This is a genomic window from Stenotrophomonas sp. GW821-FHT02D01 (assembly GCF_059421765.1).
The window spans coordinates 1-56545 of the sequence record NZ_JBWKVP010000012.1 but is presented as its reverse complement, the minus strand read 5'-3'; the positions used below and the strand labels follow the sequence as shown (position 1 = coordinate 56545).

The 56545-nt window shown below is 67.0% G+C and carries 51 protein-coding genes (1 of these 51 cut by a window edge); 24 read left to right on the top strand and 27 right to left on the bottom strand.

Annotation, left to right across the window (positions count from 1 at the left end; genetic code table 11):
* The 3 genes from AC07UW_RS18235 to AC07UW_RS18225 all read left to right on the top strand — a co-directional run.
* Nucleotides 1-1967, top strand: partial view of an Orn/Lys/Arg family decarboxylase gene (locus tag AC07UW_RS18235; RefSeq protein WP_025879234.1) — the 3' portion only. Its footprint begins 322 nt before the window's first position; the window shows 1967 of its 2289 coding nt (coding positions 323-2289); its start codon lies off the left edge, out of view; it ends in the stop codon at nt 1965-1967.
* Between the two features lie 28 nt (nt 1968-1995).
* A complete protein-coding gene (locus AC07UW_RS18230; RefSeq protein ID WP_312785641.1) occupies nt 1996-2898 on the top strand; it encodes a cation diffusion facilitator family transporter in 903 nt (300 codons plus the stop codon).
* Nucleotides 2899-3012: 114 nt separating this feature from the next.
* Complete coding sequence (locus AC07UW_RS18225) at nt 3013-3447, top strand: RidA family protein (RefSeq protein WP_495212597.1); 435 nt, start codon at nt 3013-3015, stop codon at nt 3445-3447.
* On the opposite strand, the gene AC07UW_RS18220 is transcribed toward AC07UW_RS18225, so the two are convergent.
* From AC07UW_RS18220 to AC07UW_RS18175, 10 genes are all read right to left on the bottom strand, one after another.
* Nucleotides 3444-4157 carry an energy transducer TonB family protein gene (locus tag AC07UW_RS18220; RefSeq protein WP_447945271.1) on the bottom strand — a complete coding sequence of 238 codons (714 nt, stop codon included), beginning with the start codon at nt 4155-4157 and terminating at the stop codon, nt 3444-3446. The two genes, AC07UW_RS18225 and AC07UW_RS18220, sit on opposite strands and share 4 nt — an antisense overlap.
* Complete coding sequence (locus AC07UW_RS18215; protein ID WP_495212596.1) at nt 4150-4950, bottom strand: ChaN family lipoprotein; 801 nt, start codon at nt 4948-4950, stop codon at nt 4150-4152. The genes AC07UW_RS18220 and AC07UW_RS18215 overlap by 8 nt, the downstream gene beginning before the upstream one ends.
* Nucleotides 4937-7411, bottom strand: coding sequence for a TonB-dependent receptor (locus tag AC07UW_RS18210; RefSeq protein ID WP_495212617.1), 2475 nt, complete (start codon nt 7409-7411; stop codon nt 4937-4939). The genes AC07UW_RS18215 and AC07UW_RS18210 overlap by 14 nt, the downstream gene beginning before the upstream one ends.
* Before the next feature lie 79 nt (nt 7412-7490).
* The gene (locus tag AC07UW_RS18205) at nt 7491-8414 is read right to left on the bottom strand and encodes a FecR family protein (RefSeq protein WP_478030884.1); all 924 of its coding nucleotides are present in this window, start codon (nt 8412-8414) and stop codon (nt 7491-7493) included.
* Entirely contained in the window at nt 8411-8920 is a 510-nt protein-coding gene (locus tag AC07UW_RS18200) for an RNA polymerase sigma factor (RefSeq protein WP_313250715.1), read from the bottom strand. The genes AC07UW_RS18205 and AC07UW_RS18200 overlap by 4 nt, the downstream gene beginning before the upstream one ends.
* A gap of 159 nt (nt 8921-9079) precedes the next feature.
* On the bottom strand, nt 9080-9619 hold the full coding sequence (locus tag AC07UW_RS18195) for a hypothetical protein (RefSeq protein WP_495212595.1): 540 nt from the start codon (nt 9617-9619) through the stop codon (nt 9080-9082).
* Nucleotides 9616-10170, bottom strand: coding sequence for a hypothetical protein (locus tag AC07UW_RS18190; protein ID WP_495212594.1), 555 nt, complete (start codon nt 10168-10170; stop codon nt 9616-9618). The genes AC07UW_RS18195 and AC07UW_RS18190 overlap by 4 nt, the downstream gene beginning before the upstream one ends.
* A gap of 85 nt (nt 10171-10255) precedes the next feature.
* The gene (locus AC07UW_RS18185; RefSeq protein WP_495212593.1) at nt 10256-10480 is read right to left on the bottom strand and encodes a hypothetical protein; all 225 of its coding nucleotides are present in this window, start codon (nt 10478-10480) and stop codon (nt 10256-10258) included.
* Nucleotides 10465-11178, bottom strand: a complete 714-nt coding sequence (locus AC07UW_RS18180) for a glutamine amidotransferase (protein ID WP_495212592.1) — start codon at nt 11176-11178, stop codon at nt 10465-10467. Before AC07UW_RS18180 ends, AC07UW_RS18185 begins: the two co-directional genes overlap by 16 nt.
* Nucleotides 11175-11948: a YggS family pyridoxal phosphate-dependent enzyme gene (locus AC07UW_RS18175; RefSeq protein ID WP_495212591.1), complete on the bottom strand. Its 774-nt coding sequence runs from the start codon at nt 11946-11948 to the stop codon at nt 11175-11177. Before AC07UW_RS18175 ends, AC07UW_RS18180 begins: the two co-directional genes overlap by 4 nt.
* 75 nt (nt 11949-12023) lie before the next feature.
* Here AC07UW_RS18175 and ptsJ point away from each other — a divergent pair, with 75 nt between their 5' ends.
* Nucleotides 12024-13307 carry a MocR-like B6 salvage transcription factor PtsJ gene (gene ptsJ, locus AC07UW_RS18170; protein ID WP_495212590.1) on the top strand — a complete coding sequence of 428 codons (1284 nt, stop codon included), beginning with the start codon at nt 12024-12026 and terminating at the stop codon, nt 13305-13307.
* A 10-nt stretch (nt 13308-13317) separates the two neighbouring features.
* On the opposite strand, the gene AC07UW_RS18165 is transcribed toward ptsJ, so the two are convergent.
* From AC07UW_RS18165 to AC07UW_RS18135, 7 genes are all read right to left on the bottom strand, one after another.
* Entirely contained in the window at nt 13318-13824 is a 507-nt protein-coding gene (locus AC07UW_RS18165; protein ID WP_025879224.1) for a hypothetical protein, read from the bottom strand.
* An 82-nt stretch (nt 13825-13906) separates the two neighbouring features.
* The gene (locus AC07UW_RS18160) at nt 13907-17017 is read right to left on the bottom strand and encodes an error-prone DNA polymerase (RefSeq protein ID WP_495212589.1); all 3111 of its coding nucleotides are present in this window, start codon (nt 17015-17017) and stop codon (nt 13907-13909) included.
* 5 nt (nt 17018-17022) lie between these two features.
* The gene (locus tag AC07UW_RS18155) at nt 17023-18432 is read right to left on the bottom strand and encodes a Y-family DNA polymerase (RefSeq protein ID WP_033831382.1); all 1410 of its coding nucleotides are present in this window, start codon (nt 18430-18432) and stop codon (nt 17023-17025) included.
* 9 nt (nt 18433-18441) lie between these two features.
* Nucleotides 18442-19056 carry a translesion DNA synthesis-associated protein ImuA gene (gene imuA, locus AC07UW_RS18150; RefSeq protein WP_495212588.1) on the bottom strand — a complete coding sequence of 205 codons (615 nt, stop codon included), beginning with the start codon at nt 19054-19056 and terminating at the stop codon, nt 18442-18444.
* A 285-nt stretch (nt 19057-19341) separates the two neighbouring features.
* A complete protein-coding gene (locus tag AC07UW_RS18145; protein WP_428704995.1) occupies nt 19342-20349 on the bottom strand; it encodes a cyclase family protein in 1008 nt (335 codons plus the stop codon).
* 34 nt (nt 20350-20383) lie between these two features.
* Entirely contained in the window at nt 20384-21034 is a 651-nt protein-coding gene (locus AC07UW_RS18140; RefSeq protein ID WP_223495409.1) for a DsbA family oxidoreductase, read from the bottom strand.
* Nucleotides 21035-21126: 92 nt separating this feature from the next.
* Nucleotides 21127-22077: a LysR family transcriptional regulator gene (locus tag AC07UW_RS18135; RefSeq protein ID WP_495212587.1), complete on the bottom strand. Its 951-nt coding sequence runs from the start codon at nt 22075-22077 to the stop codon at nt 21127-21129.
* A gap of 107 nt (nt 22078-22184) precedes the next feature.
* Between AC07UW_RS18135 and AC07UW_RS18130 the strand changes: the two genes are divergently transcribed.
* A complete protein-coding gene (locus tag AC07UW_RS18130; RefSeq protein WP_336029136.1) occupies nt 22185-23063 on the top strand; it encodes a sterol desaturase family protein in 879 nt (292 codons plus the stop codon).
* An 8-nt stretch (nt 23064-23071) separates the two neighbouring features.
* On the opposite strand, the gene AC07UW_RS18125 is transcribed toward AC07UW_RS18130, so the two are convergent.
* Nucleotides 23072-23752, bottom strand: a complete 681-nt coding sequence (locus tag AC07UW_RS18125) for a helix-turn-helix domain-containing protein (protein ID WP_495212586.1) — start codon at nt 23750-23752, stop codon at nt 23072-23074.
* 298 nt (nt 23753-24050) lie between these two features.
* Nucleotides 24051-24485, bottom strand: a complete 435-nt coding sequence (locus tag AC07UW_RS18120; protein WP_025878496.1) for a VOC family protein — start codon at nt 24483-24485, stop codon at nt 24051-24053.
* A 336-nt stretch (nt 24486-24821) separates the two neighbouring features.
* Between AC07UW_RS18120 and AC07UW_RS18115 the strand changes: the two genes are divergently transcribed.
* The gene (locus tag AC07UW_RS18115) at nt 24822-27617 is read left to right on the top strand and encodes a beta-glucosidase family protein (protein ID WP_312787313.1); all 2796 of its coding nucleotides are present in this window, start codon (nt 24822-24824) and stop codon (nt 27615-27617) included.
* Between the two features lie 102 nt (nt 27618-27719).
* Here the strand turns inward: AC07UW_RS18115 and AC07UW_RS18110 are convergent, their stop codons facing one another.
* Nucleotides 27720-28625, bottom strand: coding sequence for a LysR family transcriptional regulator (locus AC07UW_RS18110; RefSeq protein ID WP_495212585.1), 906 nt, complete (start codon nt 28623-28625; stop codon nt 27720-27722).
* 104 nt (nt 28626-28729) lie between these two features.
* On the opposite strand from AC07UW_RS18110, the gene AC07UW_RS18105 reads away from it, so the two are divergent.
* From AC07UW_RS18105 to AC07UW_RS18095, 3 genes are all read left to right on the top strand, one after another.
* Complete coding sequence (locus tag AC07UW_RS18105) at nt 28730-30088, top strand: MFS transporter (protein WP_495212584.1); 1359 nt, start codon at nt 28730-28732, stop codon at nt 30086-30088.
* Entirely contained in the window at nt 30088-30474 is a 387-nt protein-coding gene (locus AC07UW_RS18100) for a DUF4440 domain-containing protein (RefSeq protein ID WP_394197208.1), read from the top strand. Before AC07UW_RS18105 ends, AC07UW_RS18100 begins: the two co-directional genes overlap by 1 nt.
* 201 nt (nt 30475-30675) lie before the next feature.
* Complete coding sequence (locus AC07UW_RS18095; RefSeq protein WP_495212583.1) at nt 30676-32586, top strand: CocE/NonD family hydrolase; 1911 nt, start codon at nt 30676-30678, stop codon at nt 32584-32586.
* A gap of 150 nt (nt 32587-32736) precedes the next feature.
* Here the strand turns inward: AC07UW_RS18095 and AC07UW_RS18090 are convergent, their stop codons facing one another.
* Together AC07UW_RS18090 and AC07UW_RS18085 are read right to left on the bottom strand one after the other, a co-directional pair.
* Nucleotides 32737-33690, bottom strand: a complete 954-nt coding sequence (locus tag AC07UW_RS18090) for a helix-turn-helix transcriptional regulator (protein WP_088100184.1) — start codon at nt 33688-33690, stop codon at nt 32737-32739.
* Nucleotides 33691-33781: 91 nt separating this feature from the next.
* Nucleotides 33782-34114, bottom strand: a complete 333-nt coding sequence (locus AC07UW_RS18085) for a hypothetical protein (RefSeq protein ID WP_025878503.1) — start codon at nt 34112-34114, stop codon at nt 33782-33784.
* 128 nt (nt 34115-34242) lie between these two features.
* Here AC07UW_RS18085 and AC07UW_RS18080 point away from each other — a divergent pair, with 128 nt between their 5' ends.
* The 8 genes from AC07UW_RS18080 (at nt 34243) to AC07UW_RS18045 (ending at nt 42779) form a co-directional block, all read left to right on the top strand.
* Nucleotides 34243-35001 carry an SDR family NAD(P)-dependent oxidoreductase gene (locus AC07UW_RS18080; RefSeq protein WP_495212582.1) on the top strand — a complete coding sequence of 253 codons (759 nt, stop codon included), beginning with the start codon at nt 34243-34245 and terminating at the stop codon, nt 34999-35001.
* A gap of 132 nt (nt 35002-35133) precedes the next feature.
* Nucleotides 35134-35583, top strand: coding sequence for an MgtC/SapB family protein (locus tag AC07UW_RS18075; RefSeq protein ID WP_032975262.1), 450 nt, complete (start codon nt 35134-35136; stop codon nt 35581-35583).
* A gap of 177 nt (nt 35584-35760) precedes the next feature.
* Complete coding sequence (gene lldP, locus AC07UW_RS18070; protein ID WP_080148555.1) at nt 35761-37419, top strand: L-lactate permease; 1659 nt, start codon at nt 35761-35763, stop codon at nt 37417-37419.
* Between the two features lie 53 nt (nt 37420-37472).
* A complete protein-coding gene (lldR, locus tag AC07UW_RS18065) occupies nt 37473-38237 on the top strand; it encodes a transcriptional regulator LldR (protein WP_223495386.1) in 765 nt (254 codons plus the stop codon).
* A gap of 4 nt (nt 38238-38241) precedes the next feature.
* The gene (lldD, locus tag AC07UW_RS18060) at nt 38242-39381 is read left to right on the top strand and encodes an FMN-dependent L-lactate dehydrogenase LldD (protein WP_495212581.1); all 1140 of its coding nucleotides are present in this window, start codon (nt 38242-38244) and stop codon (nt 39379-39381) included.
* Complete coding sequence (gene dld, locus AC07UW_RS18055) at nt 39378-41084, top strand: D-lactate dehydrogenase (RefSeq protein WP_495212580.1); 1707 nt, start codon at nt 39378-39380, stop codon at nt 41082-41084. The genes lldD and dld overlap by 4 nt, the downstream gene beginning before the upstream one ends.
* Nucleotides 41085-41176: 92 nt before the next feature.
* Nucleotides 41177-41782, top strand: coding sequence for an SMI1/KNR4 family protein (locus AC07UW_RS18050; RefSeq protein ID WP_223495379.1), 606 nt, complete (start codon nt 41177-41179; stop codon nt 41780-41782).
* 130 nt (nt 41783-41912) lie between these two features.
* Complete coding sequence (locus AC07UW_RS18045) at nt 41913-42779, top strand: hypothetical protein (RefSeq protein WP_495212579.1); 867 nt, start codon at nt 41913-41915, stop codon at nt 42777-42779.
* Nucleotides 42780-42828: 49 nt separating this feature from the next.
* Here AC07UW_RS18045 and AC07UW_RS18040 read toward each other — a convergent pair whose 3' ends face one another.
* Nucleotides 42829-43122, bottom strand: coding sequence for a hypothetical protein (locus AC07UW_RS18040; protein WP_025878511.1), 294 nt, complete (start codon nt 43120-43122; stop codon nt 42829-42831).
* Between the two features lie 168 nt (nt 43123-43290).
* Here AC07UW_RS18040 and AC07UW_RS18035 point away from each other — a divergent pair, with 168 nt between their 5' ends.
* Nucleotides 43291-43953, top strand: coding sequence for a decarboxylase (locus AC07UW_RS18035; protein ID WP_495212578.1), 663 nt, complete (start codon nt 43291-43293; stop codon nt 43951-43953).
* A gap of 68 nt (nt 43954-44021) precedes the next feature.
* On the top strand, nt 44022-44795 hold the full coding sequence (locus AC07UW_RS18030; protein WP_495212577.1) for a CDP-diacylglycerol diphosphatase: 774 nt from the start codon (nt 44022-44024) through the stop codon (nt 44793-44795).
* Here the strand turns inward: AC07UW_RS18030 and AC07UW_RS18025 are convergent.
* Complete coding sequence (locus AC07UW_RS18025; RefSeq protein ID WP_495212576.1) at nt 44792-45301, bottom strand: GNAT family N-acetyltransferase; 510 nt, start codon at nt 45299-45301, stop codon at nt 44792-44794. The genes AC07UW_RS18030 and AC07UW_RS18025 overlap by 4 nt on opposite strands.
* Nucleotides 45302-45616: 315 nt before the next feature.
* Between AC07UW_RS18025 and AC07UW_RS18020 the strand changes: the two genes are divergently transcribed.
* Nucleotides 45617-48343 (top strand): TonB-dependent receptor domain-containing protein, encoded by a 2727-nt coding sequence (locus AC07UW_RS18020; protein ID WP_495212575.1) that lies wholly within the window; start codon nt 45617-45619, stop codon nt 48341-48343.
* A 59-nt stretch (nt 48344-48402) separates the two neighbouring features.
* On the opposite strand, the gene AC07UW_RS18015 is transcribed toward AC07UW_RS18020, so the two are convergent.
* A complete protein-coding gene (locus AC07UW_RS18015) occupies nt 48403-49044 on the bottom strand; it encodes a hypothetical protein (RefSeq protein ID WP_059064427.1) in 642 nt (213 codons plus the stop codon).
* 184 nt (nt 49045-49228) lie between these two features.
* On the opposite strand from AC07UW_RS18015, the gene AC07UW_RS18010 reads away from it, so the two are divergent.
* Entirely contained in the window at nt 49229-50389 is a 1161-nt protein-coding gene (locus AC07UW_RS18010) for an amidohydrolase family protein (RefSeq protein ID WP_495212574.1), read from the top strand.
* 548 nt (nt 50390-50937) lie between these two features.
* On the opposite strand, the gene AC07UW_RS18005 is transcribed toward AC07UW_RS18010, so the two are convergent.
* The gene (locus AC07UW_RS18005; RefSeq protein WP_313251299.1) at nt 50938-51819 is read right to left on the bottom strand and encodes a LysR substrate-binding domain-containing protein; all 882 of its coding nucleotides are present in this window, start codon (nt 51817-51819) and stop codon (nt 50938-50940) included.
* Nucleotides 51820-51913: 94 nt separating this feature from the next.
* Here AC07UW_RS18005 and AC07UW_RS18000 point away from each other — a divergent pair, with 94 nt between their 5' ends.
* Entirely contained in the window at nt 51914-52615 is a 702-nt protein-coding gene (locus AC07UW_RS18000) for an ankyrin repeat domain-containing protein (RefSeq protein WP_495212573.1), read from the top strand.
* A gap of 49 nt (nt 52616-52664) precedes the next feature.
* Complete coding sequence (locus AC07UW_RS17995; RefSeq protein ID WP_495212572.1) at nt 52665-54131, top strand: amidohydrolase family protein; 1467 nt, start codon at nt 52665-52667, stop codon at nt 54129-54131.
* Between the two features lie 15 nt (nt 54132-54146).
* Here the strand turns inward: AC07UW_RS17995 and AC07UW_RS17990 are convergent, their stop codons facing one another.
* Complete coding sequence (locus AC07UW_RS17990; protein ID WP_495212571.1) at nt 54147-55076, bottom strand: LysR family transcriptional regulator; 930 nt, start codon at nt 55074-55076, stop codon at nt 54147-54149.
* Nucleotides 55077-55170: 94 nt separating this feature from the next.
* Between AC07UW_RS17990 and AC07UW_RS17985 the strand changes: the two genes are divergently transcribed.
* Nucleotides 55171-56367 (top strand): MFS transporter, encoded by a 1197-nt coding sequence (locus AC07UW_RS17985; RefSeq protein WP_025878523.1) that lies wholly within the window; start codon nt 55171-55173, stop codon nt 56365-56367.
* The last annotated feature ends 178 nt before the right edge of the window (nt 56368-56545 follow it).

Genomic DNA, 56545 nt, shown 5'->3' with positions numbered 1-56545 from the left:
TACCGAGCAAGCTGCTCAAGTACATCCACGGCTTCATCTTCCTGTTCGAAGACACCAAGAGCTTCATCTCGCGGCAGGTGATGCGTGCGGCCGAAGACTACATGCAGAACCTGCTGCCGCCGTTCTTCAAGGCGCTGATCCACCACGCGGCCGAGTCGAACTATTCCTGGCATACACCGGGCCATGCCGGTGGCGTGGCCTTCACCAAGTCACCGGTCGGGCGCGCCTTCCACCAGTTCTATGGTGAGAACACGCTGCGCAGCGATCTATCGATTTCGGTGCCGGAGCTGGGCTCGCTGCTGGACCACACCGGCCCGATCAAGGAGGCCGAGGACGAGGCCGCGCGCAACTTCGGCGCCGACCACACCTTCTTCGTCACCAACGGTACGTCGACGGCCAACAAGATCGTGTGGCACGGCACCGTGGCCCGCGGCGACGTGGTGTTCGTCGACCGCAACTGCCACAAGTCGCTGCTGCATTCGCTGATCATGACCGGCGCGGTGCCGGTGTACTTCACGCCCAGCCGCAATGCGCACGGCATCATCGGCCCGATCAGCCTGGACCAGTTCACCCCGGAAGCCCTGCAGCAGAGCATCGCGGCCAATCCGCTGGCCAGCCAGGCCTACCAGGCCGGTTCCAAGCCGCGTATCGCGGTGGTGACCAACTCGACCTACGACGGCCTGTGCTACAACGCCGAGAAAATCGCCGAGGAGATCGGCAGCGCGGTCGACTTCCTGCATTTCGATGAGGCCTGGTACGCCTATGCCGCGTTCCATCCGTTCTACGAGAACCACTACGGCATGGCCAAGGGCAAGCCGCGCGAGCAGGACGCGATCATCTTCACCACCCATTCCACGCACAAGCTGTTGGCCGCGTTCTCGCAGGCCTCGATGATCCACGTGCGCAACTCGGCCAGCCGCGACCTGGATGCCGAACGCTTCAACGAATCGTTCATGATGCATACCTCGACCAGCCCACATTACGGCGTGATCGCGGCGTGTGATGTTGCCTCGAAGATGATGGAAGGGGATGCGGGGCGTTCGCTGGTGCAGGAAATGCATGACGAGGCGATCGCCTTCCGCCGGGCGATGCTGCATGTACGCGACGATCTGGGCCGCGATGACTGGTGGTTCAGCGTGTGGCAACCGACAAAGGTCGAGCGCAGCCTGGACAAGGGCGATACACCGGCGCCGCTGGTCGCCAAGCGCGAGGAGTGGTACCTGCAGCCCGATGCGCATTGGCACGGGTTCGAGAACCTGGTCGATGACTATGTGCTGATCGATCCGATCAAGGTGACCCTGTTGACGCCGGGGCTGTCGATGGACGGCAGCATGGGCAAGCTGGGCATCCCGGCTGCGGTGCTGAGCAAGTTCCTGTGGGGCCGCGGCATCACCGTGGAGAAGACCAATCTGTATTCGGTGCTGTTCCTGTTCTCGATGGGCATCACCAAGGGCAAGTGGAGCACGCTGGTTACCGAGCTGATGGCGTTCAAGGAGCTGTACGACCGCAACGCGCCGCTGACCCAGGCGCTGCCGTCGCTGGCCGCCGATTATCCCCATGCCTATGCCGGCTGGGGCCTGCGTGACCTGTGCGACGCATTGCATGCGTTCAACCAGGAGTTCGCGGTGGCCAAGGTGATGCGTGAGATGTACGTGGACCTGCCGACGCCGGTGATGACCCCGGCCGATGCCTACAACCATCTCGTGAAGGGCGAGATCGAGCGGGTCGACATCGAGCAGATCAGCGGCCGCATCGCTGCAACGATGCTGGTGCCGTATCCGCCGGGCATCCCCACGATCATGCCGGGCGAGCGCTTCGGCGACCGCGACGAACCGATCATCCAGTCGCTGCGCATCGCCCGCGAGCAGAACGCGCGTTTCCCGGGCTTCGAGTCGGATGTGCATGGCCTTATCATCGAGCGCGATGGCGACGTGCCGTCCTACAAGGTGGAGGTGCTGAAGGCCTGAGCCGGTACGGTCGGCCCTTCGGCGGACGATGGATACCGCGCGCGAGCAACGCATCCTGAAGTTCTCGATCGGGGTCACCGTGGCGGTCAGCGCGGTCGGCTTCATCGGTGGCCTGCTGGTGGGATCGCAGGCCATCCTGTTCGACGGCATCTACAGCCTGGTCGACGTAGCCCTGACCCTGGTGTCGTTGTCGGTGCTGCGGTTGGTGGCGCGGGAGCACAGCCCGCGCTTCCAGTACGGCTATTGGCACCTGGAGCCGATGGTCGAGGCGCTGGGCGGGGTGATCCTGTCTCTGGCCTGCGTGTATGCGCTGGCCAACGCGGTGATCGGCTTGACCACCGGCGGGCATGAAGTGAAGTTCGGGCCGGCGCTGTGGTGGGCGGCGCTGCTGAGTGCCAGCAACCTGGGCATGGCCGCGTTCGTGGCCCAGCGGGCCCGCAGGCTGCAGTCGGCATTGCTGTGGCTGGATGTACGTGGCTGGATGCTGGGCGGATTGATGAGCCTGGCGGTGGTGCTGGCCTTCGTGTTGGCGCTGGTGCTGCATGGCGGTAAGTGGCACCACTGGGTGCCCTATCTGGATTCGATCGTACTGGCGTTGATCAGCCTGGCGGTGTTGCCGGTGCCGGCGCGCAGTGCGTGGAAGGCCATGCGTGAAGTGCTGCAGGTGGCGCCCGATGACCTGGACGAGCGCGTGCAGCAGGTGATGCAGGCATTCGTGACCGAGCATGGCTATGCCGGCTTCACCAGCCATGTAGCGAAGATGGGGCGGATGCGCTTCATCGAGATCCACATCCTGACGTCGCCGTCGACGCCGCTGGGCACGGTGGGTGAGGTGGACGCGATGCGCGATGAGATCGCAGTGCGGTTGGACGCGCGAAGCAGCACGTTCTGGCTGACGATCGATTTCACCGCGGACCCGGCGTGGACCTGATGTTGTTCCTGCCGATCGTTGCGTGTGGTGGACCGCTTTGTTGCATGCAGGCGGTTTGACCTCAACAGCAGTTGAGGTCGCAGACTGCGTCGCATTCCCCACGAGGCATGCGGTATGAACCTGCTGACCACTCCGGACTTCAGCCATGGCCTGCTGGATCTGTTCGATCCGCCTGGCCTGCACGATCCCAGTGCCAACGGATATTCGCATGTGGCGGTGGTGCGACTGCCGGCGCGTGTGATCCATATCGCCGGACAGGGAGGCGAGGACGACCAGGGAAGCCTGTCGCCGAGCTTCGAGGAGCAGGTGTCGCAGGCACTGGACAATCTGCAGACCGCGCTGCGGTCGGCGCATGCGGATCTGGCCGATGTTGCACGACTGCGGATCCTGGTGGTCGGCCACGACGAGGATCGCCTGGGCATCATCGCCCGCCAGGTGCGGCGACGTTGGGCTAATCGCGCAGCGCCGACCTGCACGTTGATTCCGGTGCCGCGGCTGGCGTTGGACGGAATGCTGTTCGAGATCGAGGCAGAGGCCTACAGCGCTTAGCGCAGGTAGTACTCCACCGGCACCACCAGTTCCTGCGGAGCTGGCAGTTCTTCTGGAATCCGGGGCAGAGGCTGCGCGCGGCGGAATGTCTGCAGCGCGCTTTCATCCAGCATCGGCTGTCCACTGGACTGTTCCAGGCGCAATGCCCGCAGTTGGCCGTCGCGGTCGATGCTGGCCCTGACCCATGCGGTGCCCTGCTGGCGCCGCGACCTCGCTACGGCGGGGTAGTAGCGGTAACGCTCCAGTCGCGCCATCAGGCGGGCTTCCCACTGGTCGCTGGCGGCGCCGGCCTGGAAGTCTGCCGGTGGTGCGTCGGGGGTGGGCGGTGCGGCCGTGATCGATGCCGGTGCGGAACGGGCATCGGTCGCGGCCGCAGGCGGGGCCACAGGCAAGGGCTGGTGGCCGTCGCCATTCTTCTGGCTGGCGGCGAGGTTGCCTTCGGGTGCCGCCGTGGCGCGCGGTGGCGGGGGGGCTTTCCGCGTTTCGGCCGCCCGTGATTGCTGCGCTTGGCTGGGGCGCTCGGACTGCAGTTCTTCCACCGGCTGCGGTGGCGTGGCCGGTGCCAGCAGGCGCAGGCTGATGCGCACGTCCTGTTCCGGCGGCGGCAGCAGCGGCGGGGTGGACACCCAATGGACGAACAGCAGCAACGGCAGCAGGTGCAGCCCGATGCTGATCGTCACCGCTTGCCAGTGCTGCCGACGCTCACTCATCGCTGACTACCCACAACAGGTCGGCGTCATCGCCCGCCACATCTTCGTCGGTTGATGCCAGCGTGATCACCAGCGCTGGCGCAGATGCTGGCAGATAGCCGGGCACGCCGGTGCCACGCAGCACATGCCAGCGGCCGGCGACGAGCAGGGCGGGTGCCGGCGACTGCATCAGCACCCGTGCCATCCGTGTGTCGCGTGCGTGCTGAACGGCGAGCATGCCATTGAGCATGGGCGCAGCGTCGGCGTGCTGCGCCAGCACCACTGCTGACAACCGCTGCCGCGCGCCGGTGCTCGGGAACATCACCTCGGGCGATGACGCCAGCAGCGTGTTGACGTCAGCGCGTGACAGGTTGCCGCCCTGCAGGCGAATGCCGCTGTCGGTGGCGATCTGCACCAGTCCGCCATAGCGTGGCCAAGGCCAGCGGGGATCCCAGTCCAGCAGTTCGGCCAGGCGTTGCGGTTCGACCTGATGGCCCCTGTCCAGCCAGCGCTGCACGCGCTGCAGCCGTGGCTGGCGGTCGCTGGCGATCATCTCCAGCACCAGCGCACCCTGTGGACGCTGCTGCTGCAATGCCTGCAACAGCCAGCGTTGGGCTGCATGGTCGGCATCGATATCGTGACGTTCGCCGAGCAGCACGCGCTCAGCGGCGGCAACCCGCTGCACGAAGGCCGCCTGATCCAGTTCCTTACCACTGGCAAGATCGATCACCTTGCCGGGCATCGGCTGCGCGTTGGTCACTGATGCAAGCGCGATCAGCCCCAGCGCCAGCCAGCGCTGGCTAGAACGCCACATTGACGCCCACCGAGACGGTACGGCCGCGGCCGTTGCCGCGGTCCAGGATCGGGCTGAAGATGCTGTCGATGGAGGCGTTGTTGTCATAGGCCTTGTTCTGCAGGTTTTCGATGTTCAGCCACAGCGTGGTGTTGGCCTGTGGCTTGAAGCTGGCGTAGAAGTCCAGTAGCACGCCGGTGCCGCCGGTCTTGCGGGTCTGGAAGAAGTCATAGCCTTCTTCGGTGGGGCCGGAGTACTCGGCGCGCACACCCGCCTGCAGGCGCTGCTGCCACCAGCGGCCGCCGACATCCAGCGTCCAGTAGCGGTCGGGCAGGGCGGTGATGTCTTCCAGGTTGACGAATTCGATGGCCGGCGCGCTGGTACGCGAGCGCGTCCAGCTGAGGGTGGCGTGGTAGTGCTCGCTGGCGTAGTGCGCTTCCAGCTCGAGGCCACGCATGCGCACCACGCCGGTATGGTTCATCCATCGCGTGGTGGTGCTGAAGTCGTCCACGTCCAGGTTGTCGGTCCACGCGTTGAGCTGCGGGTCGCTGTCGATCGGCACCACCAACGGTTCGACTTCCGGCGGATGCACGATCAGCAGATACTGCGGCTTGATGTAGTCGCGGATTCGGTTGTCGAAGCGGGTCAGGCGCAGCTGCGCCAGGTCGCCGTCGACCAGCAGCGAGCTGGTGCTGAGGTTGGCGCCAAACTGCAGGTTGCGCGAACGCTCGCGGCGCAGGAAGGGGTTGGCGCCGACGCCGTCGGCATCGCTCATCCCTTCCAGCGGGATCTTCTCGAAGAACATTTCCTGCACGCGCGGCGGCCGCGAGGTACGCGAGACCTCGGCAAACAGCTGCAGCCAGTCAGTGGCCTGCACCGACAGCGAGAGGCTGGGGCTGAGCGCATGCTGGGTGCGATCGACGTCGATGCCACCGCCCCCGATCTCCAGGCATTGCCCAGGCACATCCGAACAGGTGGGGACGTGGCCACGGATGCCATAGCGGTCCTGGCGCAGGCCCGCCGACAGCGCGTAGATGTCGTACTGCAGCTCCAGCGAGGTGAACACGCTGTCGAGTTGGCTGCGCCCTTGTGGGTTGGCGCCACGCAGGGTGGGGGTATCGGCAATGAAGACGTCCGATTGATGCTTGATGCCGGTGTTCCAGCGCGCCTGTACGGCGCCGATGTCGAAGCGGCTGGTGTTGTCCACGTTCCAGCTGCTCAGGCTGCTGTGGGTACGCCGGCCGATGTAGCTGGAATCTTCCACGGGCGGATAGAACAGCCGGGTCTTGTTGGCGGCGAAGCCGGCGCGCAGGTCGATCCACGGCGAGTAGGGCGTGTAGTGGTAGCTGGCGCGCTGGTTGCGAGCGGAAATCTGCCAGGGATAGTTGTGGTAGAAGTCGTTTTCATAGCGCATGTGGCTCAGGTCCAGGCGGTGCTGGTCGCTGGGCTGCAGGCGCGCCTTCAGCAGCCAGCTGCTGGGCTGCTGGCTGCCGGGGTCGGCACTGTTCTTCTGGCCATGGGACGTTGCGTATTCACTGCTGCGGCTGCTGCTGGCTGCTGCCAACAGGCCGAACTGGCGATCGCCGCCGTCTTCGCTGTGGCGCCAGGCGCCGGCGAAGGTGCGTCCGCTGCCATAGCCATTGTTGCCATGCCGGTAGCCTGCGCGCAGGCCCCAGTCGTGGTCGTCGGAGATCAGGTCTTCGATGTCCAGGGTGCGGAAGTTGGCACTGCCGGCCAGCGTACCGGCACCATCGCCACCACTGACTGCGCCGCGCTGTACGTCGACGCCTGCCAGCAGAAACGGGTCGACGTAGGCGAACGGGCCGCCCGAGCCATGGCCGGCGTTGTTGCGGAAGGTCTGGGTGACGCCGTCGATCATGGTGTTGACCCGGCCTGCGCCGGCCATGCCGCGGATGTTGACCTGCAGGCCTGGCTGGCTGCGCGAGTGGAAGCTGTGGGTGCCGGGCATCGAGCGCAGCAGACTGTTGCCGTCCTGGCGCTCGGCCATGGCGACCCGTTCGCTGCCGATCTTCGGCGCGAAGCCATCCTGCGTGGCCGGAACGTACTGGCTCGCCCCGGCACCCGGTGCAATGGCATGGGCGGTGCGCCCCTGCACGCGCAACGGGCCGGTCTGGCGGCTGCCATCGTCGGTGCTGGCCGGTGCCGGTTCGAGAGTGGCACGGCGTGCATCGATGAAGCGCGCACGCAGGCCGCTACCGGTCAGCAGCCGTGCCAATGCCTGAGTTTCGTCGAAGTCACCCTGCAGCGCGGGTGCGCTCTGGTTGCCCGGCAGGGCACGGCCGATCACCAGATCGACACCGCTGAGGCGGCTGTAGGCGTCCAGCGCGGTGACCAGCGGCTGGGCGGGAATGTCGTAGCGGCGGGTTGCGCTGGTCTGTGCCCGGGTGTTGGCAGCAAGCACGGGGGCGATACCGGCGCAGGCAAGGGACAGCGCAAGAACAAGGGGGCGGTGGGACAGCATCGTGGGCTCCAGGGAGTGACGCAGTGCGTCGTCACCCTGGGAAGACGCAGCGGCAGCCCGGATGTCAGGGTCGATGCGTTCAGCGCGCATCGGACGATGCCTTCGCCGGCAGCCACACCTGCAGGTTGGGCCCGATACGGACAACGCGCACGTGCAGCTCGGCGGCCAGCTGGTCGCGGCTGCGCGCGGCCGTATCCGCGTCGGCCAGTACCGTGACCGGTTGCTGCCGCAGTGCGTCGCCGGCGATCCAGGTATGGCCACCATGCCAGCGATCCAGATCCTGGACGACGTCAGCCAATGGCGCGGAGACCCAGGCCAGCCGGCGTTCGCGCCATGCCAGCTGCGCCGGGTCTGCTGCAAGTGCGGGCGAGGGCGCAGTGCCGTCGAAGCGTAGCTGCTGGCCGGCGGCCGCTTCGCTGCTGCCCAAGCCACTGTCCACGCGCACCTGGTGCTCGGTGACGGTCACTACGCTGGCATCGCCACTGACCGCAATGTCGAAGGCAGTACCCAGCGCCGTGACCGTACCGTGCGGCGTATGCACCTGGAACGGACGGTCGCGATCAGGAACGACCTGGAACCAGGCCTGGCCGTGCCGCAGCTGCAACGCACGCCGGTTGGCATCGATGCGCACGCCCAGTTCGCTGTTCGGCGAGAGTTGCAGGCGTGAACCGTCCTGCAGGCGCACCTCCTCGATCTTGCCCGATGCCGTGCGCAGTATCTGTTCCGGCAGGGGGGCGTTGTGCCGGCTGTAGAGGCCGAGCGCACACAGCAGCAGCACGGCGATGCCGGCTTCGCGCAGTCGCCGGCGCTGGCGACGCTGCTGCTGCCGCTGCAGGCTCGGCAGTGCTGCACCGGCCTGCCACAGCTGCAACAGGTGCTGGTACTGCGCCGCGTGGCGCGGATCGGCCTCATACCACTGGGTGAAGGCGGCTTCGTCGCGCTGTTCGTCGTGCGCATGCAGCCACCAACGCGCTGCTTCGCGGGCGATCGGATCCTGGCTCATGCGGTCGGCACCTGCTGCAGGGCCACCAGTGCGCGCAGCAGATGGCCATGCGCGGTCTGCCGGCTGATGCCGAGCTGGCGGCCGATGTCGGCCAGGCTGCACTGCTCGACGCGTGCCAGCAGGAACACCTCGCGCGAGCGCGGCGGCAGGGCCGCGATGATCGCATCGAGGTGACGCAGTTGTTCGGCATCGAGCAGGCGTTGCTCGGGCAACGGGGAGGGATCGGCGATGGCCTGCAGCTGCGCGTCGTCCAAGGCCTCTTCGCGACGGCGCTGGATCAGGCGATAGTGGTCGGCGATCAGGTTGTGGGCAACGCGATACAGATAGGCGCGGCCATTGCTGAGCAGGCCGCTGGCGGCGACTTTGACGACACGCAGCCAGGTTTCCTGGACGACATCATCGGCGTCACTGCGTTGTGGGAGTTTGCGACGGACGTGGGCGTGCAGCGGCCGATAGTGGGCGGCGCACAGCTGCGCGACATCCGTCGATTCGACAGGTGTGGGCACGGGGCGGGCGAAGGCTGGGGAAGGGAACAGCCCGCGGCGGCAAGGGCAGCGGCATTACCTTACAGTAAAGAAGAATCATTTGCATCCAGGTGCGGGGACGCAGGCTGTGCCTGTCTTGCTGGAGTACCGAGCGGACGTGCGCTGGCGGTACAGAGAGCGCTACGGCGAGCGCGCGGCGTGCGCCATCTGCAGCAGCAGTCGGTGGGCCGGGAACATGCGCAGGCTGGGGTAGCGGGCGCGGTAGTAGGCATTCCAGTAGCTGGCGGCGCGTTGTCGGCAGAGGTCGAAGAATGCGCGGTTCTCGCCGATGAGCGCGGCATAGCGCTGCAGGCCCGTCTGTTGCGCCTGGATCGTCACGGCCGATGCGATCTCGTCCACGTACTCACCCAGCAAGGCCAGCTGGAAGGCATGCACCCAGGGCATCGGCGAGGGACCCAGCGTCTCGACCGCACGTTGCCGTACATGTCCGTCACAGTGACGCGAAAGCAGGCAGAGGCAGAGGGCGCGCGCATCGCCCTGCAGATGGGATGCGAGCCGGAACATGTCCGTGGCGTCGGCGTAGATGCGATAGGGGAACCGCAGCAGCTCTCCCCCGAGGATGAGGCTGCGTTCACCATTGCCCGACAGGTTATCGATCCGGCCCAGCCGTTGCTGGAGGTCGGTGCAGGTTGCCTGCAACGCGCGGGGAACGTCGATCAACGCGACGGTTCCGCTAGCGTGGTGCCGCGATAGTCGCAGTGGATCTGCAGGCTTTCCGTGGCGTTGGGGCGCAGATCGAAGCCGCACCGCTGCAGTGCATCCTTGGCCGCTGCAACGGCGTCTGCATGACGGCTGACGCGGTGCTGCTGCCAGCGCAGTGGAGTGAACACGCCCAGCGGAAGCAGGCGTACGCGCCGGCCGTGCAGGACCAGCGAGACATCCACATGGCGACCGTCCAGATCATGGCCGTTGGCGCCGAAAATGGCGTCGATCTCATCGTGGCGATGCCGATAGCAGCAGCGGAACACGGCGATGCCGAGCCGCCGTACCAGACGCCGGAAGCCTCCCAGCTTTCCCTGGCTGCATTCGAAGCCGCGGGTGACCAGCAGGCGCAGCGTGGATGGCAGCAGTGCCTGCGCATCAAGCAGGCACTGCAGGACCTCGGCCTCGAGGATGATCTGTGACGCGGGCCAGCGCGGGGCAATGCGCAGGCCGTCGATGGTGCCGCGTGACAGGGACAGTCTGGAGGTTGGCGGGAGGTGGTCTGGCATGGGCGCGTTCCTGCGGCGTCAAGCGGGAACGACTCTACAGGACGTTGCGCAGCATGCGTTGGGTCAATGCCGCATCACCTGGGGATCAGAGATCGCGGTATTGGATCTGTGCGGCCAGCACGCGCAGGCCATTGGCAGTGCTGGAGAGGATGCGCTCCTCGCCGATGCCCTTCTGCCGTTGCAGGCTGAAGCCTTCGGCGGCGGGCAGGCGTGCGGCGATGGCATCGATGCGTTGCAGCGCATTGGGACCGTCACAGTCGAAATGGCCCCAATGGATGCCGTTGTGCTTGATGGTCAGGCGGTAGTGCATGGGCGGGTCTCCGGCAGGTCGTGCAGCCACTGTTGGAACATCGCGGTCGCCGCGGCGGCGAGCGGCCCGCCGTAGCGTCGGGCCTGCGCGCGCAGGTCGATGGGATCGATGCCGGCCGCGGCCAGTTCCAGCGCGTGGCCGATCAGCCAGCGCTCGAACTGGCGCGCATCCAGTTCGGGATGGCATTGCAGGGCGAGCGCATGGTGGCCGATGGCGAAGGCCTGGTGGCGACAGGCGGGCGTACTGGCGAGGCGGCGTGCGCCCTCCGGCAGTTCGAAGGCTTCACCATGCCAGTGCAGCACCGGGATGCCCTGCAATGCCTGCAAAGGTGAGCGCTGGCCTTCATCGGTGAGCAGCAGCGGTGCGAAACCAATTTCCTTGCCGCCGGTGGGGGCAACGACTGCATGCAGTGCGCGCGCCATCAACTGGGCGCCCAGGCAGATGCCCAGCGTCGGCCGCTGTTGCTGCAGGCGACGCTGCAGCAACGCGATGCTGTCGGCGAGGAACGGGTAGGCCGCTCCATCGTTGACGCTGAACGGGCCACCCAGCACCACCAGCAGATCGGCATCTTCGGCAGCATCGAGTGCATCCACGCCTGCCTGCACGACCTTGACCTGCCATCCCTGCGCGAGCAGCAGCGGCTGCAGGGTGCCGAGATCTTCAAAGGCCACGTGCTGCAGGGCAACGGCGCGCTTCATGCCGGTGCTCCCGGGGTGGGCCAGTAGAAGCTGTCGGGCGTGGCGCGTGCACCGAAGATCGCCTGGCCAACGCGGACGACGGTGGCACCTTCCTCGATGGCGACTTCAAAATCACCGGACATGCCCATCGACAGCTGCGACAGGTCCAGGCCTGCCGGCGCCGTCTGCTGAAGCTGGTCGCGCAGCTCGCGCAGGCGCACGAAGCAGGCGCGTACGCGTTCCACCTCGGGAGTGAAGATGGCGAGGGTCATCAGGCCACGCACGCGCAGGCGGTCGAAGGCGGGCAGCTGCTGCACGAAGTCGGCCACCGCCGCCGGCTCCAGGCCGTATTTGCTGGGCTCGGCCGATGTGTTGACCTGTACGAACACATCCAGCGTACGGTCCTCCAGCAGCAGCCGCTGCTGCAGCGCCTCGGCCACGCGCAGGCTGTCCAGCGCCTGGAACTCGCCGGCGAAGCGTGCGACGTACCGGGCCTTGTTGGTCTGCAGGTGGCCAATGACCGACCAGTGCACGCCAAGGTCAGCCATGGCCTCGGCCTTGCGCTGCGCCTCCTGCACCTTGTTTTCCCCCAGCTGGTGGCAACCGGCGGCTACGGCCATGCGGATGCGTGCTTCATCGACGGTCTTGCTGACCGGTAGCAGGCGCACGCTGGCCGGATCACGACCGGCGCGGGCACAGGCGCTGGCGATGCGCTGGTGCACGGTGGCGAGATTGGCGGCGATCTGTTCGACGGACTGGGCGACGGGCCAGTCGGCGGCGGCGAGGGACATGGGGCACCTCCGGTGCGGGGTGGCCAGGGTGGGATACACTGGCACAGGACAAGAGATAGTTTGGCATAGGACAAAATGAAAATCACCGGGAACAGCGCCGAAGCGATCTTCGACAGCATCCGCGAGGGCATCGGTAGCGGCCATCTGGCGGCCGGCAGCGTGCTGCCGCCGGTGCGGGATCTGGCCGATCGACTGGGGGTCAACCGCAATACCGTAGCCGCTGCCTACAAGCGGCTGGACGCGGCGGGCCTGGCCAGTACGGCGGGGCGTCGCGGCACCGTGGTGCGCGGCCTGCCGGCGACGATGGCACGCGAGGGCAGCGCACCGGGGTTGGCCCTGCATGATCTGGCCGGCGGCAATCCGGATCCGCGCTGCCTGCCCAGCCTGCGGGTGGCTGCGACGTCCTCGCGCCTGTATGGGGTGGAGACGGTTGATCCACGCATGCAACGCCTGGCACGGGCCTCGCTGGATGCCGATTGCCCGCCGGGCTATGCGCTGGAACTGACCCATGGCGCGGTCGATGGCATCGAGCGCCTGCTGTCGGCGTGGCTGCTGCCGGGGGACCGCATCGCGGTGGAGGATCCCTGTTTCCTGGGCAGCCTCAATGTGCTCGGTGCGGCCGGACACGCGCCGTTACCGGTGGCTGTGGATGCATACGGCATGCAGGTGGAATCACTGCGGCAGGCCTTGGATGCAGGTGCACGTGCGGTGCTGCTGACCCCACGCGCGCACAATCCCACCGGTGCCAGCCTGGATGCGAAGCGTGCGCGTGCGCTGCGCCAGTTGCTGGCCGGCTATCCGCAGGTGGCTGTGCTGATCGACGATCACTACGCGCTGCTCTCGCAGCAGAGCTATCACTCGGTGCTGCCGATGGACGGTCGGCGTTGGGCGCTGCTGCGTTCGTTGTCCAAGGCATTGGGCCCGGACCTGCGCGTGGCCTGGTTGGCCTGCGATGGGCAGACCGCGGTGCGCCTGCGCCTGCGCCTGGCGGCGGGCACCGGCTGGGTCAGCCATCTGCTGCAGGATGCAGCCAGTTCGGTATTGGAGTCGGCGCAGCAACGGGCGAAGGTGGCTGCCGCCGGTGAGCGCTACCAGCAGCGGCTGCAGGGTCTGCAGGCCCTGCTTCAGGCGCGCGGGCTGCCGACACCGATGCCGATGGAAGGCTTGAATCTGTGGCTGCCACTGCCGGCCGACAGCACGCCGCAGGTGCTGGCGCTGGCGGCGCGTGGCTGGCATGTGCGTGGGGGTGAAGTCTTTGCGGTATCTGCACCGGCGCATGGGTTGCGCATCACCTGTGCGGCACTCGGCCCGCCGCAGCAACGTCGGTTGGCCGATGACCTGGCGGCGGTGATGCGCTGAGCGTGCGTGCTCAGGGCGCAGCGCTGGCGCCGGGGCGCACGTAGTAGGACTGGCCGCTGTCGTCGAGGAACACCAGCTCCGGCTTGCCCTGCCAGGAACTCAGCATGGCGCCGGTGTTGTTCTGGTGCTTGACCATCAGGCTGGCGCCGCGGTCCGGGTTGGCCACCACCTTGAAGACTTCGGTGGTGCCGGTGGCATCGTCAAGGGTCAGCAGGGCTTCGCCACCCCGGTCGCTGGTGCCGTAGCCGCCGCGCTCGGAGCCATCGGGGCCGAGCAGGATCAGGCCGGACAGGGCGGTGGCACGCGGCCCCTGCGGGCGGCCCCGGCTGAGGGGGTCGGGAACCGGGGCGCCGAGGATCACCCGCGGCTGGCCGCTGGCATCGTGGATGATCAGGCCGCGAGCTTCGATCACGCGGTGCGGTGACTGGCTGCGATGCAGGTTCCAGGCGGTCCAGCCGGAAACGAGCAACGCGAGCATGGCGACCACCAGGGTGGTCAGGGTCAGGGCACGAGCCATTGTGTATTCCTTCCTTGGACGTGGCCGACGATAGCGGAATCCGGTCGGCCGTGGCCAGTTCGGTGTGTGACGGTGTGTATCGTCAATGGAAGTCGCGGCTGTGGCTGCGCAGTCCCTGCAGCAGTTCGTCCAGGCAGTGCATGCGCTGCACGATCACATGCTGCACGCCATCCACGCGTTCCAGCCGGCCGTCGATCTGCATCAGCTGCGTATCTACCAGGACGTGGTGCTGGCGGTCGGCCAGATGTCGCCAGACTACGGCGTTGACCATGCCGGTTTCATCTTCCAGGGTAAGGAAGGTGACACCGCTGGCGGTCTGCGGGCGCTGGCGCATGCGTACCAGGCCGGCGATGCGTACGCGCCGGCCATGACCATGGTTGGCCAGCTGCGTGGCATCCAGGCAGCCACGGGTTCGCAGCTGCGCACGCAGGAACGACATCGGATGGCGGCCGAGGGTGGTGCCGGTGCTGCGGTAATCGGCCTGCATGTCTTCCCAGGCGCTGGGCAGGGGCAGGGCCACGCGCGCTTCGGCGGTGGCGCGGGCCTGGTCGAACAACGGCAGGCGGTTCTCCACGCCGGAGATATCCCAGCGTGCGCGGTGGCGATGGCCGCTGAGGCCGCGCAGGGCGCCGGCATCGGCAAGCAGGCCCTGCTGGCGGCGATCCAGTGCGGTGCGCTGGCAGAGATCGCCGACATCGTCGAAGGGGCGTCGTGCGCGTTCACGCATGATGATCTGCGCGGCCGGTTCGCTGCAGCCATCGACCAGGCGCAGGCCGAGGCGGATTGCCGCCGCGCCTTTGCTGAAGTCCAGCGTGCAGTCCCAGTCGCTGTGGCGCACGTCCACCGGCAGTACCGTGATGCCATGCCGGCGAGCATCCTGCAGCAGCTGGTCGGGGCTGTAGAAGCCCAGCGGCTGGCTGTTGATCAGGCTGGCGGCGAACGCGGCCGGGTGATGGCACTTCAGCCAGCAGCTGGCATAGGTGAGCAGGGCGAAGCTGGCCGCGTGGCTTTCCGGGAAACCGTAATCGCCGAAGCCCTTGATCTGTTCGAACAGGTGCTCGCCGTATTCCAGGCTGAAGCCGTTTTTCAGCATGCCGGTCAGCAGCTTTTCGCGATGGGGCTCCAGGCCGCCACGACGCTTCCAGGCAGCCATCGAACGGCGCAGTGCATCGGCTTCGCCTGCGGTGTAGTTGGCCGCGTCCACCGCCAACTGCATGACCTGTTCCTGGAACAGTGGCACGCCCAGTGTGCGCGCGAACACGCGTTCCAGTCGCGCTGGATACAGCGGGTTGTCCGGATCGTTCAACGCATCCGGGCCTTGTTCGCGCAGGATCCGCCGACGTTCCAGGTAGGGATGGACCATGTCGCCCTGGATCGGGCCAGGGCGCACGATCGCCACCTCGATCACCAGGTCATAGAAATTACGCGGCTGCATGCGTGGCAGCATCGCCATCTGCGCGCGCGACTCGATCTGGAACACGCCGATGGTGTCGGCGGCGCAGATCATGTCGTAGGTCGGCTTGTCATCGTCCTCGATTGCATCCATGCGTCCTTCGTGCAGGCCGTGCTGCTGCAGCATCGCCAGGCATTTGCGGATGGCGGTGAGCATGCCCAGTGCCAGGCAGTCGACCTTCATCAGGCCGGTGGCGTCCAGGTCGTCCTTGTCCCACTGGATGACGGTGCGGTCGGCCATCGCTGCGTTCTCCACCGGCACCAGCGTCGACAGCGGATGCTCGGAAATCACGAAGCCGCCCGGATGCTGCGACAGATGGCGCGGAAAATCGATCAGCTCGGCGGTCAATGCCAGCAGCCGGCGCATCAACGGTGTTTCCGGATCGAAACCGCGCTCGCGCAGGGTTTCCGGCAACGGAATGTTGCCGCCCCAATGATCCATCGCCGCGCCCAGTTCGTTGACCTGGTCCATCGGCAGGCCCAGCGCGCGGGCGACATCGCGGATCGCGCTGCGGCCACGGTAGCTGATCGCCACCGCCGTCAACGCGGCACGCTCGCGGCCATAGCGGTTGAACACGTACTGCAGTACTTCCTCGCGGCGCTCGTGCTCGAAGTCGATGTCGATGTCCGGTGGTTCATCACGCTCGGCGGAGATGAAGCGCTCGAACAGCAGGTTGCTGCGCGCCGGGTCGATCTCGGTCACGCCCAGCACGAAACACACCGCCGAATTGGCAGCCGAGCCACGGCCTTGGCAGAGGATGTCCTGGCTGCGGGCGAAGCGCACGATGTCCTGCACGGTGAGGAAATAGGAGGCGTACTGCTTCTGCTTGATCAGTGCCAGTTCGTGCTCGATCTGCTTGCGCTGGGCTGGCTCGATGCCCTTTTTCCAACGCCAGGGAATGCCGCGCTCGACCAGCACGCGCAGCCAGCTGTCCGGGTCGTGGCCTTCGGGCACCAGTTCGCGCGGGTAGGTGTATTTCAGCTGGTCCAGGGAGAAGTGGCAGCGTTCGGCGATGCGCAGGGTTTCTGCCAGCAGGGCGGGCGGATACAGCTGGGCCAGTGCAGTGCGCGGGCGCAGATGGCGCTCGCCGTTGGCAAACAGGCGCCAGCCAGCCTCGGCCACGCTGCAGCGGTGGCGGATCGCGGTCAGCGTGTCCTGCAAGGCACGACGCCGGCGCACGTGCATGTGCACGTCGCCACTGGCGACCAGCGGCAGCTGGTGGCGCTCGCCGAAGGCCTGCAGCTGCTGCAGCCGGCGCGTGTCGTCGTGTTCGTGGTGCAGCTCCACGGCCAGCCACAGGCGCAGCGGAAAACAACGGCGCAGCAGTTCCAGTTCGGTGGCCGCCGGTTGCCGGTCCAGCCACAGGCACAGCAGGCCCTCGGGCAGTCCCTGCAGATCCTCGCGCAGGCAGCGGTATCCGCCCTTGGCTGCCCGCCGGCGACAGGTGGTGATCAGCTGGCACAGCCCGGCATAAGCGGCCTGGTTGGTGCACAGCAGGGCCAGCTTGGGCCCGTCTTCAACCTGGAATTCGGCACCGACGATCAGCGCCACGCCGTGCGTCTTCGCCGCCTGCCATGCGCGCACGATGCCAGCCAACGAGCATTCGTCGGTGATGGCCAACGCGCGGTAACCCTGGCCGGCAGCGCGTGCGAACAGTTCCTCGGCGGTGGACGCGCCACGCTGGAAGCTGAAGGCCGACAGGCAGTGCAGTTCGGCGTATCCGGGCAGATCGGTGTGCATGGGGCTCAACCGAACCAGCCGTGCAGCATCCACGGCGCATGCGGATCATTGCGCGTGCGGAAGGCCCAGCCCCGCTGGCCCTGCGCGGTTTCCACCACGTAATAGTCGCGGCGTGCATCGGCCTGGTCCCACCAGCCCGATTCGATCCGTTCCGGCCCGGCGACGATGCGCAGGCGCGGATCGCGCAGCGGCTGTGGCGTCTCCAGCAGCCAGCCGGGGCGCAGCGGCCACCAAGCGGGTGGCTTGGCCGGTGGCTGGGTGCCACTGGCGCGTTCGGGGCGGTGGTCGGCCTGCACGGCCAGTGGCTGCACGGCGTCATCGCCGAGGCGGGCACGCAGGCGCTCGCGCAGCTGGGTCCATGGCATCGCCTGCGCCGGGCGGGTATCGAACAGGTCACGTGCGGCCGGCACGAACGGCGGCAGCTGCTCGGCCTGCAGGCGCAGCGCACGGCTGCCGGCGGGCAGGGCGAAGGCTTCCATGCGGTTGCGTGCGATCTCGAACAGCAGCGCCGCATCGCGTTCGGGGGCCAGCAGGCCGATGGTCAGCACGCTGGCCGGCAGCAGGTCGTGCTCGAAATGCAGATCGAAACGCTGCACGCCACCATCGCGCGAACACAGGAATGCGGCCAGATCCAGCAGCAGGCGCCGCAGCGGGAACAGCAGGGCCTGGCTGGATTCGATCTCGTATTCGAATTCGATGCGCGCATCGAACCGGTCCGGCGGCTGGTAATAGCGCAGCGGCGCGTTGCCCAAACCGCGCACGGCATCCAGCTGCTGCAGTACCTCGGGGGCGAAGCGGCGGGCCAGGCTTTCGCGCGGCAGGTCGAAGGCCGCCCCCAGCGTGCGCAGGCCGGAGCGTGCCAGCACGGTCACTGCATCAACGGGCAGGCCACTACGCGCCAGTGGCAGCTGTGCCAGTGCGGCGGGCAGCTGCTGCGCATCGATGCCAAGGCCATCGTGCACATTGGCAAGCACGCGCGCGGCATGCGGGTTGGGGGCAGCGACCAGGCGATGGCGGAAGCCCAGGTCGTGCAGGCCGTTGCGCAGGCGTTGTTCGATCGTCAGCCAATCGCCGAACAGGGCACGGCTGGCACCGATTTCCAGCACCAGCGCATGCGGAAAATCGAGGCTGACCAGCGAGCTGGTGGCATACAGCCAGCTGGCCAGCAACTGCCGGGTGTGCTGTTCGGCGCTGGGATCGTAGTCATGCAGCTGCAGGTCCTGCACCAGCACCTGCGCGGCCGACAGCAGCATGCCCGGGCGCAGCCCCGCTGCCCGCGCGGCAGGGCTGACCGCACGCAGCACACGACGCTGCGCCGGCCCCTGCAGCAGTACCAGTGGCCGCTGTGGATCGGGCTGCAGGCGCAGCACGCTGTCCAGCGCCAGCTGCGGCAACAACAGGCAGGCCCAGTGCATGGCGCGGCCTCAGTGGGCGATGGCCAGCGGCAACGGCTGCGCCGGTGGCAGCCCGCCGCGGCACTTCAGCACCCGCACCTGACCGTGCTCGAGCTGCAGGCGCAGGCTGGCCGGGGAGGGGTTGCGGGCGGCGCGGGCCTCGCGGAACACGAAACCCAGGCACTGGCCGCTGTCGGCGGCAACCTGCAGGCGGCGCAGGGCACGATCATCGGCCTGTTGCGGCCAGCACAGCACGGCGGCGCAGGCGGCAGAGCGCAGGCACTGCTCGGCCGCCCACAGCGCCTGCTTCGGTGCGGCGTGGATGATCTGCAGCTGGGCCAGGTCGAGCCCGGCAGCGGCCCATGCCGGGGCGTGCGGGCGATGGGGTGGGGCGATCAGCACGATCGGCCGTTCGCGCTGGCTCAGCTTTGCCAGCGCCGGCCAGACCAAGGCCAGTTCACCGACCCCGGGTGAGGCCTGCAGTACTTCGCACAGCCCGCTGGCTGGCCAGCCACCGCCGGGCAGGCGCGCGTCCAGCGCCGGGTGGCCACTGGCCAGATGGTCGCTGGCCTGTCCTTGGCGTGCCGGCCCGCGCCAGACCTGGCGGCCGTCCAGCAGGCGGTCGAGGGCGACGACGGCGCCCATCAGCCGGTCCTCCGGGGGAGGCGCCGGGCTGGCGGGAAGCGGCAGGAGTGGGCGGAAACGGCAGGCATGAAGCGAGTATCGACAGGCCGATATCAGGGGCTGAGACCGGACATGCTACTCGGCTTGTGAGTAATATTACTAATGAAATCGGAGGGCGGGGTTTCAGCTTGCTGAAGGAGGTAAAGCATCCACGCATGGCGTGGATCTACTGGGGAACGGGGCCTGGATGCGGGAAAAGCGGTGCCGGCCAAGGTCGGCACCGCCCACCCTGGCCTGGCTATCGGGTCACGGGCGGACCGGCAGGGCCACCGGGCGCAGCGGCGCGGCGTCGCCGCCGCGGATCTTCAGCGGGCCACCGATGAAGGCGAACTCGTAGACCTTGTCGCGCGCCAGTTCATCCAGCGCCACCAGCTCGATGATCGGCGCGCCCTGCTGCGCCAGCAGGTAGGTGTGCAGCGGCACGTAGTCGTCGGACACTTCGGAAGGGAAGGTCTCGAAGCTGAGGTTGTCGGCGCCGACGATCATCGCGCCGCTGTCCTCCACCAGGAAACGCGCCGCATCCAGGCCCAGGCCCGGCGGGTTGGCCATGTAGGCCTTGGGCTGTTCGAACAGGCGCATGCGACCGGTGCGGATCAGTACGATGTCGCCCTGCTGCAGCTTCACCTGCTGGCGTGTCAATGCATCCTTCAGGTCCTGGCGGGTGACGCGGTAGCTGTCCGGCAGCATGTCCACGCCCTTGGCACCGGCCACGTCGATCAGCACGCCACGCGCGATCAGCGGCGGGAATTTCTCGATGCCGGTGACATTCCAGCCGCGATCGCCGAGGTGCTTGTCGGCCTCGAAGCCGTTCCAGATCTTTCCGTGGATGCCGAAGTGGTTCAGCGCATCGATATGGGTGCCGGTGTGGCTGTACATCGAGAACGCGGTGCCGGTGTAGCTGCGGGTGAGGTTCATCGTCTCGCCTACGCCCATCGGGTCGTCCATCACCGTGCCGCGCGGGGTGTGGGTCATCCAGAACTGGTAGTGCGGGTCGCCGGCATCCTGCCAGCTGGGCATGCCGACGTAGTACTCGGTGGCCAGATCGTAGGCTTTGCCGCCGCTGACCCGCGACAGGATCGCTGCGCGTGAGGCCTCGGTGATCAGGTTGAGGCGGCCGATCTCGTCCTTCGGCCCCCAGGGGCTGGTGCCGACCTGCTGGCCGGAGGGAGCGCGTTCGTGCGCGGACACGGTGGTGGAAGCCGCGGCGCCGGCCAGCAGCAGGGCCAGTGCGGTGCCCAGGGTACGTGGGGTCATGGGAATCTCCTTGAGGATGGGGAAACGGTGCGGCTCAGGCCGCGACCAGCGGCGCCAGGGCTTGGCGCAGTTGCGGCAGCGGCAGGGTCTGCAGGCGCAGGCCGTTGCCGGTGATGACGGTGGGGATGGAGCGGATGCCGAGTGCGGCAGCTTCGGCGCGGTCGGCCTGCACGCGCTGGCGCACCTCATCGCTGCGCATCCGGTCGGCGAAGACGCCACGTCGATGCCCCAGCTGTTCGGCGATGTCCAGCAGCACCTCGACGTCACCGACGTTTCGGTGCTGGTGCAGGTGCGCCCACTGCACGGCATCGAACATCGCGCCGTGTGCGGCATTGCCGCCGAGCATGCTGGCGGCTTGGCAGGCCAGCGCACCGAGCCAGCCGGAGGGATACTCGAAGTCCTGGGCACGCATGCCTTCGATGTCGATGCGCGCGCTGTCGTCATGCGCGGCGCAGTCGGCCCAGTGGCGCAGGATGATGGCCTTGGCACGCGGCATCGAGCCGAATACCTCGATCATCTGTTCGCGCGAGTCCTGCAGCACGAAGCTGCGGTGGCGGACCTGGATGCCAAGTTCGACCGAGACCTGCTGCAGACGCGGGGCCAGCACGAAGCACCAGCCGCAGACCACGTCATGAAAGAAATCGACCACCGGTGCAGTGGTGGTCAGCGAAGGAGAGGCGATCATCGGCCTGCCGTCCGTGAGAGGGGAGGCGGCAGAGTAGGCAGTGGCGCCGGGCCGAAACAGCACGCGGCGGGCAGCTCAGTTTTCGCTGGCGGTTACGAATCCAACCCGGCGCAGGCGGGCAGTTCGGCGTGCAGGAAATCGATGAAGGCGCGCACCTTCGATTGCAGGTGGCGCGCGGTGGGGTAGACCGCATAGACGAACCGCGGCGGATAGCGATGGTCGGGCAGCACCTGCTGCAGTTCGCCGCTGGCCAGTGCCGGTGCGGCCAGGAACGAGGGCAGCGCACCGATACCGAGGCCGGCGACCAGCAGGTCACGCAGCAGCAGACTGTTGTTGGCGGTGACCCGTGTCGGCAGGGTCACCGTGACCTGGCCATCGGGGCCGAGCAGCGGCCAGCTGCCGGGTGAATCGGACAGGCTGTAGCCAAGCACGCTGTGCGCCTGCAGTTCTTCCACCACCTGCGGTGCCGGATGGTGCTGCAGATAGGACGGTGCCGCGCACAGCACCTGCTGCAGCGAAGCCAGGCGGCGTGCGACCAGCCGCGAATCTTCCAGTTCGGCGCGGATGCGCAGGGATACATCGAACCCTTCGCCAACCGCATCAAGCAGACGGTCTTCCATCACCAGGTCCAGTGCAAGCTGCGGATGCTGCTGCAGGAAGCGTGGCAGCAATGGCGACAGCGTGCTCAGCGCGAATGACTGCGGTGCATTGACCCGCAGGCGCCCGCTCACTTCACCGCGCTGTTCGGCGATGCCGCGCTCCAGCGCGTCCAGTTCATCGAGCAGGCGGCAGCATTCGCGGTAATAGGCATGGCCGGTTTCGGTCAGGCTCATGCGGCGGGTGGTCCGCTGCAGCAGCACTACGCCCAGATGCGTTTCCAGCGTGCGCAGCTGCTTGCTCAGCCCGGCTGGCGACAGGCCCAGGTCTTCGGCGGCGCGGGCCAGGCTGCCGCGTTCGACGATGCGGCGGAAGGCGCGCATCAAGGTGAAGGAGTCCATGCCGGTCCCGGCCGCGATGAGGTCGCCATTGTAGATCCACGCCATGCGTGGATGGACGACGCGGGGTGTTGCGCCGTTTGTTCAAGCCGACAGTCTGTACGCCCCGCCAACATGCAGGCCTCTCACTTCCCGGGTTGCCCATGAAGCACTGGATGCTCCGCCTGTATGCCCCGTTGTTCCTGCTGGGTTTTGTCACTGCCGCCATCGTATGGGTCGGTCACCATCACGGTGACCCGCTGTGGCTGCTTGCCTTGCTGGCTGTCGCCATCGCGGTGTCGTTCGCTGCCGAACGGCTGTGGCCATACGATCCGGCGTTCAACCACGACCAGGGTGACCGCCTGCGCGATGTCCTGCATGCGCTGGTCAATGAAAGCCTGAACCTGCTGTCGATCGCCACGGTGCCGCTGCTGGCGGCAATCGTGCCCTGGCACGTATGGCCGACGCAGTGGCCATTCGTGCTGCAGGTGCTGGTGGCGATCATCGCGGCTGACCTTGGCATCACCCTGGTGCATTACGCCAGCCATCGCATCGGCTGGTTGTGGCGGTTGCATGCGGTGCATCACAGCGTGACCCGCATGTATGGCTTCAATGGTTTGATGAAACACCCACTGCACCAGGCCGCCGAAGCGGTGGGCGGCGTACTGCCGCTGCTGCTGTTGGGCATGCCGATGCCGGTGGCCGCGGTGCTGGCGTTCGCCATCGCGATCCAGCTGCTGCTGCAGCATTCCAACGTGGACATGCGCCCGGGAGTGTTGGGCCGGGTGATGGCATGGGCACCGCTGCACCGCTTCCACCACATCCGCTATGGCACCGCAGGTGATGTCAATTTCGGTTTGTTTTTCACCGTGTGGGACCACCTGCTGGGGACCGCGTTTGATGCACCGGGCTATCGGTTGCGGCAGCGTGATCTGGGCATCGGCAGCCAGCCGGACTATCCGCAGGCGTATTCCGCACAACTGCTGGCCCCCTTCCGCGCGCTGCCCCATGGCGAGGTGCCGGAGCTTCCGGAAGGATTGCGCAGGCGCGGGTGATCGATGCGTCAGGCCGCGTGCAGCTGCAGGCCCTGCAGTTGCGCGGCACCGATGCCGAACATGCTGCGCAGGCTGCGCGAGAGGTGGGGAAGATCGGCGAAGCCGGCGGCATGCGCGCTGTCGGTCAGGCTGTGCCCGCGCAGATGATGCGCCAGCGCACTGCGCAGCCGTTGCCACAGCACCCAACCGCGCAGGGTCACTGCCAGCTCGGACTGGAAGCGCCGATGCAGCTGGCTGGTCGACAGATGCGCGGCCTCGGCGATATCGGCGGCCGGCACCGGGCCGGGCAGGTGCTGGGTGATGCGGGCCAGCGCCGCCTGCACACGGCGGTCCAGGGGCTGTGGGCGGCTCAGTCGCGGCAGCCACTCGTGCAGCTGCGCAGCATTGCCGGGCAACGACTGCAGATGCTGCTGGATCTGTTCGAGGTCGGCATGTGCCGGTTCGAGGAACACCGTGCAGCCGTCAGCGGGCGCCGACAGGATCGCGTGCGATTGGAAGGAGCGCAGCCACAGCCGTTGGCCCTGCTGCTGCACGCCATCGATCTCGACCTGCCAAGGGATGCCCTCGCTCAGCAGCAGCTGATGGGCGTAGTGCGCATGCGTGTCACTGTCACCGGCGTGGCCCTGCAGCACAGCCACGTGTGCATCCAGCAGCAGGGTGCCATTCCAGGGTAGAGCGGGAGAGGACATGGAGGAATTGTAGATCTACGCCATGTGTGGATGACGTATGCCGCAAAAATTCATGGGAAAAACATCCACGCATGGCGTGGATCTACTGCGCGCCGGGAATCTGTCGAAGGCGGGGTGGGTCCGGTTGCGGGGGCGTGAGCCGCATGGATGCGGCGACCGAGGCTACATGGACGTACTTGCGCCGTCCCCCGCAACCGGACCTGCCCCGCCTACCAACAGGAGCCCAGCTTTTGCTTCGGCTATTGCTGTTGCAGTTGCCGTTGCCTCTGCGGGTGCCGGGCGCAGCCCGGCCGCCACCTCACCGCCCCTGCGGGTCCGGCCGGTGGTGCACGTACTCGACCACGGTTCCATCGGGATGCACCGCATTGAACGCCGCGCCGGTGGGTACCACCTGCAGTGGAAAGATGATCTCGGCGCCGGCGGCCACCAGCTTGTCGTGATAAGGCCGAACGTCGTCGACCAGCAACGTGCCCGTGGTCGAAGTGAACGGCGCCAGCGCCTCGTCGCAGCCTTCGATCAGCAGGAACGCACCGACCATCGCCAGCCGCAGGCCCGCGTCGGGAAACGGAAAGCCGGCATCGGCGACCACACCCTGCAGCTGCTCGTAGAAGGCCACGCTGCGTTCCAGTTCGCCGGGGGCGACGAACACCCGGATCAGCACGCGCGGGCTGCGCTGGCTGGAGGTGTCACAGCGGTCGCGCCAGAGATGGTCGAAGTCGCGATGTACGGTCATGGGTTCGATTCGTCGCCGGGGAGAACCATTATCGGCAGCGCCGTGCAGCCCGTTGATGACCGCCGGTGATGGGCTGATAACCAGTCCGCACATCGCGCCTGTGACTTAGGTCCTGTTGACAGCGATGAACGCCCTCGCACACTCTTCACATGATGGGTCGCCCTGCGCGGCCCGGACAGGCAGGTTGTCACGCACGGGAGGAGGGTCCCGCGCGCAGACCGGCCCGTCCTCTGGCCTGCAAGGCGTTGCCCGGCAACGCATGCGCGGCATGACGCTGCACCCTTCGGCGGCACTTTCCCTGGACCGATTGCCTTGGCAACGGAATTACGCCCGCCGATGAAAACGTTTACAAAGCCGCTCGCCCTGTCCCTGGCCCTGTCTGCCGCACTGGCCACCCCGGCCTGGGCCGACTCCGCCGCCTTCACCGTGCTGACCCTGGAACAGGCGCCGACCGCGGACGCGATGCCGGCCCTGGCTGCCCAGTTGAAGACCCTGCAGGTGGATGCGGTCAGCGTTCGCCAGGTACAGCGCGGCATCGGCCAGGTCGATCCGCTGCAGCTGCTGGCCGATGGCCTTGGCTACCAGTACCGCTTCATCGCCGCCGGCAAGGATGACGGCCAGACCCAGCACGGCCAGGCCGTGCTGACCCGGCTGCCGATCGCCGCCGAATCCGGCCCCGACCAGCCGGGCCTGAACTACCTGCGCCTGGATGACGGCCGCCATGCAGTGGCGGTGTACACCGACGCTGGCGCCGGTGCTTCGCAGTTGCCGGCACTGGTGTCGCGTTCGCGACTGGGCGCGCCGGCGGTGCTGCTCGGCGCGGTGGCCGGTGAATCGGCCAAGGCGGCCGGCTTCGATCCGGCACGCGTGGCCCTGGAGGCCGATGCCAGCTATTTCAGCGATGGCTTCCAGGCCGCCAGCAGTGCGCCGTTCAAGGTTGAAGGCAGCGCGCTGCGTGCAACCCTGCTGACCCTGGCCTATGCGGCTGACAAGGGCGGCGAGCAGCCGTGGATGGATACCACGCTCACCGCCGATGCGCGCGCTGCGCTGCTGCTGAAGGCGATGACCGAGGACGAGAAGTTCCAGATGCTGCACAGCTACTTCGGGCTGGGCAAGGACGGTGGCAAGCTGCCGGAAGGTGCGGTGGGTTCGGCCGGTTTCGTGCCGGGCGTAGCGCGCTTGGGCATTCCGTCGCAGCAGTCGGCCGACGCCGGCGTGGGCGTGACCAATCCCGGTGGCATCCGCCCGGGTGATTTCGCCACCGCCATGCCGTCGGGCCCATCCACGGCGTCCACCTGGAACCGCGGTGTTGCCTTTGCCGGTGGCGCGACGATGGGCCGCGAAGCCTGGCAGCAGCGCTTCAACATCCTGCTGTCCGGCAGCGTCAACCTGCAGCGTGACCCGCGTAACGGCCGCAACTTCGAATACGCCGGTGAAGACCCGCTGCTGGCCGGTTCGATGGTCGGCGCAGTGATCCAGGGCGTGCAGAGCCAGCACGTGATCTCCTCGATGAAGCACTTCGCGCTGAACGACATGGAGACCCGACGCAACTTCCACGACGTGCGCATTGGCGAGCAGGCCATGCACGAGTCGGATCTGCTGGCGTTCGAGATCGCGCTGGAAGCTGGCCGCCCGGGCGTGGCGATGTGCTCGTACAACAAGATCAACGGTACCTACGGCTGCGAAAACGGCTACCTGATGAACCAGGTGCTGAAGCAGGAGTGGAAATTCCCCGGTTTCGTGATGTCCGACTGGGGCGGCGTGCACAGCGGTTCGAAGGCGGCGCTGGCCGGCCTGGACCAGCAGTCCGCCGGTGAAGTGTTCGATGCGGCGGTGTTCTTCGATGAGCCGCTGCGCCTGGCCGTGCACGGCGGCGTGGTACCGCAGGCGCGCCTGAACGACATGGTCGCGCGCATCCTGCGCACGATGTTCCTGCACGGCAATTTCGACAACCCGCCGCAGCACCAGAAGGTCGACGCCGAAGCCGGTTTCGCCGTGGCCCAGCGCACGGTGGAAGAAGGCAGCGTGCTGCTGCGCAATGAAGGCAGTCTGCTGCCGCTGGCCGACAGCGCCAAGCGCATCGTCATCATCGGTGGCCATGCCGACAAGGGCGTGATCGGTGGCGGTGGTTCGTCGATGGTGGGCGTCACGGCCAAGGGCACCAACGCTGTGCCGGGCGTGCTGCCGACCACCTGGCCGGGCCCGGTGATCTTCCATCCGTCCTCGCCGTTGGAATCGCTGCGTGCCGCGCGTCCGGACGCCACCATCACCTATGTTGACGGCACCAATGCCGCCGCTGCGGCCAAGGCTGCTGCACAGGCGGATGTGGCCATCGTGTTCGCCACCCAGTGGGCGGCCGAATCGGTGGACCTGCCGGACATGCAGCTGCCGGACAACCAGGATGCGTTGATTTCGGCGGTGGCCAAGGCCAACCCGAAGACCGTGCTGGTGCTGGAAACCAACGGCCCGGTGCGTACGCCGTGGCTGGCGCAGGTGCCGGCGGTGCTGCAGGCCTGGTACCCGGGTATCCGTGGCGGTGAAGGCATTGCCGCACTGCTGACCGGCCAGGCCAATCCGTCCGGCCGCCTGCCGGTGACCTGGGTGGTGGACGAATCGCAGTTGCCGCGCCCGCACATCGATGGCCTTGGCTTCAAGCCGGCCAAGCCGTTCGGCGATGTGTTCGATTTCGATATCGAAGGCGCCAACGTCGGCTACAAGTGGATGGCGGCCAAGGGCCTGACCCCGACCTTCGCCTTCGGCCACGGCCTGTCCTACACCTCGTTCGCCTATGAAAACCTGAAGGTGAGCGTGGAGGGTTCGCGCCTGGTCGCCAGCGTCGACATCCGCAACACCGGCAAGCGCGCCGGTGCCGACGTCGCCCAGCTGTACCTGAAGCTGCCGGCCGGCAGCACCACGCCGATCCGCCTGATCGGCTACGACAAGGTCGAGCTGCAGCCGGGCGAACAGCGCCGCATCCGCATCGAAGCCGAGCCGAAGACCCTGGCGCATTACGATGCGCAGGCACGCCAGTGGAAGATCGCTGGCGGCACCTACCAGGTGCAGTTGTCGCGCAACGCCGCCGAGCCGCTGCAGACGGTGGACGTGCAGCTGGTGGAGCAGGTGCTGCGCTGATCCGCGGCGGTACTGATGGTTGAAGACACGGCCCCGCAAGGGGCCGTGTCTGTTTACGGGGTGCCGCTGCGCTCGCCGGGCCATGCCCGGCGGGCGAAGGATTCAGCTGGCGTCGTCACCAAACCACCCGCGCAGGAAATCGATCAGCTGCCGCACCTTCGGTGAGGGCTGGCTGCTGTGCGGGTACACCGCGTACACGCTCTGCTGCGGGAAGCGATGCTGGCGCAGCACCGGCCGCAGGCGGTCGTGGGCGAGATCGTCCTCGATCAGCCAGCGTGGCAGCACGGTCACTCCTGCGCCGGCCAAGGCGAACGCGCGCAGGCTGCTGGCCCCATCCACGCGTATCACCGCGTTGCCCGGATTGGTGGCGAACAATGCATCGCTGCCATCCGGCGCGACCACTGGCACATCGGCCAGGCGCGGATAGCCGAGGCGGGGCAGGGTGCCCAGCAGTACCGGATCATCCGCCGCCTCGGCGGACCCCAGGCGCGCCAGCAATGCCGGAGCGGCGACCGCGCACAGCAGGTGACGTTCCAGCTCGGTGGCGTGCAGTTGCGAATCGGGCAGGCGGCCGAGGCGGATCGCCAGGTCGAAGCGCTCGGGAATCAGGTCGGCCGGTGCCGGCGAGGTCGATAGATGCAGCACCAGCGCTGGATGCTGCGCGCGGAAGGCTTCCAGTGCTGGAATCAGCCGCAGCTGCGCGTACTCCGGGGTGGTGGTCAGGCGCAGTACGCCCTGCAGTTGATGCTGGTCGCGGCGCGCGGCATCGATGGCGGCCTGCGCGGCATCCAGTGCCTGCACGCAGTGCTGCAGGAACTGTTCGCCGGCCTCGGTCAGCGCCAGGTGGCGGGTACTGCGCAGCAGCAGGGTTACCCCCAGCTCCTGCTCCAGCCGCTTCAGGTTGAAGCTGACCACGGCCCGGCTCAGGCCCAGGCGCTCGGCGGCGGCGGTCAGGCTGCCGGCCTCGACCACGGCACGGAAGATATCGAAGCGATCGAGGCTGACCATGGTGGTTGATTGTCAAAACAGGTTTGACAGTGTTGCAGCTGCCGTCGTGTTTTTCCAACAACGCTGGTCCGCCATGCTGACGCCTTCGTTGCTGGAGCCTGCTGATGCCTTCCCCACGCCTGCGCCATGAGGCGATCTTCCTGCTGGTGTTCGCCCTGGACCTGGTCAACATGTTCATAGCTACCGTGGCCTACCCGGCGCTGGCGGCCGAGCTGCATGCGGACATCGGCACCCTGGCCTGGGTGGGCACGGCCTACATGCTGGGCCTGAGCGTGGTGATTCCGCTGGCCCCGTGGCTGGCCGCGCGCTGCGGCGAGCGTCGCCTGCTGCTGGCTGCCTTGGTGCTGTTCGCGGTGGCTGCGGGCCTGGCCGGCGCCGCGCCGTCCATCGGCTGGCTGCTGGGCTGGCGGCTGCTGCAGGGGTTGGCTGGCGGGCTGCTGATTCCGGTGGCGCAGGCGGCGGCGTACCGGCAGTGCACGCCTGAGCAACGCGGTGCGCTGACCCGGCGCATCCTGCTGGTGGCGTTGCTGGTGCCGGCACTTGCACCGGCTCTTGGCGGCCTGCTGGTGCAGTGGCTGTCCTGGCGCGGCGTGCTGTGGGCCAGCCTGCCGCTGGCGGTGCTGGCGGTCGCCCTGGTGCTGGCGTGGATGCCAGCCGATGGCCTGCGCAGTGCGCCACGCCTGCAGGGCTATGCACTGGCCACCGCGATGTCTGCCTTGGGCGCGTTGCTGCTGGCATTGACCTGGCTGGGTGAGCCCGACCATCGCTTCGCCGGCGCAGGGTTGCTGCTGCTGGCAGCAGTGCTGGCCGCCGCCCACCTGCGTAATGCACGCCGGCAGCCGCAGCCGCTGCTGCGCTGGTCGCTGCTGTCCCATCGAGGCCTGCGCATGGCGATGCTGGTCTATCTGGCAGTGCCGGGTGTGTTCATCGGCAGCCAGCTGGCCAGTACGCTGCAGCTGAGCCACGCCGGTTACAGTGCCGCGCAGATCGGCGCCCTGATGTTGCCGTGGGCGTTGGCCTCGGCACTGGCGATCACCGGCAGCCGGCGCTTGCTGGCGCGCTTCGGGCCGGGCTCGGTGCTGCGGCTGGGCATGGTCCTGCAGGCCAGCGGTCTACTGCTGATGGCGCTGCAATCGCAGCCCCCCTTCGCGCTGGCCGCCATGCTGTTCGCCTTGATGGGCGCCGGCGGCAGCCTGTGCAGCAGCACCGCGCAGACGCTGGCGTTCCATGGTGTGGACGCCGAGGCGCTGGGCGATGCCAGTGCGCTGTGGAATCTCAACCGCCAGCTCAGCTTCTGCCTGGGTACCGCCGCCATCGCTCTGCTGCTGGCCTTGGCCATGCAGTGGTGGCCGGCGCATGCCACCGGTGTGGCGCTGGGCCTGGCGGCCGTACTCACCCTGTTGCCGCTGGTGCTGCTGCGCCGGTCGCAGCTGCATTCCCTTTCCACTCCGGAGACTGCTTGATGGACATGACCGCCGAACACGAAATCCACCTGCTGCACGACAAGCTGCAGGCCTGGTTCCGGGCAGAGATCGAGGCCGATGCACTGGCTGATCTGATGGGACATTTCTGCGCGGACTTCAGCATGGTCGGCATCTCCGGTCGCAGGTTGGACCGCGCCGCCGTGCAGGCGCTGTTCGTGGGCGGACACGGCGCCCGGCCGGCACTGCGGATCGCCATCGAGGCCTTACAGGCGGTGGAAGCGCCGTCGCCGCTGGCGGCGCTGCGTTATCGCGAGGGACATGCCGTGGGTGAGGGAGAAACCGCGTGGCGGGAATCGCTGGCAGTGCTGCGGCAGGAAGGAGGGCGCTGGCGCTGGCTGGCCCTGCATGAAGTACCGGTGGCGTGATGGATCCGGCGGGCATGGCCCGGCGATACCGTGGTTGGCCGTGAACGGGTAGCACTGCGCCATGCCCGGTGAGCGCAGCGGCAGCAGACCGCACATGTGCCATCAGTCCTGCCTGTAAACGCCGCAGAATGCAAAGCAGGCACACGCTTTGCGGGGGCTACGGGAGTAGGCTGGGGCCTTTCCTGCCGGGAGGTGATGTCCATGCGTGTGCGTGCCGTTGCTGTTGCCGTAGCCCTGAGCCTGTCCAGCGCCGTGCTGGCCGCCGACACGCCGCCGATGACCCCGGACATCAGCGGAAAACCCTTCGTCGCCCCCGATGTGGGCCGCGACTACGACAAGCGCGTGGTGATGGTGCCGATGCGTGATGGCACCAAGCTGTACACGGTGATCGTGGTGCCCAAGGGCGCCCGCAATGCACCGATCCTGCTGACCCGCACACCGTACGACGCCGCCGGCCGCGCCAGCCGCAGCGATTCGCCGCGCATGCGCGATCTGCTGCCGCAGGGCGATGAAGTGTTCGTCGATGGCGGCTACATCCGCGTGTTCCAGGACATCCGTGGCAAGTACGGCTCCGAAGGCGATTACGTGATGACCCGGCCGCTGCGTGGGCCACTGAACGATACCAAGGTCGATCATTCCACCGACGCGTGGGACACCATCGATTGGCTGGTCAAGCATGTGCCGGAGACCAACGGCAAGGTCGGCATGCTCGGCTCGTCGTACGAAGGCTTCACCGTGGTGATGGCGCTGACCGATCCGCACCCTGCACTGAAGGTGGCCGCGCCGCAGAGCCCGATGGTCGATGGCTGGATGGGTGACGACTGGCTCAACTACGGCGCCTTCCGTCAGGTCAATTTCAACTACTTCGCGATGCAGACCGAGAAGCGGGGCAAGGGCGCGCCGCTGCCGTCGCTGGGCTACGACGATTACAGCACTTTCCTGCGCATCGGCTCGGCCGGTGACTACGCCCGCTTTACCGGCGTGGACCAGCTGACCTGGTGGAAAAAGCTGGTACAGCACCCCGCATACGATGCGTTCTGGCAGGGCCAGGCGCTGGATGCGGTGATGGCGAAGACGCCGCTGAAGGTGCCGACCATGTGGCTGCAGGGCCTATGGGACCAGGAAGACATGTGGGGTGCCAACCACGCCTACCAGGCGATGGAAGGGCGCGATACCGGCAACACCCACAACTACCTGGTGATGGGCCCGTGGCGGCACAGCCAGGTGAACTATGACGGCAGCCAGCTTGGGGCGCTGAAATTCGATGGCGATACTGCGCTGCAGTTCCGCCGCGACGTGCTCAAGCCGTTCTTCGACCAGTATCTGGTGGATGGCGCGCCGAAGGCCGATACGCCACCAGTGCTGGTCTACAACACCGGTGAAAACCACTGGGACCGCCTGCAGGGCTGGCCGCGCAGCTGCGAGAAGGCGTGCGCGGCAAACAGCAAGCCGCTGTACCTGCGTGCCGGTGGCAAGCTGGCGTTCCAGGCGCCGGCGGCGGGCGAGGGCGACTTCGAGGAATACGTGTCTGATCCGTCCAAGCCGGTGCCGTTCGTACCGCGTCCGGTGCGCTTTGGCGACCGCGACATGTGGACGACCTGGCTGGTCAAGGATCAGCGCTTCGTCGATGGCCGCCCCGACGTGCTGACCTTCATCACCGAGCCGTTGACCGCACCGCTGCGTATCGGAGGTACGCCGGTGGTGAACCTGCAGGCGTCCACCAGTGGCACCGACAGCGACTGGGTGGTGAAGCTGATCGACGTGTATCCCGACCAGGAAGCATCGACACCGGAGATGGGCGGCTATGAGCTGCCGGTGTCGCTGGCGATCTTCCGTGGCCGCTACCGCGAGAGCTTCAGCGACCCCAAGGCATTGGCGGCCAACCAGGTGCTGCCGTACCGTTTCGACCTGCCCAATGCCAACCACACCTTCCAGAAGGGCCACCGGGTGATGGTGCAGGTGCAGTCCAGCCTGTTCCCGCTGTACGACCGCAACCCACAGACCTACGTGCCGAACATCTACCTGGCCAAGCCGGGTGACTACCAGAAGGCGACGCAGCGGGTATGGCACAGTGCCGCGCAGGCCAGTTACATCGAACTGCCGGTGTACTGAGACGGAGAGGATGACGCCGGGCACGGCCCGGCGCTATCCCGGTCGCGCGATATCGGTAGCGCCGGGTGTGGTAGTGCCGGCCGCTGGCCGGCAACGCGATGGTGCGAAAGCGTGTCGACCAAGGTCGACACCTGCCCGGGCAGATGCGCTTCAACCAACCTTCGAAGGGCCGGTGCGCCAGCGGCTGGGCACCAGCCCGAAGCGTTTGCGGAATGCGGCAGCGAAGTTGCTGGGATGCCGATAGCCGGTCTCCGCAGCCGCCTGTTCCACGCTCCAGCCGGATTCGCGAAGGCCCTGCTCGGCATGTCGCATGCGTTGTTCGTGCAGGTAGTCGAACACCGAGCAACCATACTCCTGGACGAAGTGCCGGCGCAGTGCGCTGGGGCTCATGCAGGCCAGTTGGGCAAGTTCCAGCAGGCTGTGCGCATGGCCAGGGTCGTCGTGCAGGAACGTCCGTACGCGTTCCAGCCGCGCCCGCTGGCCACTGCGCAGCGCACGCGCGCCTTCGGCGTGCAGATCATCGGCCTGCAGGCCGGTGGACAGCAACTGCAGGGCAATGCCCTCGCGCCACAGCGCATCCAGGCCATCCTGCCAGGGGCTGTCGAACAGCTGCGCGAGAGGCGGCAGCATCGCGTGCGGAATCGCCCAGTGCCTGCATTCCATGTGTGAACCCAACGCCCGCTGTAATTGCGGTTGCCGCAGCAGGTCCGGGTCCAGATCGGCTGGCACCATCAGGCTGATGCCACGCAGGCGCATATTGCCGGGATGGACGCCGACCATTGCCACATGGTCGCGGTGGCTGGTGGTCACTGCGGTGCCTGCGCGCAGGCTGAAGTCACTGCGGTTGGGAACCTGCACGTCGACCTGGCCCTGCAGCATCACGCGGATGACCAGGCCGGGCCGTTCGTGCGCTGTGGCGGTGTAGGCGATGCGGTTGTGCACATCCGATGCGAGCAGGCTCATGCCGCCGCGCAGGGTCTGTTCGTGCAGGTCGCCGTGACCGGCCCACTGTTCTTCGCGCAGGTGGCTTGGATCGGCACGGTAGTCATAGCCGTGTCGCTGGCCAAAACGGCGGTAATCGGCAAACGTGAAATATCGGGACATCGCTCGGCGCTCAACCATAGATGATGGGTGCCGGCGACGATGTGCCCGCACGTTCCATCGTGCACCTGCAGCGCGGATCGGTCCTGCGCTTTCAGAGTTGGAAATAGATTCCTGTCATTTTCTCCAATGCCAGCCCGAATGCGATATCCAACGGGTCAATCGATTGGCATTTACGGCCAAGTTGAAGATCGCGCAGCAATGCGCGTGCGTACTGTAACTGCTCGGGGCGGGTGATCGATTCGTCTTCGTAGTGGTCAAAGAGCAGGCCGAACCGGGTATTGAGGGTAGTGAGGAAGCCGCTGTCGAACAGCAGATCGACCGTGGCATCGCTGAGCATCACTTCGTACAGGTCGCCAGGCAGGCAGGAATCGGTATCCAGCCGCCGTTCGGCATCGGCAGAAAGTGGAACGCAGGCTGTACGCATGGGAGCTCAGGTGGCGGGCACGCGAGCAAGTATCACGCATGCAGCGCTTTCGTCACGACGAAGGGCGTAGTGTCGGTGATGTCGGACGGTTCTGTCCGCATCGATTTCCCAACAGATGGAGACCACAGATGATTGATTATCGACTCAACGGAAAAACCGCGATCGTCACCGGCGGTGTATCCGGTATCGGCCTGGCGGTAGCGGAAACGCTCGCTGCATCGGGTGCGCGCATTTCAGTGTGGGACCTGAAGCAGGATGCGGTGGATGCCACGGTGGCCGCGCTGCGCAGCCAGGGTGCCGAGGCCATCGGCGTTGCGCTGGATGTGACCGACGAAGCTGCGGTGGAAGCGGCGGTGCAGCGCACGGTGAAGGAACTGGGCGGCGTGCATGTTGCAGTGAATAACGCTGGCATCGGCGGGCCAGCGGCAAGCAGCGGCGACTATCCCATCGATGGCTGGAAGCGCGTGGTCGATGTGAACCTGACCAGCGTGTTCCTGTGCCAGCGGGCGCAGATCCAGGCGATGCGCACGGCGGGCAGCGGCGGCAGCATCATCAACATGGCCTCCATCCTGGGCCAGGTCGGGTATGCCGGTTCGACCGCCTACGCGGCCGCCAAGCACGGCGTGGTCGGCCTGACCCAGACGGCTGCATGGGAGCACGCTGCCGATGGCATCCGCATCAATGCGGTGGGCCCGGGCTTCATCAACACGCCGTTGCTGGAAAAGATGGACGCCAAAGTGCGTGCCACCCTGGAGGGCCGGCATGCACTCAAGCGTTTGGGAACGCCGCAGGAAGTGGCCGCGCTCGTCGCCTGGCTGGCCAGCGACGATGCCTCGTTCGCAACGGGCGCCTACTACGCCATCGACGGTGGTTACCTAGCGCAGTAGTGCCGGCCGCTGGCCGGCAACTCCCGTTGCATGGAACAAGGCGGCATCGCCCGGTGAAGAGCGCGTTCCATCGCCTTCACCCCCGTCCCACGGCCGCCGAGCAACGCTCCGGGAAACTTCCGGAGCCTCCCCATGGAACTTACCCAGGACATGTCCATTCTGTTGCGCGTAGCCGCCGCCATGGTCTTTGGCGGCGTGCTGGGCGTTGAACGTGAGATGGGCAAGCACGCTGCCGGCCTGCGCACGCACATGCTGATTGCCGGTGCCGCTGCGCTGATCGTCGGCCTCGGTGATTCGGTGGCCGAACACTTCCAGCAGGAACGCTACCGCGATCTGTTGCAGGTCGACCCGGTGCGATTGATCGAAGCGGTGGTGGCCTGCGTGGGCTTCGTTGCCGCCGGCACCATCCTGCGCGGCAATCGCGAAGACCAGGTCAGCGGGCTCACCACGGCCAGTTCGCTGGTGATGGCCGCGGCCATCGGTATTGCCGTGGGCATCGGCAAGTACGTGATCGCGCTTGGTGTCAGCGTGCTGTGCGTGCTGGTGCTGGCGTTGATACGGCGGGTGGAGAAGAAGCTGTAATCGCTAAATGGTACTACCAATAATTCCGTATAGCCCTATGGTCTAATAGGCTGCCGGCAGGATTGGAGGTTCAATTCGCGCCTGTGGTCCGATTGTTGGTCAATGTGGTACGACCAATATATGGCGGGCCCGACGCCCCCACCCGGTGGGGAACCTCCTGTTCCTGTCGAGAGCCCTATGCAGCCCTGGCAACACGTGTACGACCCCGCCGGCAACCTGTGGTTGTCGAGCCTGATCGCGCTGCTGCCGATCGCCTTCTTCTTCATCGCCCTGGCCGTGCTGCGCATGAAAGGCTGGATCGCCGGCACCATCACGGTGGCCATCGCGCTTGCCGTGGCGCTGCTGTTCTATCGCATGCCGGTGGCGCAGGCGCTGGGCGCGGCCGGCTTCGGCTTCGTCTATGGCCTGTGGCCGATCGCCTGGATCATCATCGGCGCGGTGTTCCTGTACAAGGTTTCGGTCAAGACCGGCCAGTTCGACATCATCCGTGCCTCGATCCTGTCGGTCACCGAGGACCAGCGATTGCAGATGCTGATGGTCGGCTTTGCCTTCGGCGCCTTCCTGGAAGGTGCAGCCGGGTTTGGTGCGCCGGTGGCAATCACCGCCGCGCTGCTGGTCGGGCTGGGCTTCAAGCCGCTGTATGCGGCCGGCCTGTGCCTGATCGTCAACACCGCGCCAGTAGCGTTCGGCGCAATGGGCATCCCGATCATCGTGGCGGGGCAGGTGACCGGCCTGGATGCCTTCGAGATCGGCCAGATGGCCGGCCGCCAGCTGCCGTTCCTGACTGTCATCGTGCTGTTCTGGATCATGGCGATCATGGACGGCTGGCGCGGCGTCAAGGAAACCTGGCCGGCGGTGCTGGTGGCCGGCGGTTCGTTCGCCATCGCCCAGTACCTGACCTCCAACTTCATCGGCCCGGAACTGCCGGACATCACCGCCTCGCTGGCGTCGCTGGTCTGCCTGACCCTGTTCCTGCGCCGCTGGAAGCCGGTACGGATCTTCCGCTTCGATACCGAAACCAGCGCTGAGGCGGCCGCACAGGCAATGGAGGCGCCGCGCCACAGCGTCGGCCAGATCGCCAAGGCGTGGTCGCCGTTCCTGATCCTCACTGCGATGGTCACCGTGTGGAGCATCAAGCCGTTCAAGTCGCTGTTCGCAGCCGGTGGCCCGCTTGAAGGCTGGGTGCTGAAGATTCCGGTGCCGGGCCTGGACCAGATGGTGCAGAAGATGCCGCCGATCGTCGATGCGCCGCTGAGCTATGAGGCGGTGTACAAGTTCGACTGGTTCTCGGCCACGGGTACCTCGATCATCCTTGCCGCGATCATCGCGATCATCGCCCTGCGCATGCCGGCGCGCTCGGCGCTGCAGACCTTCGCTGAAACCGTGCGCGAACTGCGCATGCCGATCTTTTCGATCGGCATGGTGCTGGCGTTCGCCTTCATCGCCAATTATTCGGGCCTGTCGGCAACGCTGGCGCTGGCACTGGCGCACACCGGCAAGGCGTTCCCGTTCTTCTCGCCGTTCCTGGGCTGGCTGGGCGTGTTCCTGACCGGTTCGGATACCTCGTCCAATGCACTGTTCTCGGCGCTGCAGGCGACCACCGCCCAGCAGATCGGCGTGTCCGACGTGCTGCTGGTAGCGGCCAACACCACCGGCGGCGTCACCGGCAAGATGATCTCGCCGCAGTCCATTGCCATTGCCTGCGCGGCGGTGGGCCTGGCCGGCAAGGAGTCGGACCTGTTCCGCTTCACCGTCAAGCACAGCCTGATCTTCACCACGATGGTCGGCCTGATCACGTTGGCCCAGGCCTACTGGTTGACCTGGATGATTCCCTGAGCCATGCAGTACAGGCCGACCAACAGCGGCGTGCTTCGGGCCACAATGGCGCCATGAGCACACAACGGGTTTCGGACAAGGTGGCCGCGCAACTGCGTGCGCTGGTGCAGGAACAGCAGTTGCAGCCGGGCGACAGGCTGCCGGCCGAGCGCGCGCTGGCCGTTCAGCTGGGGGTCTCGCGCACCGCGCTGCGCGAGGCCATCGCGCAGTTGTCCAGCCATGGTCTGCTGACCGCGCGGGTAGGCGGTGGCACTTACGTGAGCGAGCCCGCCGCACGTGCGCGGCAGGCACTGGATGAACCGCTGGTGCCGTACCTGCCGCTGTTCCAGGGGGACCCGGAATACCGCTTCGATGTGCTGGAAATCCGCCACGCGCTGGAAGGCGCCACGGCCTGGCACGCTGCGCTGCGCGCCACCGACGAGGACCGCGCGCGCATCGCCCAGGCGTTCCAGACCATGATGGATGCGCATGGCAAGGACGACCCCGCCGGTGAGGCGCAGGCCGATGCGGCCTTCCACCTGTCCATCGCCGAGGCCTCGCACAACCTGGTATTGCTGCAGGTGATGCGCGGCCTGTTCGAACTGCTGCAGACCAATATCTCGCAGAGCCGCGAAAAGCTCTACACCTCGGCCAGGACCTTCTCGCCGCTGTCCGACCAGCATCGCGAAATGATGGATGCGGTGCTGGCCGGCGACCCCGAACGCGCGCGCGCCGCCGCGCATGCCCACCTCGAGTTCGTGCACACCACGCTGCGCACCCTCGATGACAACGAGGCCCGGCGTGCACGGGCTTCGCGTCTACCTTCCCCACACGGTTGACCCCATGATCATCTCCGCCTCCACCGATTACCGTGCCGCAGCCGAACGCCGGCTGCCGCCGTTCCTGTTCCACTACATCGATGGTGGCGCGTATGCCGAGCACACGCTGAAGCGCAACGTATCCGATCTGTCCGACATCGCGCTGCGCCAGCGCGTCCTGCGCAACATGTCCGACCTGAGCCTGGAAACAGAGCTGTTCGGCGAGAAACTGGCGATGCCGGTGGCACTGGCACCGGTTGGCCTGACCGGCATGTATGCCCGTCGCGGCGAAGTGCAGGCCGCGCGTGCAGCCGACAGCCGCGGCATTCCGTTCACGCTGTCCACGGTGTCGGTGTGCCCGATCGAAGAAGTCGCCCCGGCGATCCAGCGCCCGATGTGGTTCCAGCTGTACGTGCTGCGCGATCGCGGTTTCATGCGAAACGCACTGGAGCGCGCGCAGGCGGCCGGTGTAACCACCCTGGTATTCACTGTCGACATGCCGGTGCCGGGCGCGCGCTATCGCGACGCACACTCGGGCATGAGCGGTCCGAACGCTGCAATGCGCCGCATGCGCCAGGCCATCACCCATCCGCGCTGGGCGTGGGACGTGGGCCTGCGCGGACGCCCGCATGACCTCGGCAACATCTCCACCTACCGTGGCAATCCAACGGGCCTGGAGGACTACATCGGCTGGCTGGGCAGCAACTTCGATCCGTCCATTTCGTGGAAGGACCTGGAGTGGATCCGCGAGTTCTGGAAAGGCCCGATGGTGATCAAGGGCATCCTCGACCCGGACGATGCGCGCGATGCGGTCGCGTTCGGCGCCGATGGCATCGTGGTCTCCAACCATGGCGGCCGCCAGCTCGATGGCGTGCTGTCCACCGCACGGGCATTGCCGGCCATTGCCGACGCCGTGCAGGGTGACCTGAAGATCCTCGCCGATTCGGGCATCCGCACCGGCCTGGACGTGGTGCGCATGCTGGCGCTGGGCGCCGACACCGTGCTGCTGGGCCGCGCGTTCGTCTACGCTCTTGCCGCGCAGGGCGAGGCCGGCGTGGCCAACCTGCTGGACCTGATCGCCAAGGAAATGCGCGTGGCGATGACCTTGACCGGCGCGCATCGCATTGCCGACATCGGCCGTGATTCGCTGGTGCGCCTGCCATGAGTGATCGCGATACGGTGCTGGAACAGTTGCGTGCCGCGGTGGGGGACCGCCACGTACTGACCGGCGACAAGGCCACCCGTCGCTTCCGTCGCGGCTATCGCTTCGGTGACGGCCCGGTACTGGCGGTGGTGCGCCCGGGCACGCTGCTGGAACTGTGGCGTGTGTTGCAGGCGGCGGTGCAGGGCGGGGCAGCCATCATCCTGCAGGCGGCCAATACCGGCCTGACCGGTGGCTCGACCCCGGACGGCGATGACTACGGCCGGCCGATCGTGCTGGTCAGCACCCTGCGCCTGACCGGCATCCAGCTGTTGAATGAAGGCCGCCAGGTGCTGTGCCTGCCCGGCGCGACGCTGGACCGGCTGGAGCAGACGCTGGCGCCACTGGGCCGCGAGCCGCACTCGGTGATCGGCTCGTCGTGCATCGGCGCCTCGGTGCTGGGCGGCATCTGCAACAACTCCGGTGGCGCGCTGGTGCGCCGCGGCCCGGCCTATACCGAACTGGCGCTGTATGCGCAGGTCGACGCGCGGGGTGAACTGCAACTGGTCAACCATCTGGGCATCGCGCTGGGCGACACGCCCGAGCAGATCCTGCAGCGCCTGCAGAGCGGTGACTACAGCGCCGCCGATGTCAGCGACGGTGATGGCCGTGCCGCCTCCGATCCGCGTTATGCCGAGGAAGTGCGCAGGGTCGATGCCGATACCCCGGCACGCTTCAACGCCGACCCCAGCCGCCATTTCGAGGCGGCCGGATCTGCCGGCAAGCTGGCGGTGTTCGCCGTGCGCCTGGATACCTTCGAGAAGGAGGCCGCCGAGGTCTTCTATATCGGCAGCAACCGCACCGGCAGCCTGACCGCGATCCGCCGCCAGCTGCTGACCGGCTTCGAGCGCCTGCCCATCGCCGGCGAGTACATCCACCGGGATGCCTATGACATCGGCGAGCGCTACGGCAAGGACAGTTTCCTGCTGATCGACAAGCTCGGTACCGCGCGCGTTCCGGCCGCATTCGCGCTGAAGAGCCGGGTTGATGGCTGGTTCGAACGGCTGGGCCTGCGCGGTGTCACCGACCGCATGATGCAATTGCTGACCGGCCTGCTGCCCTCGCACCTGCCCAAGCGCATGGGCGAGTTCCGCCAGCGTTACGAGCATCACCTGCTGCTGAAGGTGTCCGCACAGGATGCGGCTGCCACCGAGGCCTGGCTGCGCGGCTTCTTCAACGACCACGAAGGCGGCTACTTCCATTGCACGGCGGACGAAGGACGCAAGGCCTTCCTGCATCGTTTCGCGGTGGCCGGTGCGGCGGTGCGCTACCGCGAAGTGCACCGCCGGCAGGTGCAGGACATCGTCGCGCTGGACATTGCGCTGCGCCGCGATGACGCCGACTGGTTCGAGCAGCTGCCGGCCGATATCGATGGGCGCCTGCTGCACAAGCTGTACTACGGTCATTTCCTGTGCCATGTGTTCCACCAGGACTACATCGCGCGCAAGGGTGAAGATCCGATGGCCATCGAGCATGCGATGTGGGCGTTGCTGGACCAGCGCGGCGCGGAGTACCCGGCCGAGCACAACGTCGGCCACCTGTATCCGGCCAAGCCGGCGCTGGCCGGCTTCTACCGCACGCTAGACCCGAGCAATACCTTCAACCCCGGCATCGGCCAGACGTCGAAGGCGAGGGGCTGGGGCAGCTGCGACTGCGACGGGCATTGATGGTGAGCTCGTCGAAAATTCGGATTCTTTGTATTCCAGGCTCATCGCCTTGGCACTAGCCTCAGCCATTGCCTTAGACGGATACAGGGTCGATGCAGAGCGCAAATGAAATATGGGTTTCCATCAAAGCGTCGCTTTTCGAGAAGAACTGTCTGGATGAGATGCAGCTACGGCCAGGAGCTTCCGAAAGTGAATTGATTGGACTGGAGACCAAGCTGGGAGTTGTTCTGCCAGATCTGCTGAAGCAGATGCTGATGATTCACGACGGACAGGATGGGTTCGGGCTTCTTTTCGGAAATCAGATGCTCTCGACAGCGGAGATCCTGCGACAGTGGCAGGGATGGCGGGAGATCGAGGCTGACGGGATGAACGAAGACTGCGCTGAGTTCATGGGGGCTAGCCCTCCTGGGGTGGTGAAGCCCATGTACTCAAATGCGCGCTGGATACCGCTCACGCATGATGGTGGTGGAAATCATATGGGCCTGGACTTCGATCCGGATGCGGGAGGGGCTGAGGGTCAGATGATTGCGTTTGGCGCCGACGAAGATACGAAATATCTTCTCGCACGTACTTTTGATGATTTTGTGGCGAAGGCCTTGGAGTGGATCCAACAGTCGCGTTGGAATGACGGCGACCTGCAATCCATGGCCGATGATGGTTTTGCTCCTCCTGCGATTCTACGTAGCATCAGCGGATAGCCTTGGATTTCGCTCTCTTGATGGCTCCCTGCATTGCTCGCTACGTGATCGGAAATTGATTCGGGGAGCCCGTTCTTCTCTGCGTTACCATCCGTGTTCCCTAGGCACGCACCGATGCGCAGGAATTGCGATGCAGAGAACGATTATTCGCACCGTGCTGAGCACGCTGCTGCTGTCCGCTCCGCTGCTTGCGGAGGCTGCCGCGCCCGTTCAACACGATGCCGCAGGCAACCGACTTGAAGCGCTATTGCTGCAGGGCGGGCAGGGACCGGACGGCCCGGAGCGCTACTGCACTGCTGATGGCCAGTGGTGCATGCAGGCGCTGCCTTCAGCGGGCGAAGACCAGCCGGCCTCGCTGGAAGTTGCCGAGCGCGCGGATGCTGAAGGCGAGCCGCAGATGCGCTACGTGCCCATCGACGTGGTTGACGATGGCGACCTGCGGGTCTGGCCCTTCATCGTGCGCCTGGCTCCCGGCGCCGGGGCAGGCCAGGCCGTGGCCGATCCACAACAGGTCGCATTGCAGAACGTGCTCGTCGGCGGTCTGGTGGAGGCCCGTGCGATGTATTCCGGCGGCGGTGCCAGCGCATCGACCCTGCACCTGGCGCGCATCCGTCATCTCGACGATGGCATCCAGGTGGACGCCGACGTGCTGTCCGTTGCGTGGTCGGCCGACAAGATGATCCGGGCCTGTTTCAGCGAGCGCGATTTTGATCAGCGCGCCGGCGCCTGCCATGACGAGTACAGCTTCGATGCGGAACTTGCGCTGGCAACCGAAGCGCAGGACATGCCCGTACTGCGCTACCAGACCGGGGCCACCAACTATCCGGCCGGGGTATCACCGCAGCGGGATTCGCTGGCCAAAGGGCGGTTGACGAAGAAGGACCTGCGCACCGAACAGGATGCGCAATGCAGCTACACGCGCACCTTCCGCTTCACGTCAGGGGCGTACCAACCGGACCAGCCGCTGCCGGAGTGCTCGGCCTACACCGAGCCCTGAGCCATGGAGCCGGGCGCATGCCCGGCTCTGGGCAACGGCCGTGACGCGCTTACTCGCAGCGGGTGGCGGTGATGATGTTGTCCTTGTCCACGAACACGCGCAGGCGGTCCTGGCGGATGTCCTTGGTGGTGATGGTGGCCGGGCCGATGGGGTTGACCATGCCGGCGCCGCTTTCGCTGGACAGGCGGCGGATGTTCGGCTCGTTGGCCGGCTGGCCGATGGCCCAGCCCAACTGGCTGGCATCGCAGCGGCCACTGCCCTTGACCTCCGGGCCGGGAGTGCTGACACAGGCCGACAGCAACAAGGCCGAGGCGGGCAGCAACAGAGTCAGGCGGATGGTCATGCGGGCGCTCCTGCGCAGGGGATTGGCGGCACGATAGCACTGACCGCGCGAAACCCGGCAGCGTTCGGGTCATTGCCCGCGCGGCCGCCGCACTGCATAGTGGCCGGCGTTGCCGGCAACGTGCCGGCGGGCAGGCCGGGCCACTCCGGTGCAGGTGTTGGGTCCGGTATGAGGTCAGGCAGTTTCCGTGGCAGGCAGAACGCAGTGAAGGCGACGGCAGTGCTGTCGTTGCTCTGCATGGCAGTGGCAGCCATGGCTGCCGAACCGACGCCAGCGCCGGCGGCCGAAGCGCCGGTATTTGGTGGCTGGCGCAACCTGCAGACCGAAGCCGGTTACCAGCCGGCGCAGCGCAACCTGGCGTTCGCGATGCTGCCGCAGGCCGCAACCCGTGGTGATCGCTTCGCGATCCTCGACCGTGAAGGCAAGCGCACGGTGTGCTGCCTGCAGGTGGCCAGCGAGTCGCTGGGTGTTGCCGCGCTTCGCGAGCAGTACCACCTGCCGCAGGCCGGGGTGACCGATCTGAGCAACGGCCGCAGCCCGGCGCGCCCGTATCTGCCGCATGTCTATGCGATGCAGCGGGTGGATGAACTGGCCGATTATGGTTTCGCCGATGTTGCCGGTGCCTACAGCGACCTGGGCGGGATGCTGCTGCCCGACGCTGCCGCGCTGGCTGCCGACGGCACCGAGGTGCGCGTGGGCGAGGGCCATTATCGCCTGCAGTTCCACCGCCAGCCGCTGGCCGATGATGACGGCGCACTGGACCGGTACACCCTGCAGGTGCTGCCTGCCGGCGCCCCGGTCGTGGTTGAAGTGCCGTTCGGCACCTACTGATTGCCACATCCCACTGGCTAGAATGGCGCGCGGCGCTGCCTGCGCGCCTGATCCTGCGAGTTGTTGCCGTGCGATTTCTGTTGCTGCCCCTGCTGTTGCTGGCCGGTTGTGCCAGCGTGCCCCCTGCGCCGCCACCGGCCCACTCGGATGCGCTGTGGCGCCTGATCGAACGTGATTGCCAGGGCGCACAGTCGCCACGGGGCGATTGCCTGCAGGTGCGCCCGGCCGTTGATCACCGCGATGTGCTGGTCAAGGACGCGCACGGCCGCTATCAGTTCCTGCTGATGCCACTGGACAAGGTCAGTGGCATCGAAAGTCCCGCGTTGTACCGGCGCGGGGCACCCAATTACTTTGCTGCCGCCTGGCAGGCCCGCGCTCGTACCGAGCAGGCACTTGGCCAGCGGTTGCCGCGCAGCGTCGCCAGCCTGGCATTGAACTCGCCGCATGGACGTTCGCAGCACCAGCTGCACATCCACGTCGACTGCCTGCGCTCCGACGTGCTGCGGGCGCTGGAAGACAATCGCGCGGCCCTCGGCACGCAGTGGGCACCGCTGCCGGTACGGCTGCGCGGCCATCAATACCAGGCGCGGTTGTTGCCGGGCGAGGCGTTGACTGCCAATCCCCTCAACCTGCTGGCCTATGGCCTGAGCGGTGTGGACAGGGTTGGCCAATGGAGCCTGCTGGTGGCGGGGCACGAGGACGTGCATGGCGCGCCGGGTTTCATCCTGCTGGCCACGCAGCTGGATCCCGGCAGCGACAACGATGCCAGCGCCGAGGAGCTGCAGGACCATGCCTGCAGCGTGTTGACCGGCGCGGATGCTTCGCTGGAGCGGGTGCGCTAGTTCTCTGCTGACTGCCGTTGCAGCCAGGCAGGGGCTGTCAGGGCGTAGAGCTGGCGGTCCTGCCAGCCTTCGACATCCAGGTGGTGGTCGCGCAGCAGGCCTTCGCGCTCGAATCCGATCGCCTGCAGGGTAGTGACCAGCGCGCTGCCTGCATCGGGCGGCAGCAGTACGAACAGGCGACGGATCCCCACCTGTTCGAACAGGAACGTGCACAGCGCCTGCAACGAAGCGTGCAGCTGCCGCCGCTGGGGACAGCCTGCGGCATGCAGCCAACGCAGTTCAACGCTGCGCGCATGCGCGCAATGCAGGCGCAGGTTCAACTGGTCCAGCAGCTCACCCGCTGCGTCGAAGCTGCCCAGCAGCAGCTGATCGTTGTCGTGTTGCAGCTGCGAACGCTGCACACCGCAGAGGAAATGGGCTTCGGCATCGAAATGGTCAGGCGGGTTGCCGCTGCGTTCGACCTGTCGATAGTGGTGACGCCAGGCGGAAAGGTCTGAACGCTGCAACGGCCGCAGCACCACAGGCCCGTGCTGGAGCAGCAGAAGGTGGCGGCGCAGCACCGGTCGCAGCGGTGGCAGGGAAGTAGGGAAATACCGATTCATGGGGTGCGACGATGCCGCAGGCCGGCGAGGGAGAACAATGAAAGAAGTTGCAAATGCGGCGCGGTCGCTGGCTGCGGTCTGATTCGGTTCAGGCATAACGCCATCAAGCCTGGTCATTTCCGTTGCAACCATCCGTTCAGGACACTTTCGTTACGGGATCGTTATGCGCGCACCGTCGCCAGCGCCCCGGACCACCCGCCCAACTCCCCCAGGAAGCCCATGTCCGCCTCTTCCCTGGCGCTGCGCCCGCGTCCGCTGGTGCTTGCCTTGTCGTCCCTGATGCTGGCCTCGTTGCCGGCCTTCGCGCAGGAAAGCGCACCCACGTCATTGCAGGAAGTGAAGGTCACCGGCTCGCGCATCCCGCGTGCCAGTGTCGAGGGGCCGTCGCCTGTCACGGTGATCAGCCGCGAGCAGATCGATGCGCAGGGCTATCGCAATGCATTCGATGCGTTGAGCGCGCTCACCGAGAACACCGGCAACGTGCAGGGCGAGGACTTCGGCAATACCTTCACCCCGGCGGCGAACACCATCAACCTGCGTGGCCTGGGCCCGAACCGCACGCTGGTGCTGGTCAACGGCCGCCGCCAGGCCGACTATCCGCTGGCCTACGAAGGCTCGGTGAACGTGGTCAACCTGGCCAACATCCCCAGTGCGCTGATCGAGCGCATCGAGGTGCTGGCCGCAGGGGCATCTGCGGTGTATGGCTCCGATGCCATCGCCGGTGTGGTCAACATCATCCTCAAGGACCGCTTCGACGGCGTGGACGTCAACGTGCGCGCCGGCGTCACCCAGCAGGGCGGTGGTGACAACCAGCGCGTGCAGGTTGTGGGAGGCAGCTCGGGCGAACGCTGGGAAGGCCTGTTCGGCTTCGAACTGGACGTGCGCAAGGCGATCCACGCGCGCCAGCGCGATTTCATGGATTCGCTGGACGATGACCCCACTGGCAAGGCGCCGCAGCCGACGGCCGTCGCCTATCGTCGCAATGCAGCCACCGGTCGCAACATCGATCCGGGCGCCGCCGGCTGCGATGCGGCTTCGGCCATCTACGGTGGCAGCGTGCTGCGCGCCAACAACCCGCGCCAGGGCTGGTACTGCGGCAGCAACGAAGCCGCTGCCAGCTACTGGACCGTGCAGACCGAGAAGCGCAACCTCAACGGTTACGGCCTGCTGACCTTCCACGTCAACGAGACCACCGACCTGTTCGCGGATGTCGCGCTGGGCAGCGCACGGATCAACAACAATACCCGTGCGCCCACCTGGACCTCGTCACGCAACTACTTCTACAACCAGAACACGGGCAACCTGGAGAGCTGGTACCGCCGCTTCGCGCCGGAGGAAATCGGCGGCCTGCCGCGCAACGCCAATCGCTTCCTGGAAAGCTCGTGGTCGCTCAACGTCGGTGCGCGGGGCCAGATCGGCGACAGCGGCTGGGACTACGAGGCTGTCTACAGCCGCTCGCGCTACGAGAACCGCACGCGCCGCCCGGTGCTGCTGGCCGGCATCAACGAGTACCTGCTGGGCCCGCAGCTGGGCGTGCGCAACGGCGTGGAGGTCTATGCACCAGACCCTGCGCGCCTGTTCCAGCCGTTGACGCCCGATGAGTACGGCCGCCTGTCCGACTACCAGGAGAGCCGCAATGCCGCGTGGCTGCAGACCTTCAGCGCGACGGTCAACGGCCGCCTGTTCGCGTTGCCCGGTGGCGATGCCGCATTGGCCGCGGTGGTCGAAGCGGGCAGCCAGGGCTACCGCAATCGCCCGGACCCGCGCTTGGGCACCGGCGAATTCTGGAACACCAGCGCCGGCATCGGTGCCGGTGGCGAACGTGACCGCTATGCGGCCGGTGTTGAACTGCAGCTGCCGTTGCTGCAGTCGCTGACCACCACCCTGGCAGGTCGCTACGACCAGTACCGCGCCGGCGGCGAGCATATCGGCAAGGCGACCTGGAGCTTCGGTGTCGAATTCCGTCCGATCGAAAGTCTGCTGATCCGCGGCACCGCGGCCACCAGCTTCCGTGCGCCGGACATGAACTATGTGTTCGCCACCGAGACCCGTGGCTACAACCCCGGCATGACCGACTACTGGCGCTGCCGCACCGCCGGTCAGTCGTATGACAACTGCGACTACAACGGCCTGTCGATCGACTACAGCAACCGCGCCAACCCGCAGCTGCAGCCCGAGTCGGCCAAATCGTATGGCTTCGGCGTGGTCTGGTCGCCACTGTCCGGGCTGGATTTCAGCGCCGACTACTACGACATCCGCATCGACAACGAAGTGACCAGCCTCGACACCAGCCGCATCCTGCGTGATGAGGCCGATTGCCGGCTGGGTCGCACCCTCGGCGGCGAAGCACGCGACATCAGCTCGCCGCTGTGCCAGGACGCGCTGTCGCGGGTGATCCGCAACCCCTCCAATGCCACCGTGCAGCCGGACCAGGTGACCCGCGTACTGATCAACCCGATCAATGCGGCGTCCGAATCGGTGCGCGGCATCGACCTGAAGGGCAACTGGCGCTTCGATGCGGGCCGCTATGGCCGCTTCACCACGCGCCTGGCCTACACCCTGGTGCTGGAGCATGAATACAAGCAGTTCGCCGATGACGAAGTGCGCGACATCCGCAATTCGCTGGATGACTACCAGTGGCGCAGCAAGGCCAATGGCAGCATCACCTGGAACCAGGGCGACTGGACCACGACGCTGTATGGCAACCGTTTCGGCTCGCTGCCCAAGACCGATGGCAGTGGCCGCATCGCACCGTACATGACCTACAACGCCAGCGTGTTCCGCCAGTTCGGCGAAAACCTGTCGGTGGGCGTGATCGTCAACAACCTGCGCGACAGCCGCCCGCCGGCGGACAAGAACGGTGGCGGTTGGCCGTTCTATCCGGTCGGCAACTACGACCCGTATGGCCGTCAGTTCTGGGTGCAGCTGGATTACCGGTTCCGTTGATGAAGCGGTGAAAAACGAAAGGCCCGGCATTGCCGGGCCTTTCTTTATCTGCGGGTGGATCAGGGCAGCGCCTGCACCAAGTACGACTCGATGACGTAGCTGAAAGGCTGCTGCTGGCGGTCGCGCAGCAGTGCGCGCACTTCCAGGATCACACCATGGTCGCCTTCGCCGCGCGGCGGCCAGAACGTCTGGTCGGTCACGGTCTGGCGCTGGAAGCCGAGCGGACCGACCACGCGGCCGAACGGCTCGTCGGTCGTGTCCAGGACCTGGTTCATGGCCGGGCTGAGATGGTCGGGCAGGTACCAGTTGTCGGCCTCGGACAGCACGCGGCTGCCGCAGGCCAGCTGCACGCGCCGGTAACGCAGGGGCGTGGAGGCAGTGGCGCCCAGGGCCTGCAGCACGTCGGCCGGCGCGGTCTTGTCCTGGCCGTGCACACGCACGGCACGGACCCGGGCCTGCTCGGCCAGACCGTGCTCGGCGCACCAGCTTTCCAGGGTGGCGGTGGCGCTCTGGCCGGCCAGCACGCGCTGGTGCAGTACCTCCACCAGCGCGGCGGAGGCGATCCGCTGCTGGCCCGGCGGCGCCTGCAGGGGCGCGCTGGCGCTGGCATCGGTGGCGGACAGGCTGGCGATCGGGGCAGCGGCCAGCAGGGACGCGGCCTGCCAGCGGCGAAGACGATCGTGGCGGTCGGACGGGCCCATGCGGCATCACAGCGGAAACAGGTGCCCATGTTACCCGTTCAGGCGTGTATCCGGCGTCCCTGCGGCGCACGGTCGCGGGCGGGATTCATCGTGCCGGTGAATGCATGGCATGCAGATATTTCGTTGGCCGATGGACGCGGCGGCGGGCAGGATGGCGCCAGTGTTGGCTTTCCGGGAGAACCTGATGACCCTGCAGTTCGTCCATGGTGGCGTCGATCGCGACGGTGCCCCGCTGCATTTCCACATCCGTGATGGCCGGTTTGTCGGCATCAATGGCGACGATGCAGCAGCACAGGGAGCCGAAAGCGTCGATCTGACCGGTTTTACCGTGCTGACTGGACTGGTCGACGGCCATATCCACCTGGACAAGAGTTTCGTCGGCGACCGCTGGCATCCGCATCAGCCGGTGAACAGCCTGCGCGAGCGTCTGGCGGTGGAAAAGGCCGCGATTGCCACCGCCGCACCCATGGCCGATCGTGCCGAGGCCCTGATCCGCCAGTGCAGCGGATTCGGTACGGTGGCGATGCGGTGCCACGTCGACATCGATGGCAGCACCGGCCTGCGTCACCTGGAGGCGGTGCGTGAAGCAGCGCTGCGTTGTGCCGACATCATGCGCATCCAGTTGGTGGCATTCCCTCAGGCCGGCGTGATGTCGTGCCCGGGTACGGCGGCCATTCTGGAACAGGCGATTGCTGCCGGGGTGGAGGTGCTTGGAGGCATCGACCCGAGCACGCTGGACGGGGATGCCGAAGGCCAGCTTGCGCTGTTGTTCGGGCTGGCCGAGCGCTATGGCGTGCGTCTGGACATCCATCTGCACGAGCCGGGCGAGACCGGGCTGGCGCAGCTGCTGCGGATCGCCGCGCGCACACGCGCGGCGAGCCTGCAGGGCAGGGTGGCGGTCAGTCACGCCTATGCGTTGGGCGAGGTGCCGTTGGCGCGGGCGCTGCAGGTGGGTGAGGCCTTGGCTGCCGCAGGCGTAGCGATCATGAGCAATGCGCCGGGCGACCATCCGTTCCCGCCGCTGCGCGCTCTGCACGACGCCGGTGTGTGCGTGTTCGCCGGCAACGACAACATCCGCGACTGCTGGTGGCCTTATGGCAATGGCGACTTGCTGCAGCGGGCGATGCTGCTGGGCTATCGGTCGGGCTTCTACACCGATGCGGACCTGATGCTGGCGCTGGACATGGTCACCACCCATGCGGCGGAGGTGATCGGGTTGCCGCAGTACGGCATTGCAGAAGGTCGTCCGGCTACCTTCGTGGCGGTGCGTGCCGACCATGGCCCGGCGGCGGTGGCCGCAGTGCCGGCCGAGCGACGCGTGGTGGTCGACGGCCGCTGGCTGTAGCGGCCGGGCCGTGCCCAGCCGCGCCATCCGTGGCGCGGATGCCCCGCAATCCGACACCGCCCCACCTTCGACAGCTTCCCGTTGTCTGGCACATCCACGCCATGCGTGGATGAATCTCCATCGAAATCGAATATTTCGATATCTGATCGAAGAGCATCCACGCATGGCGTGGATCTACTGGTCGACCAAGGTCGACACCTACCAACAGCATCACAGAGCGCCGTCCCGACAGCTCGCGGAGATCTGTCGAAGGCGGGGTGGGTCCGGTTGCGGGGGCGTGAGCCGCATGGATGCGGCGACCGAGCTTACAGGGGTGAGGGTGCTTTGCTTGCGAAGCACTGCTTCGCAAGCGCTCGAACGCACAGCCGCCAGCGGCTGGGCCGGGCCCCGGAGGGGGACTTGCAGCGTCCCCCGCAACCGGACCCACCCCGCCATCCCACAGGAAACCAGCTGTTGCCGTTGCTGTTGCCGTTGCCGTTGCCGTTGCCGTTGAGGTTGCCGGCCAGCGGCCGGCACTACCCATGGGGTGCAGGGCGCAGCCCTGCCGACTATTCCGGCTCGCGCTGCACCTGGCGCCACAACTCGCTGGCCAGCGCACGCACCGCATCATCGGCATCGGCGCGATGCAGCAGGCCGATCTCGTAGTTGTCGACAAGTGGCAGGTCGCGCTGCCCATCGATGATGCGGTGTTCGCGGTTGACCGCGCGCCGTGGCAGCAGGCTGATGCCGATGCCGTCGGCCACCGCGCCCTGGATGCCGCTCAGCGAGGAACTGGTGAACGCGATGCGCCAACGCAGGCCCAGCGCCTCCACGGCCTGGATCATCTCGTCGCGGTACAGCCCGCGCGGCGGGAAGGTGACCAGTGGCAGCGGGTCCTGCTGCAGGCTGCTGCTGCGCAGGCTGTCGATCCAGTGCATCGGTTCGCGCCGGCAGTGCACGGCCTGGCGGGTGTTGCGACGCTGCTTGACGAGCACCAGGTCCAGCTCGCCATGGTCGAAGCCATGGGCCAGATCACGGCTGAGGCCGCTGCTGATTTCCAGCTTGACCTGCGGGTGGCGGCGACTGAAGGCGGCCAGCATGCGCGTGGTCTGCGGGTTCACGAAATCCTCCGGCACGCCGATGCGCACCGCGGTCTCCACGGTGGCGCCGGCCAAGGCCTGGGCCAGTTCCTCGTTCAGGTCCAGCATGCGCCGGGCATAGCCCAGCAGGGTGTGCCCGGCATCGGTGGGATGCACGTCGCGGTGGCCGCGCTCGAGCAGGCGATGCCCGGCCAGTTCCTCCAGCCGCCGCACCTTCTGGCTGACCGTGGACTGGGTCGAATGCAGGCGGGTGGCCGCCGTGGTGAAGCTGCCACAATCGGCGACCATCACCAGGGCCCGCAGCAGGTCCAGTTCGAACACTGTTCTATTCGATTTGGCACTGTCTTGCATTTGAACATTTCACTTCTGGATACCGGTGCCGACTTCTACCATGCAGGGCAGGGACCGGCAATGGCCGGCGCCATCGCGCATGAGGAGAGTCACGATGCACCACCCTCGCTCCCGCCAGCGCCGTTCGGCATTGGGTCGCATGCTGTTGCTGTGCCTGCTGGCCATGGTCATCCCGGCGTGCACGGCGACTTCCCGAAGCGACGCCGATGCGCAGCTGCGCGATGCCGCCAGCCGCGGTGATGCCCGCGCCGTGCGCGAGGCCCTGGGCGACGGTGCCGATCTGGAAGCCCGTGACGGCCAGGGCCGCACGGCGCTGCTGCTGGCCACCCACGGCAACAACGTGGATGCGGCGCGTGAGCTGATCGAGGCCGGCGCCGACGTCAATGCCAAGGACGCGATGCAGGACAGCGCCTACCTGTACGCCGGCGCGCGCGGCCTGGATGAGATCCTGGCGCTGACGCTCGCGCACGGTGCAGACCTGCGCAGCACCAACCGCTATGGCGGTACCGCGCTGATTCCTGCTGCCGAACGCGGCCACGTCGCCACCGTGCGTACGCTGCTGCGCGCGGGCGTGGCGGTGGACCATGTCAACCGCCTGCACTGGACTGCGCTGCTGGAGGCGATCCTGCTTGGCGATGGCGGCCCGCGCCACGTGCAGATCGTGCAGCTGCTGCTGGACGCCGGCGCCAACCCCGAGCTTGCCGATGGCGACGGCGTAACGCCGCTCGCGCACGCCCGGCAACGCGGCTACGCCAACATCGAAACCCTGCTGCGCCAACACGGCGCGACGCGCTGACACCTGCCCCTTCCACCCGCACGCTGCCGTGCCCACCAGGATGCCACCCATGTTCCGTTCCCGTCCGTTGTCCCTTGCCGTCCTTCTTGCCGTTGCACCGCTGTCGGCGTCTGCCGCCGAGCGCGCCGATCTGCTGATCCGCAACGCCACGGTGGTCGATGTCGAGCACGCACGCAGCGTGCCCGGGCAGAGCGTGGTCATCCGTGGCGAGGACATCGTCGCGGTCGGCCCCGATGCGCAGCTGCGCGGCCAGTGGAGTGCCAGCCGGCAGATCGATGCCAAGGGCAAGTACCTGATTCCAGGCCTGTGGGACATGCACGTGCACTTCGGCGGCGGCCCTGCGCTGGTGGAGGAGAACAAGGCGCTGCTGCCGCTGTACATCGCCCACGGCATCACCACGATCCGCGACTGCTCCGGTGACCTTCCGCAGCAGGTGCTGCAGTGGCGCGGCGAAATCGCCAACGGCGCGCTGTTCGGTCCGCGCCTGCTGACGTCCGGTGCGAAGATCGAAGGCATCAAGCCGGTCTGGAAGGGCACGATCGAGGTGGGCAGCAAGGCCGACGCGGACAAGGCGATCGAGCGCCTGCAGCACGACAAGGTCGACTTCGTGAAGATCACCGACAGCACGCTGACCCCGGAACTGTTCCTGTACTCGGCCAGCGCGGCGCGCAAGGCGGGTCTCAAGGCCTCGGGCCACATTCCGATGGCGTTGACGGTGGAGCAGGCCGTGGATGCGGGCCTGGCCTCGATCGAGCATCTGGACTATGCCTTCAAGGCTGGCAGCAAGGACGAGGCGCAGATCGCGGCCGATTTCGGCGCCGGGCGCATCGATCGCGCCGAAGCCAACCGCCGGCTCGACGCCAGCTTCGATCGCGAAACCGCGCTGCATGCCTACCGTGATTTCGCCAAGCGTGGCGTATTCGTGACGCCGACCCTCAACGGTGGCCGCATCCTCGACTTCCTCGACCAGGACGACCACGCCAACGACCCGTATCTGGCCTATATCGGCCCGGGCCTGCGCGCGACCTACACCTGGCGCATCGAACGCGCGGCCAAGGCCACCCCGGCGCAGATCGAGGCGCGCCATGCGCAGTACCACCAGGTGGCTGCGGTGCTGCCGCTGCTGCAGGAAGCGGGAGTGACGATCATTGCCGGTACCGATGCTGGCTTCCTCAATTCGTTCAACTATCCCGGCATCGGCCTGCACCAGGAACTGCAGCTGTTCGTGAAGGAAGGCCTGAGCGCACCGCAGGCGCTGTCGGCCGCGACCCGTTCGGGCCCGGCCTGGTTCGGCCAGATGCAGCGCTATGGCGGCGTCGCCACGGGCAAGGCGGCCGATCTGGTGCTGCTGACCGCCAACCCGTTGCAGGACATCGCTGCCACCGAAAAGATCGACAGCGTGATCCTGCGCGGTGATGTGTACGATCGCGCGGCGCTGGACAAGATGCTGGCCGACACCAAGGCAAAGGTCGCTGCATGGAATGCCGTGGCGAAGCAGGACCACGCTTCGCAGTGATGCGGCCGGTAGCGCCTAGCGCGGTGCCGGCCGCATGCCATGCAGCTGCGGCAGCGTGGTTTTCATCGCATCGATGAAGGCGCGCAGGCGCAGCGGTTGCCGTCGCGCAGCGGGGAACACCAGATGCACCGGCAGCGGTGGTGCCTGCCAGTCCGCTAAAAGCTGCACCAACCGACCTTCGGCCAGATCCTCGGCCACCAGCCAGGCCGACACCACTGCGGCTCCCAATCCCGCACCTGCGGCCTGCTGCACCACGAACAGGTTGTCACTCAGCAGGCGCGGCGTGATCGACAGCGTGTGCGCACGGCCCTGCGCATCGTGCAGCAGCAGACGTTCGCGGTAGTAGGTGACCAGCGAGATCCACGGCAACGCCTGCGCCTGTTCGGGGGTGGTGATCGACTCCGCATCGGCCAGCGACGGTGCGGCCACGACAATGCGAGGTACTTCGGCCAGCGGCAGGGCAACCACGCGCGGTTCATCGACCGCGCCGACCCGCACCGCGCAGTCGATGCCTTCGGCGATGAAGTCCGGGCGGCGGTCCTCGAGGATCCACTCCAGGCTCAGTTGTGGATGCTGGGCCAGGAAGTCGAGCATGGTGGGCAGCAGCTGTGCCTGGCCGAACGCATGCGGCACCATCACCCGCAGGCGGCCGCTCAGCCTCTGTGTCTGCCCGTGCAGCTCGGCCTGCAGCGCTTCCCATTCGTCCACCACCCGCTGCGCATGGCGTTGGCAGCGCTGGCCGTCCTCGGTCAGCAGCAGGCCGTGGGTAGAGCGCTGCAGCAGGCGCAGGCCCAGCTGCCGTTCCAGGGCTTGAAGCCGACGGCTGACGGTGGGCTGGGTGGTGCCCAGCTGCACGGCGGCGGCCGAAAGGCTGCCGCTGTCGACGATGCGCAGGAAGGTACGCAGCAGGTCCAGGCGGTCGCCGCCCGATGCGAGATCGTTCATGCGTATGGCGTATGTAAAGTATGTTGTTGAGCCTACTACAGACGCCTCGCGAATGTAGGCACGCTAGGCTCCAATTCTCTCCCTGGTGCCTTCCATGCCCGCTCCCTCGCTCTCAACCGTCGTCTCTGCGCCACGCGCTGCGCCCGCCCCATCACTGGTGCTGGCCATGGCCGCCGGCGCGGGCTTTTCGGTGGCCTCGCTCTATTACAGCCAGCCGATGCTGGGCCTGATCGCGCAGGATCTGGCTGCGGGCGAGCGTGCCGTGGGCCTGGTGCCGACCCTGACCCAGCTGGGCTATGCGCTGGGCATCCTGCTGCTGGCTCCGTTGGGCGACCGCTTCGACCGGCGCAACCTGATCCTGCTGAAGTCGGTGCTGCTGGCGTTGGCCCTGGGGGCGGCCGCCTTGGCCGGCCAGTTGCCGGGGCTTCTTGTTGCCAGCCTGCTGGTGGGGCTGATGGCCACGCTGGCACAGGACATCGTGCCGGCCGCCGCGGTGCTGGCACCGGATGCGCAGCGCGGGCAGGTGGTGGGCAGAGTGATGACCGGCCTGCTGCTGGGCATCCTGCTGTCGCGCGTGGTCAGCGGCGTGGTGGCCGAAGCCTGGGGCTGGCGCGTGCAGTTCGGCCTCGCAGCGCTTTCGGTGCTGGCGATGGGGGCGGTGATGGCACGCGCACTGCCGCACTTCGCTGCGACCAGTACGCTGCGTTATCCGGCGCTGCTGGGTTCGTTGCTGGCGCTCTGGCGTGAGCAGCCGCAGCTGCGCCGCGCCGTGGCCAGCCAGTCGCTGCTGGCGGTGGGCTTCAGTGCGTTCTGGTCGACGCTGGCGCTGATGCTGCACGCACGGCTGGGTCTGGGCAGTGCCGCCGCGGGTGCGTTCGGCATTGCCGGTGCTGCGGGTGCATTGGCGGCACCGGTTGCCGGTCGTTTTGCAGATCGGTTGGGCAGCCCCGCGGTCGCGCGGTTGGCGATTGCCGTCGCCCTGGTTGGCTTTGCGCTGTTGCTGGTCGATTCGTGGCTGCCGGCCGTGGCGCTGCTGCCGTTGTTGGTGGTCAGCGCGCTGCTGTTCGACTTCGGTTTCCAGTCGGCGCTGGTCGCGCACCAGACGCTGGTCTACGGCCTGGTGCCGCCGGCGCGCAGTCGCCTCAATGCACTGCTGTTCACCGGCATGTTCATCGGCATGGCTGGCGGCGGTGCGTTGGGCAGCCTGGCGCTGGCGCAGTGGGGTTGGCACGGCGTGGCGTGGCTGGCGACGATCTGCGCCGGTGGCAGCCTGCTGATCCGTCTGCGTTGAGGGTGGTTCGGCAGGGCTGCGCCCTGCACCTGCTGTAGTGCCGGCCGCTGGCCGGCAACCTCAATCTCAACAGCAACAGCAACAGCGGGTATTCCGTGGGGGGCGGGGCGGTGTCGGATGGCGGGGACGCCGCAAGTACGTCCTTGTAGGCTTGGCAGCCGCATCCATGCGGCTGACA

Excerpts from the sequence above, each read along its gene's own strand:
- AC07UW_RS18230 (WP_312785641.1), top strand. The coding sequence starts at position 1,996 with ATGGATACCGCGCGCGAGCAACGCATCCTGAAGTTCTCGATCGGGGTC.
- AC07UW_RS18225 (WP_495212597.1), top strand. The coding sequence starts at position 3,013 with ATGAACCTGCTGACCACTCCGGACTTCAGCCATGGCCTGCTGGATCTG.
- AC07UW_RS18220 (WP_447945271.1), bottom strand. The coding sequence starts at position 4,157 with ATGAGTGAGCGTCGGCAGCACTGGCAAGCGGTGACGATCAGCATCGGG.
- AC07UW_RS18215 (WP_495212596.1), bottom strand. The coding sequence starts at position 4,950 with ATGTGGCGTTCTAGCCAGCGCTGGCTGGCGCTGGGGCTGATCGCGCTT.
- AC07UW_RS18210 (WP_495212617.1), bottom strand. The coding sequence starts at position 7,411 with ATGCTGTCCCACCGCCCCCTTGTTCTTGCGCTGTCCCTTGCCTGCGCC.
- AC07UW_RS18205 (WP_478030884.1), bottom strand. The coding sequence starts at position 8,414 with ATGAGCCAGGATCCGATCGCCCGCGAAGCAGCGCGTTGGTGGCTGCAT.
- AC07UW_RS18190 (WP_495212594.1), bottom strand. The coding sequence starts at position 10,170 with ATGCCAGACCACCTCCCGCCAACCTCCAGACTGTCCCTGTCACGCGGC.
- AC07UW_RS18185 (WP_495212593.1), bottom strand. The coding sequence starts at position 10,480 with ATGCACTACCGCCTGACCATCAAGCACAACGGCATCCATTGGGGCCAT.
- AC07UW_RS18180 (WP_495212592.1), bottom strand. The coding sequence starts at position 11,178 with ATGAAGCGCGCCGTTGCCCTGCAGCACGTGGCCTTTGAAGATCTCGGC.
- AC07UW_RS18175 (WP_495212591.1), bottom strand. The coding sequence starts at position 11,948 with ATGTCCCTCGCCGCCGCCGACTGGCCCGTCGCCCAGTCCGTCGAACAG.
- ptsJ (WP_495212590.1), top strand. The coding sequence starts at position 12,024 with ATGAAAATCACCGGGAACAGCGCCGAAGCGATCTTCGACAGCATCCGC.
- AC07UW_RS18165 (WP_025879224.1), bottom strand. The coding sequence starts at position 13,824 with ATGGCTCGTGCCCTGACCCTGACCACCCTGGTGGTCGCCATGCTCGCG.
- AC07UW_RS18160 (WP_495212589.1), bottom strand. The coding sequence starts at position 17,017 with ATGCACACCGATCTGCCCGGATACGCCGAACTGCACTGCCTGTCGGCC.
- AC07UW_RS18155 (WP_033831382.1), bottom strand. The coding sequence starts at position 18,432 with ATGCACTGGGCCTGCCTGTTGTTGCCGCAGCTGGCGCTGGACAGCGTG.
- imuA (WP_495212588.1), bottom strand. The coding sequence starts at position 19,056 with ATGGGCGCCGTCGTCGCCCTCGACCGCCTGCTGGACGGCCGCCAGGTC.
- AC07UW_RS18145 (WP_428704995.1), bottom strand. The coding sequence starts at position 20,349 with ATGACCCCACGTACCCTGGGCACCGCACTGGCCCTGCTGCTGGCCGGC.
- AC07UW_RS18140 (WP_223495409.1), bottom strand. The coding sequence starts at position 21,034 with ATGATCGCCTCTCCTTCGCTGACCACCACTGCACCGGTGGTCGATTTC.
- AC07UW_RS18135 (WP_495212587.1), bottom strand. The coding sequence starts at position 22,077 with ATGGCGTGGATCTACAATGGCGACCTCATCGCGGCCGGGACCGGCATG.
- AC07UW_RS18130 (WP_336029136.1), top strand. The coding sequence starts at position 22,185 with ATGCTCCGCCTGTATGCCCCGTTGTTCCTGCTGGGTTTTGTCACTGCC.
- AC07UW_RS18125 (WP_495212586.1), bottom strand. The coding sequence starts at position 23,752 with ATGTCCTCTCCCGCTCTACCCTGGAATGGCACCCTGCTGCTGGATGCA.
- AC07UW_RS18120 (WP_025878496.1), bottom strand. The coding sequence starts at position 24,485 with ATGACCGTACATCGCGACTTCGACCATCTCTGGCGCGACCGCTGTGAC.
- AC07UW_RS18115 (WP_312787313.1), top strand. The coding sequence starts at position 24,822 with ATGAAAACGTTTACAAAGCCGCTCGCCCTGTCCCTGGCCCTGTCTGCC.
- AC07UW_RS18110 (WP_495212585.1), bottom strand. The coding sequence starts at position 28,625 with ATGGTCAGCCTCGATCGCTTCGATATCTTCCGTGCCGTGGTCGAGGCC.
- AC07UW_RS18105 (WP_495212584.1), top strand. The coding sequence starts at position 28,730 with ATGCCTTCCCCACGCCTGCGCCATGAGGCGATCTTCCTGCTGGTGTTC.
- AC07UW_RS18100 (WP_394197208.1), top strand. The coding sequence starts at position 30,088 with ATGGACATGACCGCCGAACACGAAATCCACCTGCTGCACGACAAGCTG.
- AC07UW_RS18095 (WP_495212583.1), top strand. The coding sequence starts at position 30,676 with ATGCGTGTGCGTGCCGTTGCTGTTGCCGTAGCCCTGAGCCTGTCCAGC.
- AC07UW_RS18090 (WP_088100184.1), bottom strand. The coding sequence starts at position 33,690 with ATGTCCCGATATTTCACGTTTGCCGATTACCGCCGTTTTGGCCAGCGA.
- AC07UW_RS18085 (WP_025878503.1), bottom strand. The coding sequence starts at position 34,114 with ATGCGTACAGCCTGCGTTCCACTTTCTGCCGATGCCGAACGGCGGCTG.
- AC07UW_RS18080 (WP_495212582.1), top strand. The coding sequence starts at position 34,243 with ATGATTGATTATCGACTCAACGGAAAAACCGCGATCGTCACCGGCGGT.
- AC07UW_RS18075 (WP_032975262.1), top strand. The coding sequence starts at position 35,134 with ATGGAACTTACCCAGGACATGTCCATTCTGTTGCGCGTAGCCGCCGCC.
- lldP (WP_080148555.1), top strand. The coding sequence starts at position 35,761 with ATGCAGCCCTGGCAACACGTGTACGACCCCGCCGGCAACCTGTGGTTG.
- lldR (WP_223495386.1), top strand. The coding sequence starts at position 37,473 with ATGAGCACACAACGGGTTTCGGACAAGGTGGCCGCGCAACTGCGTGCG.
- lldD (WP_495212581.1), top strand. The coding sequence starts at position 38,242 with ATGATCATCTCCGCCTCCACCGATTACCGTGCCGCAGCCGAACGCCGG.
- dld (WP_495212580.1), top strand. The coding sequence starts at position 39,378 with ATGAGTGATCGCGATACGGTGCTGGAACAGTTGCGTGCCGCGGTGGGG.
- AC07UW_RS18050 (WP_223495379.1), top strand. The coding sequence starts at position 41,177 with ATGCAGAGCGCAAATGAAATATGGGTTTCCATCAAAGCGTCGCTTTTC.
- AC07UW_RS18045 (WP_495212579.1), top strand. The coding sequence starts at position 41,913 with ATGCAGAGAACGATTATTCGCACCGTGCTGAGCACGCTGCTGCTGTCC.
- AC07UW_RS18040 (WP_025878511.1), bottom strand. The coding sequence starts at position 43,122 with ATGACCATCCGCCTGACTCTGTTGCTGCCCGCCTCGGCCTTGTTGCTG.
- AC07UW_RS18035 (WP_495212578.1), top strand. The coding sequence starts at position 43,291 with ATGAGGTCAGGCAGTTTCCGTGGCAGGCAGAACGCAGTGAAGGCGACG.
- AC07UW_RS18020 (WP_495212575.1), top strand. The coding sequence starts at position 45,617 with ATGTCCGCCTCTTCCCTGGCGCTGCGCCCGCGTCCGCTGGTGCTTGCC.
- AC07UW_RS18015 (WP_059064427.1), bottom strand. The coding sequence starts at position 49,044 with ATGGGCCCGTCCGACCGCCACGATCGTCTTCGCCGCTGGCAGGCCGCG.
- AC07UW_RS18010 (WP_495212574.1), top strand. The coding sequence starts at position 49,229 with ATGACCCTGCAGTTCGTCCATGGTGGCGTCGATCGCGACGGTGCCCCG.
- AC07UW_RS18005 (WP_313251299.1), bottom strand. The coding sequence starts at position 51,819 with ATGCAAGACAGTGCCAAATCGAATAGAACAGTGTTCGAACTGGACCTG.
- AC07UW_RS18000 (WP_495212573.1), top strand. The coding sequence starts at position 51,914 with ATGCACCACCCTCGCTCCCGCCAGCGCCGTTCGGCATTGGGTCGCATG.
- AC07UW_RS17995 (WP_495212572.1), top strand. The coding sequence starts at position 52,665 with ATGTTCCGTTCCCGTCCGTTGTCCCTTGCCGTCCTTCTTGCCGTTGCA.
- AC07UW_RS17990 (WP_495212571.1), bottom strand. The coding sequence starts at position 55,076 with ATGAACGATCTCGCATCGGGCGGCGACCGCCTGGACCTGCTGCGTACC.
- AC07UW_RS17985 (WP_025878523.1), top strand. The coding sequence starts at position 55,171 with ATGCCCGCTCCCTCGCTCTCAACCGTCGTCTCTGCGCCACGCGCTGCG.